This is a genomic window from Vibrio sp. Of14-4 (genome assembly GCF_022347625.1).
GTDB classification, from domain to species: Bacteria; Pseudomonadota; Gammaproteobacteria; order Enterobacterales; family Vibrionaceae; genus Vibrio; species Vibrio pristinus.
In genome coordinates, this window is the sequence record NZ_JAKRGI010000009.1 from 1 (window position 1) to 57,671 (window position 57,671).

A 57,671-nucleotide genomic window follows, 5' to 3' on the forward strand; every position below is an offset into this window, starting at 1 on the left:
AATAGTCTAACCAGTGCGGAGCGGTAGTTCAGTTGGTTAGAATACCGGCCTGTCACGCCGGGGGTCGCGGGTTCGAGTCCCGTCCGCTCCGCCACTTATTTAGAAACCTCGCTAATGCGAGGTTTTGTCAGATATCAATAGGGGTGTAGCTCCAATTGGCAGAGCAGCGGATTCCAAATCCGCGTGTTGGGAGTTCGAATCTCTCCACCCCTGCCATATTTAAGGCTCTAGTCGAAAGACTGGAGCTTTTTTGTTTTTGTAGCGATAAGCAGCGGATTCAGCTTATACCTAAAGAATACGCGTGTTGGGAGTTCGAATCTCTCCACCCCTGCCATATTTAAGGCTCTAGTCGTAAGACTGAAGCCTTTTTACTTTGTAGCTCTCAAGCAGCGGATTCAGCTTATACGCCAAGAATGCGCGTGTTGGGAGTTCGAATTTCAGCAATGAAACTGGGTAAAATAGCCGATTGTTACAGGACACTTTTAGGGACAATTCGTCGGATTTTTACACCTACTTGCTTAAAGATGCTGACATAGTGATCAGGATTGAAATCTTCGCTGATCATCCAAGCATTGTCTGGTTCCATTTCTAGTAGGACAGAGCTCTCTACTCGCTCGGTAATATCAGGTGAATGAATGATGGTAAAACTTTCAGTATTCAAATTTGCGCTTCTTGGATCAAAGTTATACGTTCCAATAACACTTATACTGCTATCAATAGTCATGGTTTTTGCGTGTAGGCCAAAGATCGGAGTGGTAGGCAGCCTTTTAAACATGTGTTCCGTCATGACTCTGCGACGAACTTTTGCATCAGGTTTGAATTCATATATCTCGACTCCGGTTTTAAGTAACTTTGAACGATCTCGTTGATACCCGCTAAATGCTTCGAGGTTATCATTAGAGGCAAGACTGTTTGTTAAGATCTTAACTTCTACCCCACGATCAACTAGCTGCTTTAAAAATTTACGATCAGATTTAGTGGTAACTAGGTAGGGGGTTTGAATAAGAATTCTTTTCTGGGCTTTTTCTGCGAGTTCGATGAGTTTCGTTCGAGTGATACCTCCACCCCCTAGAAATCTTGTTCGGCTATTTTTTCCTGGTTTATCTGCGATATATTCTACTTGGTCTAGGAATAAGAAATCTCCCTTAGCTGCTAAAGTTTTAAAGGTCTGTGGGACTTTCTCTATTTCGGCTCTTATCTCGGGATGGAAGTTACTAGGATTACATGAATAGGTATGGAGTCTAGAAAAATCAGGGTTTCTAGAGTAGGGATTTTTTTCTATTAAGCTCTCAACATTCACGCTTAATTCGTGTTTCCAGTACTCATTAAATGATGTTTTTACATTGGTTACAGCTTTACCAACCAAGAAAACATCTCTGTCCCTAAAATTATACTCGTGGTCAAACCCGAAGTATTCATCGGCTATGTTTCGCCCACCAGTGATTGCTATCAAATCGTCGGCAAGAAAGACTTTGTTGTGCATTCTTTGGTTCAAGCCATGGAAGTCGGTCAGTACTACTCCTAGCTTATTAATGATGTTTTTACCTATGTTTACGTTAGGGTTATAAATCTTTATGTCAATATTGTCATGGGCTGCCAGCATTAGAAGTTCATCGCCTTTGGCTTCGAGCATAATGTCATCGACTAGAACTCTAACCTTTACTCCTCTTTCGGCTGCACGAACAAGGTGATCTGTAGCGATTAGACCGACATTATCAACAGAGAAAATAAAATACTGGACATCAATAGTCTTTTCAGCTCTATCAGTTAGCCAAGCTCTGGACATCATAGCCTCAGCACCTTGCTCTAAAACGTAGACACCAGTTTTACTTTTCAGCTGTGACTCGTATGGTTTTATATAGTGAGAAAGACTTTCGGTTTTTTGTTTCGGTAATGTAGCACAATAGTTTTTATCAGATAGGGGTACGCTATCCGATGTAGTGCTGCAACTGGTCGAAACGAATAGAAGCGTTAATATTAAAGAAATTGTTTTCATCAACGTAAATATATTGTAGACGCGAGTTATATTTTTCAGCATATCATTAAATGAAGATTTATTGATATTCGTCTTTATGCCTATTTTATGAAAGCTTCATATATAAAAAAGCCCACTCAATCGAGTGGGCTGTAAGTATCATTGCTGAATTATTTTAAGAGGGCATCGTTGCCGTTTTCGCGGATATGTTTTAGCAGTCCTTTCACACCGCGAGCACTCGAAGAGACGACGTTACCTGACTTCATATAGTCTGTACCGCCAGCAAAGTCTGTTACTATTGCTCCTGCTTCGCGTGCAATAAGTTCACCTGCCGCAATATCCCAAGGTTTAAGACCTAACTCAAAGAAGCCGTCAACACGCCCAGCTGCTAGGTAGCATAAATCTAGAGCCGCAGAACCTGTACGCCTGAAATCAGAGCAATCAACAAAAAGGGCAGACATAATTTTAAAGTAGGATTCTGAATGTTGCTTTTGCTTGAATGGGAAACCCGTCGCTAAAACAGCACCTTGCATATCTTTAACTTGTTTTACACGGATACGGGCACTATTTAGCTGAGCACCGGAACCACGTTGAGCAGTAAATAGTTCATTCAGCATAGGGTCGTAAACACAAGCTACTTCGGTTTTGCCTTTTAGACGTACTGCGATTGAAACAGAAAAATGTGGGAAGCCTTTAATGAAGTTTGTTGTTCCATCCAGAGGGTCTATGATCCATTGAACTTCGTCGTCTTTGCCAGTTAGTAAGCCAGCTTCCTCACTGATAATTGTGTGATCTGGATAAGAGGCTCTGATGGTATCAATAACGATAGATTCTGCTTCTTTGTCGATATTAGTGACAAAATCATTGGTGCCTTTTTGTGTAGACTCAATTTTATCGACATTTTCTAAAGATTTAGCAATATGATTGCCTGCTTTTCGCGCTGCGCGAATAGCGATGTTAAGCATAGGATGCATACAAATTTCCCAACGGATTTTAAAGAACAGAAAAACGGACGGGAGTATACCAGATAACTCGCCAAATGGAAGTGGGTGTTTTTTGTTCTATCAGTCAAAAGGGTGTGATGTTTTTAACTCTGAATATGTTAATATCGCGCGGTCCAAATATACGGTCTGGGAAAACCCAATGTTAGATAATGTCAAAGTGGTGCTTGTTGGGACCTCACATTCAGGAAATATTGGTTCTGCAGCTCGAGCTATGAAAGTTATGGGTTTGTCTAACCTAGTTCTTGTTGAACCCCAATGTGAAATAGATCAGCAAGCAATGTCAATGTCATCAGGTGCGACTGATATACTCGAGAGCGCAGCAATTGTTAGTTGTCTCACCGAAGCTATTTCGGACTGTAGTTTGGTTGTCGGTTCGAGCGCACGTTCGCGCACTTTGGAGTGGCCGATGTTGGAGCCACGTGAATGTGGTAGAAAGTTTGTTGAACAAGCTTCACTTTCTCCAACTGCGTTGGTTTTTGGTCGAGAGAGGACGGGTTTAACAAACGAGGAGCTGCAAACTTGTCATTTTCATGTTTGTATTCCCGCCAACCCTGAATACAGTTCACTTAATCTTGCTATGGCAGTCCAGACGTTAAGCTATGAAGTGCGTATGGCGTATTTAGATCATGAGAAAGCAGTCTATCAACCTGCTGAAACATGTGAATTTCCTAGGCATAAAGAGCTAGAGTTGTTCTTTTCGCATTTGGAGAGCGTAGCAAAGGGCATTGATTTTATTAGTGATAAGCAGCCCGGAAAAGTGATGAATAAGCTGCGTCGTTTATTCACTCGAGCTCGACCTGAAGCTCAAGAGCTAAATATTTTACGTGGCATTTTAACTGCAGTGGAAAAAAAGCTGCCTTAATTCTTTCCCAAGTATTTTTACAACTAATACTTGAGTAAAATACTTGGTTAAATACTTGACTAATTTAGTCAGGTATGAAAGAATTTATAACACATAAACGATGTGGATATGGTGTTATATGAGACTTACATCTAAAGGAAGATACGCAGTTACAGCCATGTTAGATGTGGCTCTGCACTCACAACAAAATCCCGTACCACTGGCCGATATTTCAGAGCGCCAGGGTATTTCACTTTCTTATCTGGAACAACTCTTTTCCAAACTACGAAAAGCTGGGCTGGTCGCTAGTGTTCGCGGACCAGGAGGCGGCTATCGTTTGGGTACTGATGCCAACACTATCGCAATAGGAACGGTTATTGCCGCAGTGGATGAATCTGTCGATGCGACAAAGTGCCATGGTCGAGGTGATTGTCAAGGCGGAACTCGTTGCCTAACTCACACTCTTTGGCACGATTTGAGCTCAAGAATCAGTGACTTTTTAAACAACATCACTCTGGGTGAGTTGATGACAGATAATGATGTTCTAGAAGTATCCGATCGCCAAGATCTTGATCTTGCGACTAATCATGGGTTTTCTAAAAAGAATTCTAACACCGCACCCATCGGTATAAATTTCCGCTCATAAAGCGGTTTGCCTGTTACATTGGAGTAGAGAATGAAACTGCCTATTTATCTTGATTATTCAGCAACATGCCCAGTTGATCCTCGGGTAGCTGAAAAAATGGTTCAGTACATGACTATGGACGGTACGTTTGGTAACCCAGCATCTCGTTCACACAGATATGGCTGGCAGGCGGAAGAAGCCGTAGACACTGCTCGTGAACAGATTGCAGATTTATTAAATGCAGATCCGCGAGAGATTGTTTTCACTTCTGGTGCAACTGAATCTGATAACTTAGCGATCAAAGGTGCTGCTCACTTCTATTCGAAGAAGGGCAAGCATATTATCACTTGCAAAACAGAGCACAAAGCTGTTCTTGATCCATGTCGTCAATTAGAACGCGAAGGTTTTGAAGTTACTTATTTAGAGCCAGAAGCCGATGGTATTATTGACCTAAAGAAACTTGAAGCAGCAATGCGCGAGGATACCGTTCTAGTCTCCATAATGCATGTAAATAATGAGATTGGAGTTGTTCAAGATATTGCGGCAATAGGCGACTTGTGTCGTAGCCGTAAAATCGTTTTCCATGTTGATGCCGCCCAATCAGCAGGCAGATTGCCAATCGATGTGCAAGAAATGAAAGTTGACCTCATTTCGTTATCGGCACACAAGGCTTATGGCCCTAAAGGTATCGGCGCTTTGTATGTTCGTCGCAAACCACGTATTCGCTTAGAAGCTCAGATGCACGGTGGTGGTCATGAACGTGGTTTCCGTTCTGGTACTTTGCCAACTCATCAGATTGTTGGTATGGGTGAGGCTTTCCGTATTGCTAAAGAAGACATGCAGAAAGACTATGAGCATGCATTGGCTCTTCGTAACCGCTTGTTTGAAGGCGTAAAAGACCTTGAAGCTGTGACTGTGAATGGTTCTTTTGAACAGCGTGTGCCTCATAACTTGAATATAAGTTTTGCTTTTGTTGAAGGTGAATCTTTACTTATGTCCCTGAAAGATCTTGCGGTTTCTTCAGGCAGCGCGTGTACTTCAGCCAGTTTAGAACCTTCATATGTACTACGAGCTTTAGGCTTGGATGATGAACTAGCACATAGCTCAGTTCGATTCTCTTTCGGTCGTTTCACAACCGAAGAGGAAGTTGATTATGCGATTGAGCAAATCCGTTTAGCAGTGACTAAGCTACGCGACATGTCTCCTCTATGGGATATGTACAAGGAAGGAGTGGATTTAAGCACGGTCGAGTGGGCGCACCACTAACTTGCTAAGTTACGCTTCAAAAGTTGTTATAGAGGATTCGAGGAAAATATTATGGCATATAGCGAAAAAGTAATTGATCACTACGAGAACCCAAGAAATGTTGGTTCTTTTGATAAAGAAGACCCAAATGTGGGCAGCGGTATGGTTGGAGCTCCAGCCTGTGGTGATGTGATGAAGCTACAAATTAAAGTGACGCCAGAAGGCATTATTGAAGATGCCAAGTTCAAAACATACGGTTGTGGCAGTGCCATCGCGTCAAGCTCACTTGTTACTGAGTGGGTCAAAGGTAAGAGCATAGATGAAGCTGCAGAAATTAAAAATGCAGAAATTGCAGAAGAGCTTGAACTTCCACCGGTAAAAGTACACTGCTCAATTCTTGCGGAAGATGCAATTAAAGCAGCCGTTGCTGATTACAAGAAAAAACACCAATAATAAGCAGTCTGTATATAATGGGGGTATTTGCCCCCATTTCACGAGTTAACAAATTAATTAAGGTGCAGTATGGCCATCACAATGACAGAAACGGCAGCAAGTCGAGTTAGAACATTCTTAGAAAACCGAGGTAAAGGCGTCGGTTTGCGTTTGGGTGTTAAGACGACAGGCTGTTCTGGAATGGCTTACGTACTCGAGTTTGTTGATCAGCTTAATGAAGAAGATGAAGTGTTTGAGCATCAAGGCGTTAAAGTCATTATCGACAAAAAGAGTTTAGTTTACCTTGACGGTACAGAGCTTGACTATGTTAAGGAAGGGCTTAATGAAGGTTTTGAATTTAACAACCCGAATGCCAAAGGTGAATGTGGCTGTGGTGAAAGCTTTAACGTCTAACTGATGAGTGCCACTTGGCCCTGAGCTATTTAAGGACCGACCTCTTAATGAATTATTTTGAACTATTCGGGCTACCAAGTCAGTTTCAACTGGATGGTAGCCTTCTTTCTTCGCAGTTTCGTGAGCTACAAAAACGCTTCCACCCGGATAATTTTGCTACTGCATCTGAGCGTGATCGCTTGATGGCGGTACAAAAAGCATCAGAAATAAATGATGCTTATCACGTGCTTAAAAGCCCGCTCTCTCGAGCAGAATATATTCTTGCCGAAAATGGGATTGATATTCGTGATGAACAGCAGACCATGAGCGATCCAATGTTTCTCATGGAACAAATGGAGCTGCGAGAAAAGCTTGAAGATATCCCATCTCAACCTGAACCAGAGGCTGCGCTGTTTGATTTTGATGCTGAAGTAAGCAAAACCCATAAGCAATATCTTCAAGCTGTCGAATTAGAGCTGAACGCAGGCCAGTGGACTCAAGCGGCCGATACTGTGCGTAAGATCAAGTTTATCGCCAAACTGAAAAATGAAATAGAGCTAGTGGAAGAGAAACTCCTCGGCTAGTGAATGATAAGGACCAAGCATGGCATTACTCCAAATAGCCGAACCTGGACAAAGTTCAGCACCTCATGAGCATAAGCTAGCAGCAGGTATTGATTTAGGTACGACTAATTCGCTTGTTGCTGCTGTACGCAGTGGTGACGCTTCAACGTTAAAAGATGAATTGGGGAGGAGTATTCTTCCCTCCATCGTTAACTACTCTCAAGCAGAGCCTATCGTTGGTTATGAGGCGAAACAAAAGGCTGAATCGGCTCCGGAAAACACTATGATTTCGGTTAAGCGTTTACTTGGGCGGTCACTGCAAGATATTCAGGCTAGATACCCTAATTTGCCTTATCAGTTTAAAGAAAGTGACAATGGTCTACCTGTGTTCGAGACGGCATCCGGTGACAAGAATCCAATTCAAGTATCCGCTGATATTCTTAAATCGTTATCTGAGCGAGCTGAGCAGACACTCGGTGGTGACTTGTCAGGAGTTGTCATTACCGTGCCAGCTTATTTTGATGATGCCCAGCGCGCTGGTACAAAAGATGCGGCTAAGTTAGCTGGCCTTAATGTTCTACGCCTATTAAATGAGCCCACTGCAGCTGCGATTGCCTATGGTCTCGATTCGGGACAAGAAGGAATCATCGCTGTTTATGACCTTGGCGGTGGTACATTTGATGTGTCTATTCTCCGGTTATCAAAAGGTGTGTTTGAGGTTCTTGCTACAGGCGGTGACTCGGCACTAGGTGGGGATGATTTTGATCATCTCTTGGCGGAATATTTATTAGAGCAAGCGGGTGTTAAAGCGCCATTATCCCCAGAGCAGCACAGAACAATATTGAATCTTGCCACTGAGACTAAGATTGAATTATCCGACAAAGACTTTGTTGATGTTGAGGTTCTAGGTTGGACAGGGAAGGTATCTAGAAAAGAGTTTGATTCCTTGGTGCAACCTCTGGTGAAAAAAACTCTAATGTCTTGTCGCCGAGCGTTAAAAGATGCGCAAGTTGATGTCGAAGAGGTATTAGAAGTTGTCATGGTTGGAGGTTCTACGAGAACCATACTAGTTCGTGAAATGGTGGGAGAGTTTTTTCAACGTAAGCCATTAACCAGTATTAATCCTGATGAAGTTGTAGCCATAGGTGCAGGTATTCAGGCCGATATCCTAGTGGGTAATAAACCGGATACTGAGATGTTGCTATTGGATGTAATACCTCTTTCTCTTGGTATTGAAACAATGGGTGGCTTGGTTGAGAAAATAATTCCACGCAACACGACTATTCCAGTCGCGCGAGCGCAAGAGTTCACCACATTTAAAGATGGTCAGACAGCGATGACTGTGCATGTTGTGCAGGGAGAGCGAGAAATGGTCGATGATTGTCGCTCGTTAGCTCGATTCTCTCTCAAAGGAATCCCTCCAATGGCAGCAGGAGCTGCGCATATACGAGTCACTTACCAAGTTGATGCTGACGGTTTACTCTCTGTGAATGCTATGGAGAAGAGCACTAAGGTTCAATCTGAAATTCAGGTCAAACCTTCTTATGGCTTGAGTGACGATGAAGTGGCGAATATGCTGCGTGATTCTATGACTTATGCTAAAGAAGATATGTTAGCGCGCGCATTGGCTGAACAGCGAGTAGAGGCTGATCGAGTGATTGAGGGATTGTTGGTCGCCATCCAAGTTGATGGTGATGATCTTCTGTCGGAGAGCGAAAAAGCAACCTTAGTCAAGGTTATTGAGTCCTTAATTGAGCTTCGTAACGGGGATAGTGCTGATGCTATCGAACAAGGCATTAAAGATGCTGACAAGGCGAGTCAAGATTTTGCTTCAAGCCGTATGGATAAGTCGATTCGATCTGCGTTATCAGGTCAATCAGTAGATGATATTTAAGAGAAACAGTTATGCCTAAGATTATTGTATTACCGCACGAAGATTTATGTCCTGAAGGGGCGGTTTTGGAAGCGAGTACAGGTGACACAGTTTTAGATGTCGCACTTAAAAATGGCATCGGCATTGAGCATGCGTGTGAAAAATCTTGTGCCTGTACCACATGCCATGTGGTGATCCGTGAAGGTTTTGATTCTCTTGAGGAGAGCGATGAACTCGAAGATGACATGCTAGACAAAGCATGGGGTCTAGAGCCTGAGTCACGTTTAGGTTGCCAAGCTAAAGTTGCTGATGAAGATCTTGTTGTAGAAATACCTAAGTATACACTCAACCACGCTTCTGAAGATCATTAAAAAACGAGTGTTATAAACTAACCAAAAAATGAGAAGGAAAGTGAGCAATGAAATGGACGGATTCACGGGACATCGCGATAGAGCTTTGTGATAAGTTTCCAGAGCTTGATCCTAAAACAGTTCGATTTACTGACTTACATAAATGGATCACCGAGTTAGATGAGTTTGATGATGAACCTAATCGCTCGAATGAAAAAATCCTAGAAGCAGTGATCTTATGCTGGATGGATGAAATGGACTAGAGAGAAGAGTAAAAGCTTTTCAAGTTAACATTTCTGATTAAAAAAAACGGGCGATATCGCCCGTTTTTTTATCGAACTAACATTTTTAGCTTTTAAGATGCTAACATCCCTAGGTTGAGAAAATAGGCGTAGAGTTCGCCAGTAATAAAGACAAGGAGAAACCATGTCCGAACAAATGTCAGTATTTTTGAGTACCGAACCAGCGCCAGCCCAATGGGGAGAAAAAGCAATCCTTTCTTTTTCAGAGCAAGGTGCAACGATTCATTTAGGACAAGGTAATGAACAAGAAGTCGTTCAGCGGGCCGCTCGAAAACTAGACTCTCAGGGGATAGCATCGGTTTCACTCCAAGGTGCAGGCTGGGACTTAGAAACAGTTTGGGTATTTCATCAGGGGTATCGTAATCCAAAGAAAAACAATGCGTTAATTTTGCCTGAACTTGTTGACGCTGCTCAAGCCGAGTTAGAAGCACGGATTAAAGCGACTGAATTTACCCGCGATATCATCAATAAACCGGCTGAGGAAGTCGCCCCAAGACAGTTGGCGACTATGGCGGCTGAATTTATTAAGTCTGTTGCACCAGAAGGTTCGGTGAAAGTCCGTATCGTAAAAGACAAAGATTTGTTAGATGAAGGTTGGGAAGGTATCTATGCTGTCGGGCGTGGTTCGGAGAGAACATCGGCCATGCTGCAGCTGGATTATAACCCTACTGGCGATGAGAACGCGCCTGTATGGGCATGCTTAGTTGGTAAAGGGATCACCTTTGACTCTGGTGGCTATAGCATTAAGCCATCAAACTTTATGACGGCGATGAAAGCAGACATGGGTGGCTCTGGTACTATTACCGGAGGATTTGCTCTGGCGATTATGCGCGGTCTTAACAAACGGGTAAAACTTATTCTCTGCTGTGCTGAAAATATGATTTCAGGTAGAGCGCTAAAGCTCGGTGATATTATTACCTATAAAAATGGCAAGACAGTTGAGATTATGAATACTGACGCGGAAGGACGTTTAGTGTTAGCTGATGGTTTGATTTATGCCAGTGAGCACAAGCCCGAATTGATTATTGACTGTGCAACCTTAACTGGAGCGGCCAAGAATGCACTAGGTAATGACTATCATGCATTAATGAGTTTCGATGAGTCTCTTTCTCAGCAAGCTTTGTCTGTTGCTCGAGAAGAAAAAGAGGGCTTGTGGTCGCTTCCTCTGGCCAGTTGTCACCGAGATATGTTACCGTCGAGCTTTGCGGACTTGTCTAATATCAGTAGTGGAGATTACGCACCAGGTGCGAGTACCGCAGCAGCATTCTTATCTTACTTTGTAGAAGATTATCATAAAGGATGGCTGCACTTTGATTGTGCAGCGACGTACCGTAAATCTGCAACGGATATGTGGGCTGCAGGGGCAACTGGAGTTGGCGTACGTACTTTAGCTGGCTTACTCATCCAGCAAGCAAATCAGTAATTTTAGTGGCGTCTTAACGCTCAATCGCAAATATTATAAAGGTATACCTATGGCTCTAGAAAGAACATTTTCTATCATCAAGCCTGATGCAGTAGAACGTAACTTGATTGGCGAAATCTACAATCGTTTTGAAAAAGCAGGATTTAAAATTGTAGCAGCAAAAATGGTGCAGTTGACTGAGGAGCAGGCTAGTGGTTTTTATGCTGAGCATGAAGGCAAGCCATTTTTTCCACCACTGAAAGAATTTATGACATCAGGGCCAATTATGGTTCAGGTTCTTGAGGGAGAAAACGTTATTGCTAGATATCGTGAGCTGATGGGGAAGACTAACCCTGAAGAAGCTGCTTGTGGTACTCTTCGTGCCGACTACGCGATAGATATGCGTCTTAATTCGGTACACGGCTCAGATAGTCCAGAGTCGGCAGCCAGAGAAATAGAGTTTTTCTTCCCCGCTGCTGAAATTTGCCCTCGCGGTTAGTTTACTTCTATATCTAGTATGGGTGCTACTGACATTGGTAGCGCCTTTTATCACATCCTTTTGCCTAGGTAGATATCTTATCGCGGTTAACAAATGGTTTATCAATTTAGTTGGTGAGTCTTGTTATTGATCTTATGAAAATCATAAAGTTAGAACCTTTACCTATATATTGGTTTTATTTTTTAATCAGCATATTAAGTTGAGTTAAATGTTACCTTAACTTACTGAAAAGTATTCTTCTCTTATATTTTTCTTGCTTAAGAAAGCAGTACTATCAGGTGATCGTCTTCACGACATAAGTTTTTTTATTCACACATGCACGCAAAGCTATCAGTCTTGACAGATTGTGATATACTCTGCGCGCAATTTATACCTTATTAACAGAGTAAGACAATGGCAGATTTATCAAAGTACAGAAACATTGGTATTTTCGCGCACGTTGATGCGGGTAAAACTACCACCACTGAGCGTATCCTTAAGCTTACTGGTAAAATCCACAAAACTGGTGAAGTACACGACGGTGAGTCTACAACTGACTTCATGGAGCAGGAAGCTGAGCGTGGTATCACAATCCAGTCTGCTGCCGTTACTTGTGAGTGGAACGGCCACCGCCTGAACGTTATCGATACTCCGGGACACGTTGACTTTACAGTAGAAGTATATCGTTCACTTAAAGTTCTAGACGGTGGTATCGGTGTATTCTGTGGTTCTGGTGGTGTTGAGCCTCAGTCAGAGACTAACTGGCGTTACGCGAACGATTCAGAAGTATCTCGTTTGATCTTCGTGAACAAACTAGACCGTATGGGTGCAGACTTCTTCCGCGTTGTTGACCAAGTCAAAAACGTGCTGGGTGCTAACCCTCTAGTAATGACTCTGCCTATCGGTCGTGAAGACGATTTCGTTGGTGTTGTAGATGTTCTAACACGTAAAGCATACGTGTGGGATGACTCAGGTCTTCCAGAAAACTACGAAGTTCAAGATATCCCAGCTGATATGGTTGACGATGTAGAGCAATACCGTGAAGAGCTAGTTGAAACTGCTGTAGAGCAAGACGACGACCTAATGGAAGCGTACATGGAAGGTGAAGAGCCTTCTATCGAACAGCTAAAAGCTTGTATCCGTAAAGGTACTCGCGATCTAGCATTCTTCCCAACTTTCTGTGGTTCTGCATTCAAAAACAAAGGTGTTCAGCTTGTTCTTGACGCAGTTGTAGACTACCTGCCAGCACCAACAGAAGTTGAACCTCAGCCTCTAACCGATCCTGAAACAGGTGAGCCTACTGGTGAAGTTGCTACAGTATCTGCTGATGAGCCACTAAAAGCACTAGCATTCAAAATCATGGATGACCGTTTCGGTGCTCTAACCTTTATCCGTATCTACTCTGGTCGTATGAAGAAGGGTGACACTATCCTTAACTCTGCAACTGGCAAGACTGAACGTATCGGTCGTATGTGTGAGATGCAAGCTGATGAGCGTAACGAGCTGACTGAAGCGCAAGCAGGTGACATTATCGCAGTTGTGGGCATGAAGAATGTTCAAACTGGTCACACTCTATGTGATCCTAAGCACGAATGTACGCTTGAAGCGATGATCTTCCCAGAACCAGTAATCTCAATCGCAGTTGCACCTAAAGATAAAGGTTCTACTGAGAAAATGGGTATCGCTATTGGTAAGATGGTTGCAGAAGATCCATCATTCCAAGTAGAGACTGATGAAGATTCAGGTGAAACTATCCTTAAAGGTATGGGTGAACTTCACCTAGACATCAAGGTAGATATCCTTAAGCGTACTTATGGCGTTGAGCTAGAAGTAGGTGCTCCTCAGGTAGCTTACCGTGAAACTATCACTCAGCCAGTTGAAGATAGCTACACACACAAGAAGCAGTCTGGTGGTTCTGGTCAGTTCGCGAAAATTGACTACCGTATCAAACCAGGTGAAGCAAACTCTGGCTTTACGTTCTCATCATCAGTTGTTGGTGGTAACGTACCTAAAGAGTTCTGGCCTGCAGTAGAGAAAGGCTTCGGCAGCATGATGGAAACAGGTGTTCTTGCTGGTTTCCCAACACTAGATGTTGAAGTTGAACTATTCGACGGTGGTTTCCACGCAGTTGACTCTTCAGCTATTGCTTACGAAATCGCAGCGAAAGGTGCATTCCGTCAGTCTATGCCAAAAGCGGGTGCTCAGCTTCTAGAGCCAATCATGAATGTTGATGTTTTCACTCCAGAAGACAACGTTGGTGATGTAATCGGTGACCTTAACCGTCGTCGTGGTATGATCAAAGACCAGCAAGCTGGTACTACAGGCGTTCGTATTAAAGCTGACGTACCTCTATCAGAAATGTTTGGTTACATTGGTCACCTACGTACTATCACTTCTGGTCGTGGTCAGTTCTCTATGGAATTTGCACACTACGCACCTTGTCCAGCTAACGTTGCTGAGCAAGTTATCGCAGAAGTTAAAGAGCGTGAAGCTAAGAAGTAATTCTTATCGTTTTATGTGATAAAAACCCGTAACCTTTGTTACGGGTTTTTTATTTTAACTGCGCAAAGTTAATCGTTATTCTTCGATGATGCCCTGTAGCCACTGAGTAAAAGCGAGAATACGTTTTAGTCGCGGCGACTCCTGATCGTAAAAGACATTAAATTGGATGCCAGGATGCATAGCGATTTCAAAAGGCTTGATTAGCAGGCCCCTACTGACTAGATCATTGGCCAATGAATCTGAGGCAAGACAAGCACCGTGGCCAGCAATCACCGCATTCATTGCGTGATCAAAGGTACGCACTTCTGTCCATTGTACCGATTCTTTATCCATTGTTACGCCCGCTTCTGCAAACCAAGTTTGCCATGGGTATCCGCCAGATTGGTAATGTATTAGCCAAGTGTCAAGCAGTTGCTCTGGTCGCGATAAATCGATGTTGTTTGCTAAATGGGGGGAACAAAAGGGATAGATAGGATCCTCGAATAAAAATTCTTTATGGAGCCCAGTTGTATTTGCAAGCTCTTCACCTTGCCATATTGCCAGATCAACGTCGCCTTGTTTAAGTTTTGGCTCGTCACAGCTTGTTTCAATCCTAATTGGTATGTTGGGGTGCAGAGAGGAAAACTGCCAAAGTTTGGGTAAAAGCCAACATGATGCAAATGAGGGAGTCGAACTGACACAAAGCAGTCCTTCAATCGGTTCACTTTGAATCTGATTTAATCCAGTGACGATACTCTCAAACCCCTTAGAGACATGCCTATATAAGATTTTTCCCTGTTCAGTGAGACGCATTTCTCGACCGTCTCGCATAAAGAGTTTACAGCCTAGTCCATCTTCAAGCTGGCGAATCTTTTGGCTCACAGCTGCTTGACTGACAAATAGCTCTTCCGCAGCTTTACTATAACTACTTAATCTGGCTGCAACTTCAAAGTATCTAAGGCCTGAAAGGTGATGTAAGCGTGCGTCCATAGACTCTCTTTATTGGTATTTTTTGTTATAATAATCTTTTCTATTAAAAAGCAAAAGGAGAGCTTGTGCTCTCCTTGACTGTGGCTAATTTGTTTGATTCTTGAAGTTAGAGTGTTTTAGAACCTATTCTTCCCAAACAACGAGTTTGTCTTTGGGCCAATTTTGTCCCACTTCATGGTACATTTGCTCAAGGATATGGCGCTTTATTTTAAGAGTTGGCGTTAAAATACCATTTTCAATACTCCAAGGCTCTTTAATCATTAACACGCCTTTAATTTGTTCGTGCGATTCTAGAGACTCGTTCATTTTCGCAATGACTTTTTTGGTTGTCCTTTCATAGCGTTCTCTGTCGAAATTAGGGAAATCATGAGGAACGGCTAAAAGTATCGGATAGGGCAAACCGAGCCCGATTAAGCACATCATTTCAACTCGGCTGTACTCAAATAGTTTTTTCTCTATTGGAACAGGCGCGACAAATTTTCCTTTAGAGGTTTTAAAGGTATCTTTTTTACGGCCTTGAATGGTCAGATAACCTTCACTGTCAATTGAGCCTATATCCCCAGTATGCAGCCAACCGTCTGAATTGAATGACTCTTGTGTAGCAATATCATTTTTGTAGTAACCTGAGAACAAGCCTTCACCGCGGACCAATATCTCGTCATCTTCTGCAATTTTGAGTTCAATACCAGGACCTGCGTTACCAACACTGCCTATTTTGTCTGCGCGAAACGGATAGTTTAGAGTACTGTATGCAAAAGATTCTGTCATGCCCCAAGCTTCGGTGATGTTAAGACCTATACTGTGATACCACTCGAGCAAAGCTGGTGATACGGGGGCCGAGCCACATCCTAATACACGGGCTTGATCAAGCCCTAGGCCATCAGCCAGTTTCTTTTTGATAATGGAGTTAATAAAGGGTATTTTGAGTAGAATATTGAGCTTTTTCTGCGGCAGCTTGTCTTGAATTCTTTGCTGAAATAGAGTCCAAAGGCGAGGCACAGAAATAAATAGTGTTGGCCTGTGCATCTTTACATCTTCGATAAATGTATCGAGCGATTCTGGAAACGCAGTGGGGACTCCTCCAGCAATAGAGCAGCCAAAGATGTACACTCTTTCAGTGATATGAGCGAGAGGCAGATAAGAAAACAGCCTGTCATTTCGCTCTATGCCTATGTGATTAATTAATTGTTGTACTGACCAGTTGAAGGCTCCGTATGTGAGCATGGCGCCCTTTGGTAATCCTGAGGTACCAGATGTATAGACAAGGGACATGAGTTTATCGTCTTGGTGCTGAGCTCGATAGTTAGTAGGTTCTGACTTCTCTATTAAATCGTTAAAAGTATGCTGACAATTAGGCGCACTATCATATGGTAGAGAAAGGCTTATTAAGCTTGGCATGCTATCTAACACGTGTTGTGTCGCGGTTGGATCATCAAGCTTACCTCCTATAATCGCTTTACTTTCGCTATGAGTAATACAGTACTCTATGGTTTCAATGCCTGCAGTTGGGAATATAGGCACACTGATGAAATCACCGATCATCATAGCAAGATCGCAGATAAACCATTCCGCACAGTTTTTAGATATAAGTGCGATTTTATCACGAGGTTGTAAGCCAAGTGATTGCAGAGCAGAAACGAGTTTTAGGGCTTTATCGGCAACTTCTGAGTAGGTATATTCTACAAACTGACGGTTTATAATTTGCTTTAAGTACACTTCATTTGGGCGTTCCTCTGCCCAATGAAGTATCATTTCATTCGGTGGTGGAAGAGTACAAGTGCTTTTGCGTAACTCGTTAGGCTGAATCATTTTCTAACTCCATGTTATTAGCAAAGTTTTGTCATTGTTATTGTTAACAGCATGTTAATTTTAACATGGAGAATAATAAAAGCGGCAAGTCGGGATGAGAACTTGTGACCAGAGTGTGAAAACTAGTGCATTTGTCTATAAATTGCGGGGCTAAAGCCTGTCTTCTTTTTGAATATTCTAGAGAAATAAGAGACGTCGTTATATCCGCATTGGAAGGCAACAAAAGAAATTTTTCTTCACGATTTTCACAATATGAAGCGACTTGGAATCATCCATTTGGCTGTTTAGTGCAAGTATCTGGCAGTGGCAAAGTTGCTTTGAGCAAGTATTTTTACTCGGTTTTTATTGTATTACAGACACGAATTTAGTCGGTCATGTGATCACCAACCGGCTCTGCCTTCCTTATTTAGCAAGCAAATTTAACCATGAATACATTGAGACTTCAGATAATATCATCAGCACTCTGACAGGTGTTGATGTTTTTTCTACAATTAAATACGTTAGTGTGTAAGGCTAATTTTGAATGTAAATTCGCGTGCTTGTTCTATTTTTTTATCTCTATATGTATGTAGGCGTTTAATGATATTGAAATTATCTATCTTAGAACAACGTCAACCAACCCAGATAATTTGTCTGTGTTGTCTAGGAGAAAGTGATGGGAAATGAAGTCAAGATATCATCAAATGGGGAGTGTTATCTTCGACTGAAGACCAACTTAACGATCTGGGTCTTTTATTCGTTAGATTCTTTTCAAGTGCATATTAACCAAGAACTTTCCAAGTGCGAAAACTTAAGCTTCGAAATGATTCCACTCAATGGAGTGACTATAAGTAACCTAACACATCTCCCACAGCCTGATTTAATATTTGTTGAGGCAGGGCCTAATTGGGCAAAAAAAATTACCGAACTTCAGCAGTTTGAAGGACCAGAATTTCATGATGTAGGTCGCGACGCTTCCCTTATTGTGTTTGGTAACGAAAATGATAGCGGTGCGCTTAAGATAGCGCTGCGCGTCGGTGCTAGCGACTTTATTTCTGATAAGGCATTACTTGATGAATTAGCGCCTTTATTAAAAAATATTGCGGAAGCAAAAGTTGCCAATTATCACCTCGGTGAATTATTAGTTTTTATGAATACTAAAGGAGGATCTGGAGCATCTATGATTGCCCTGCATACAGGAGTTATGTTGGCAAGGCAATACCCTAATAAAGTACTACTTTTGGATCTAGACATGCAGTTTGGCGCTATAGAAGATTATCTAAATATTGATGAATCGCATCAATATGGATTGGCCGATCTTTTAGCCAAAGTCGATGATTTGGACAAGATGTCTTTAACGAGCTTGGTTACTAAACATGAATCGGGACTGCATATCATTGGTTTTAAAAGAGAAAATAGCAAAGACAGCTATGACAAGGCGGAGCATTTGAATAGGCTTATTCCTATACTCTTGGAGCATTATCCTTATGTAGTTGTCGATATGTCTCGAGGTTTAGAACGGATTTTCTCTTCGGTTATTTCTCCTGCAACCAAGATATTTTTAGTCAGTCAGCAAAGTTTGGTTGCACTAAAAAATGCCTCCCAACTAATGAAGTTGTTGGTGCTCGAGTTTGGTGTCGCGAGGGAACAGATTGAAGTGATTGTTAATCGGTACGAAAAACGCCGATCGACTAGCTTGAAAGATGTGGTGAATATTATCGGAAATGTGCGAGTCCATACTATACCTAATGATTTTAAAGTAGCCCGAGAGAGCGCTAATTTAGGACGCCCTTGCATTCGAGTAAAACACAACAGTTCAATCGCCAAGTCAGTTAAAAGGAAAATCACTTCATTAATTTTAGGAAAAGAAGAACCAGCAAGTTGGTATAAAAAGCTCTTTTCTTAACTCTTACTAATCTAGATAGTGGGTTATATGCTTTCTAGGTGCAAAAATACTAACTCTAATGGCTGCCTTACTCAGTTAAACCCGAGGTGATTAACAATGTAGGATACTTTCTGATCTTACAAGGCAAGCCCGACAAAGCGATTCCATACTTACAGCAAGCCATTGATAGTAAGTCTTCATACTACAAGGTCGCGAATGAAAACTTAGAACGTGCATTAGCTTTAGTTCGAGAGCAATCATCCGCGGGTATTTCATCTAAAAACTAAGCAGTACGATTAAACTATCCAGTTGCTAGTGACGCCAAGTAAGATAAAGCTTATCACAATGCTTATGATAGGAAGTTTTAGTTGTTTGAGTAGGTAAAAACCAACAAGAACAAAAACAAGGTCGCTTGGCCTAAGTACTGCACTGGTAAATACAGGCTGGTAGAGAGCAGACAATAGCAAGCCGACAACCGCAGCATTCACGCCATTTAAAGCGCCCGACACTCTTGGCACTTGAGCAAGGTGTTGCCAATGTTTTAGAACGCCAAGAAGAAGCAGAAACCCTGGTAGAAAAACACCTAGTGTTGCTACTAACGCGCCAGCTATCGGTGCTTGTGGGATAAGTTGATAGCCAATGTAGGTGGCAAAAGTAAACATGGGCCCTGGAACGGCCTGAGCGGCGGCGTAGCCAGTGAGAAAAGCATCCTGAGAGATTTGTTCTCCAACGATATTTTGCAGCAGCGGCAGTACTACATGTCCGCCACCAAAAACTAAGCTTCCGGCTTGAAAAAAATCACTAAACAGCCTGATAAGCGGCAGGCCAGATGTCATCAGAGGCAGGAAAAAAATAAGCAACCCAAAGGTTATCAGTGGCCAAATGCTGGGCTTAAAGCGCTGATGTGTGCCGCTTTGATTTGAAGCTAAGTACTTACAACCGATCACAGCAGCGAGGAGCAATAAGATAATTTGAGTTGAAATACTGGGTATAAGAAGAAGCGCAGCGGCGGTAAGCAAACATAAACCAGAGGTAAGCTTTTGCTTACAAAAGCTTTTGTACATTCCCCATGTGGCATCGGCAACCACGACAACCGCCAAGAGCTTTAAACCGTGCACTACCCCTTCAAATAAAGGGCTCTGATTGAATTTATGACTAAGCAATGCAAGGCAAAGCATGATCAATACTGAAGGCAGAGTAAACCCTGTGAAGGCCAATATGGCACCCAATAGACCTTGACGTTGATAGCCAATGGCAAACCCGACTTGGCTTGATCCCGGCCCAGGCAGAAATTGACTTAGGGCAACAAGCTGGGCGTACTCTTTGTCATCTAACCATCCAAGCTTATCAACAAAGGTATGGCGAAAGTAGCCGATATGGGCTGCTGGGCCACCGAAACTTATCCAACCTAACCAGAAAAAAGTTTTAAAAATAGAAAACATGCTTAACTTGCCAATTCATTAATCGTTAACTTCACGCAAAAACACTAGAGTAGAATAATGACAATTTAATGATTTTTTAATCATTAATTCAGGTTAAAGGGAACGATCGCGAGTAATTAACCCTTATTGGATTGGCTAAAGTAGTTTTGCATCCAGCCAAGCCTTTTTCATAACCATACTAAGCAGAATCCTACCTTAAGACTAGTGTATTAAAAAAGAGAATTTTTAATATATTCATATATATATTTTGCTTTTGCTGTTGCATTTTTTGTTATTTATAGAACTAATAAAAATTATTGTGATCAGAGTCAATGTGCATATTGTTAGTTGTTTTTTTATTCTTGTTTTCACTCTATTATTCGTCAGTTTTTTGTGTGACAAGTAGAATAATAGGAATTAAAAATGAAAAAAGCAGTCTTAGCCGCACTCGTCGCCGCGGCTTCGTTTCAAGTAGTTGGCTCAGAATATGTAAATGATGGTTGGTATATTGGCGCCGATGTTATGTCGACGAATGTTACCGTAGATGGTTATGATGAGAGGACAACAGGCTTTGCTTTAAATGCAGGTTATAGCTTTGAGCTGCATGAAAACTTTGTAATCGGGGTGGAAGCTGATTTAGCTCATTATGGTGAGGTTGATCACGGTTATGGTGTGACAGAAGATTTTGCCTCGGTTGGCGTTAATATCAAGCCTAAGTACTTTATCGGAAGTAGCGACTTTTATTTAGGCGCTCATTTAGGGTTGGGCTATTTTTTATATAACCTAGAGGAGCCAAATAGGACACACAACACAGAGACAGATACCACGCTGACTTATGGTATTGAAACAGGTTATGCGCTAAATAAAAACTGGCTACTTAATCTTGGCTATCGTAAAGCATCACCTGAACTTTTTGGTGTAGAGGTAGATTTAGACACCATCTACGGCGGAATCGAATACAAGTTCTAAGCCTCACGAGTTTTTACAAACCAAGGGAGCTTAGGCTCCCTTTTCGCTTTTCCCTCAATCGATATACCTACTATAAATTTTTACATTGAGTCTTAAACGAGCGTCTAATTACCTTTATTATTGTTGATTTATTAATCAAGCAAATCAATTGGCGTGATTTTTTTGTATTTAATCTTGCAATAAAGTGTACATTGCTGATGGATCTATCTATTATCTTTCGGTTTTATAATACATAAATCAAATAATAGGTATAAAAATGAAAAAAGCAGTCTTAGCCGCATTTGTTGCAGCAGCTTCGTTTCAAGCAGTGGGTGCAGAGAATATAGGGTCACAACATGGCTACCTTGATGAAGGTTGGTATATTGGTGCTGATATTATTGGTACCACTTTTGAGGCGGATGGAAGTGATAGCTCACCATCCTCGACCAGTGGTGCGATTTCGATTGGTTATGACTTTAAGCTTGCGGACTCCGTAATTCTTGGGGTTGAGGCTGAGTTTGCTGACTATGGTAAGTTTGACTTTATCCCGACAGGGGGTACTGGTGCTAAACAAACTAATGATACACACGCGTTATCATTCTATTTGAAGCCTAAATACTTTATTCCAGGATCTTCATTCTACTTTGGTGCTGTCTTCGGGGTAGGTATGTACAAAATGAAGTCAAGTTGGACGGGGCCTGTTGAATATGTGGATTCATTCGGCTCTACCCTATTTACAAGAAAAGAAACTATAAATGATAGCGACAATGAAACTGAGTTTGTCTATGGTCTAGAAACGGGATATGCACTGAACAACAATATAATACTAAATGCTGGATATCGAATGGCTAACCTTAAGCATTATGAACATGATACTTGGTATCTCGGTCTAGACTATAAGTTCTGATAACCCAATTAGCGTCAACGAAGGGAGCTTAGGCTCCCTTTAATAATTTATCTATCAAGCAATAATGATGTTGCTGCACGCCAGCCAAATGGGAATATTTGGGCGTATGGCGATCGTTTTGACATGGGCTGTGCCAGCCCAAAGTATGCTCGATAAATTGTTTGGCAAAAGACTCTGAAATATCTAGGCAGCCGGCGAGTACGGTATCCACATAGCTTTGCATGATAGGCACTTGTTCACAGGGCTGCTTGGCGTCATCATTAATATACAACCAGATATGATCGCTTGCAGTGAGGGAATGAGTGGTATCAATCTCAGTCAGAGAGACTTGAATACGCTGGTAATTGCGCTCTCTAGTATCAAACTCTTTTAGCTCATTTTGAGCAATTTCAATTAACACCCCATTGACTAGCCCTTGCCCTTTTTGTACCACCAAAGGCGACAGAGTATAGCTTGTATCCAGTTTTCCCCATATGCGTTTAAACCCGTGAATAACCGCTGGGTGCGCAAGGCCAGTTGCGCCGGTCAATTGTCTTGATGCTGAGTTTATTAAGCTGCCATAACCGAATATATACGTCGCCACTTATCTCTCCCTTTGTGATTTGCAGTCTCTAACGCTTTACCGCAAATATAACCCTTTTTATCGCTGAGGTACCAATTAGAGCTTATCTACAGCGTGGTTGATAACTATGTCAGTATGACAAGGACGAGTGATCTTGACATTTTTTTATCGAGTCATAATGACTTAGTTTGGTTTTATTTCTATATAAAACAATGTCTTGAATTCGGGAATAAATATTGCTTACTTTTATGTATTTAGCTTATTTTACGGGGCATACAGTGATCAATATTAGCGATAAAAGAATAGAAGATGCCATTGTACCTGTTTTTCGTCTGGCTTTTCGACCATTTTTCCTCCTTGGGGCAAGCTATGCGGCGATTGCTATCATGCTTTGGGTGTGGATGTTTCAAACAGGTCAGCCCACAATGTTACAAGTACCTGCCTTGTGGTGGCATGCGCATGAAATGGTATTTGGCTTTTCCATGGCTATCGTCGTTGGGTTTGTTTTGACCGCAGTGCAAAACTGGACAGGGATCAATGGCACCAAACGTTATCGATTAGCCCTACTGGTTAGCTTGTGGATTTTGCCGCGATTATTATTTTGGACTGAGTCTCCTTTGTGGTTGATTGCCGCCATTGAAAGCGTATTTATCGCCATGGTAGCTTATGAGACAGGTGTTCGGGTCATCAAAGCCAAAGGATGGCGCAACGCATTCTTTATCCCTTTATTTGTCTTGGCTTTGTTGGCTAATTTAATCAGCTATGCGTCGCTACAAGATATTGGGCCTTTTTCTTCATCTGATGTTTGGCTGGCAATGTTGTGGTGGTTTACGATTTTGCTCTCAGTTATGGGCGCAAGAGTTATCCCATTTTTTACTGCTCGCCGGCTAAATACTCCAAAACCATCTTCAATCCTTTGGCTTGAGGTTTTGGCTATTTTTCCTTTACTGGTATTGTTTAATCTTAGCTTTTTACCGACAGAATTCGCGCATTTAGAACAAGTGATGATGCTGGTTTCTGGAATCGCGCATCTGGTTATCGTCATCAGATGGCAGCCTTGGCGCACCTATCGAGAGCCTTTGCTATGGTCGCTGCATCTGGCTTACTTTTGTATTCCCTTGAGTTTGATTCTCCGTGCAGAGCTAAGTCATATGTTTGCAGCGCATAATATGCTGCACTTATTCGTGATTGGTGCGCTGGGCGGTTTGATTTTGTCTATGATAACTCGAGTGACGATGGGACACACAGGGCGCGCTATATATCAAGGCCCTAGCATGGCGATAGGTTTTGCTGCCTTGATGATAGCAGCGATTGTGCGCAGTGTAGGGGTAACGCTTTGGCCTGAGAAGCTTATTTTACTGCTCGATATTAGCGGCTTTTTATGGGTACTAGCCTTCACGATATACTTAGTCAAATTTGGGTTTATGCTTGTGACAGCCAGAGTCGATGGACATCCAGGGTAGGGTGGTCATAGATAAAAGAAGTGTTAAGCTAAACAAAAGGCTGATGGTCTATAATCAGCCTTTCAATCGTAAGTAGCGACAAAATTTAGTTGTTACTGTGTAGCTCTGAGTTAAGTTCTACCGCGGTTTTGTTAGCGAGACACTCAATCTGGCCTGTGACTGAGTTGCGACGGAAGAGTAAATCGGATACGCCAGTAAGATCGCGTGCTTTTACCGTCTCAACCTCATTACCCTGTGAGTCTAGCATAAGAACTTTTGAGCCAGCAGTGACATACAAGCCAGACTCAACAGTGCAGCGATCGCCAAGTGGGAAACCAAGACCAGCATTAGCGCCAAGAAGAGAGCTTTCACCAATAGACACAACAACGGAGCCACCGCCAGATAGCGTGCCCATAATTGAAGCGCCGCCGCCAATATCAGAGCCATTACCAACCACAACACCAGCGGAAATACGGCCTTCAACCATACTTGTGCCAGTTGTTCCCGCATTGAAGTTGATGAAGCCTTCATGCATTACCGTTGTACCTTCACCCACATGTGCACCAAGACGAACGCGAGCAGTATCCGCAATGCGAATGCCAGCAGGTACCACGTAATCGACCATTTTCGGGAATTTATCAACGCAATCAACCGACAAATGACGTCCAGCTAAGCGAGCTTCAATTTGACGCTCAGCAAGCTCTGGCAGATCAATTGGACCTTCGTTAGTCCAAGCAATATTATGCAGCAGGCCAAAAATGCCATCGAGCACTGTGCCGTGAGGCAAAACTAATCGGTTAGAGATAAGTTGCAGTTTCAGAAAGCCTTCTGCAATAGAAGAGGGCTTTTCATCCGTTTTGAGAATAACAAGCACTAGCGGCTGCTCAGACTCGGTGGCTTTGGCTGCAAATGCGGCGTTATTACTATCACCGTTGGTTTCGAATGCTTTAGCAAGCTGTGCACTTTGGCTCGCCGTCACCTCGATAACCTGGTTGCCTTCTTGGTAACCCGTTACTTCCGCTAGTGAATCGACCAGTGCATCAGTGGGTGCTAGTACAGGATGGGGGAAAAAGGCTTCGATGATTTTGCCATCACGGTTTTTCGTTGCCGTGCCGAAAGCGAGAGAGAAAGTAGCCATGTTGTGAATCTCCGTTGGGTCAAGGAAAACAAGTTTCCCTTCTAAGCTTGGTTTTTGTTCATCATAAGGAGAGTGTTTTCGTCTTTAAAGCACCGCAATGGATTACGTCTGAAGGTCGATACTTTTTGTCTTTTTACCGACACTCTGTCTTTTTATCTATATTGGTTAGCTCAATATAGCGTGGATGAAAATCAAAAAGAGCCCAAACATGGTTTGAGCTCTTTGCAAAGTATCTTTCGCATTTACTGACTATTTGTCAGTTGCGGCTAAGTCTATTATTTGCTTAGGTCGCTAGCGTGCTCAGATAGGAATGCTGCAACACCTTTTGGAGATGCATCCATACCTGCTTTACCTTCTTCCCATTGTGCAGGACATACTTCGCCGTGCTTCTGGTGGAAGTTTAGTGCGTCAACCATGCGTAGCATTTCGTCAATGTTACGGCCTAGTGGAAGGTCGTTAACCACTTGGTGACGAACAACACCTTCTTCGTCGATTAGGAAAGAACCACGGAATGCAACGCCTGCTTCTGGGTGCTCAACGTCGTAAGCTTTGCAGATTTCGTGCTTAACATCTGCAACCAATGGGTATTTTACTTCACCGATGCCGCCATCTTCGATAGCAGTGTTACGCCATGCGTTGTGCGAGAATTGAGAATCGATAGAAACACCGATTACTTCAACGCCTTTTTCTTGGAAGTCAGCTAGACGATTGTCGAATGCAATAAGCTCTGATGGGCAAACGAACGTGAAATCTAGTGGGTAGAAGAAAACAACCGCTTTCTTACCTTTAGTGAATTCTGCAAAGTTGAAGTTGTCAACGATTTCACCGTTACCTAGAACAGCTGCCGCAGTAAAGTCAGGGGCTTGACGACCTACTAGTACCATTTTTTTGCTCCTAAAAAGTATGGTTAGTTCCAAACCATCTTGAGTAATTTTGGTTTGGTCCGTGTTTGTGCGAGACAAACTATAGTACAGATTGTAGTATTGAAAAAAGCGAAATAAATAGATTAAGTTAATCGAAAAAAACGATAGGTCAAAATCTATGCGCTGTTCACCAAGCTGAGACATTTAAAAAACAAAATTATGATTAAATGGCCAAATCTTAAACAGTTACATTATCTGATCACACTACATGAAACTCGCCACTTTAGCGAAGCCGCCAAAAAGTGCTTTGTGAGTCAATCGACGTTAAGTAAGGGGATTCAAAATCTTGAAGATTTGATTGGTTGCCCGCTTTATGAAAAGAAAGACAAAAAGGGGCCGCTTGTTTTTACTTTAGCGGGAGATCAGGTAGTAAAACAAGGTCGTGAGTTATTGGCCAAAGGCCAAGACTTGGTTGAGTTAGGTCGACAGTGTCAAGGAGGAGAAATGCAAGGGCAATTACGACTTGGTTGTATCCCCACCATTGCGCCATTTTTGCTCTGTGATCTAGTCCAAGAAGTGAACCAACGCTTTCCTCTGCTTAATCTCTTGCTAAGAGAAGATACCACTAATAATTTGTTGGCGGCGCTTCGTCATGGTGAATTGGATATATTGATCTTAGCCTTGCCCGTTGAGCTCGATGGAATGGAAAGCAAAATTGTTGGCAATGATCCGTTTAAAATGATCATTAGTCGCCATCAGGCGAATACTATTCGTACTCCAATTAAATACGACGACCTTCCCGATGAATCTGTATTTCTGCTTGAAAAAGAGCACTGTTTGACTGAGCACGCGGTGTCAGCCTGCCAGCTAACCAGAAAAGAAAAGATTAATCCATTTTCTGCCACAAGTTTGCATACTTTGGTTCAAATGGTGGCGAATGGTATGGGAACCACTTTTATCCCTCAGATGGCGATTGACCATGGGTTGATTGAAAACCAAAATTTGGTGGTTGTCGATCCGCCAGAGCAACAAGCCCACCGACATATTGGTTTGGTCTGGAGACCCAGCTCTTCAAGAGTCAACACCTTTAATCAGCTAGCACAAGTTGTTTCTGAGCTACTTTAAGTGTATTGATTATGATCTATTCTCTGTTTTAGCCAGTTTTACTGACTGGTTTGCCTTCTTTTATTGGTTTTTTATTCTGTTGGTGAAGTTTAACTTGTAAAATTTCACAGCTTTTTCTTGGCGAAGGTTTCATTAAATAGTGAAACTTCACAGTGTCAATTTTACAATCTCTTTCATCTTGCTTGTTTGAAGTGACTTTATCCGCTGTGCTTGTATATCAAAGAATAAGGTGCCACACCTTTTTGAAATAAATTAAACACTTGTTTGAAAACTCTTCAGGTTAATCGTTTGTCGGTAATTTAGTTACGAAAATAAATTTCACCAACAATGAAAAATCAATAACTTAAAGTCAAAAAGATAAAATGTTGAATTTTGTTTTTTACGCTCTTGAGAGCTTTTTATTTAATCTTTAATTGTTATAGTTTAATTAGAATTTGACGGTTTTTTGATGTTAGGTGTTAGTCATGTTTCGGGCTGTATTTGGCCCAGCGCATAGCATGGATAGCACCGTATCTTTGTTGTTTTATAGTTACAGGTGTAATTTTACTGGCTATCTTGGTATGCGTAATCAACACCATACTTAGATTGTTGACCGGAGAAGGTAAAGGAAATGCTTTTGAAGACTTCAGCTACAGAAAAGACGGTTAAGCACACACAAGAAAATGGTGTGAGTAAAGGCAGCTTAGAAATTACTCATCCTCTTTCATCAGAGCATCAAGCGATTTTTTCTGATGAGTGTCAGAGCTTTTTGTCTCTCTTATGTGAGAAATTTGTTGGTCAAAACCAAGTATTACTGACGGCCCGTGAAGAATATCAGGCTCGTATTGATGCTGGCTCTTTACCTGACTTTGATCCGGATACCCAAGAAATCAGAGACAGTGATTGGAAGATAAGCCAAATTCCAAATGACCTTCAGGATCGCCGAGTTGAGATCACTGGACCAACGGATCGAAAAATGGTCATCAATGCACTAAACGCAGATGTAAAAGTGTTTATGGCGGACTTTGAGGATTCTATGTCGCCAGATTGGACGCAATTATTAGATGGTCAGATAAATTTACGTGATGCAATAAATGGCACCATTTCCTACCATGATCCGAAAAGTGGAAAACAGTATCGACTGAAAGACGATCCTGCGGTGTTGATTTGTCGCGTTAGAGGGATTCACCTCAAAGAAAAACATGTGCTTTTTAATGGCAAACCGATTCCGGGTGCTTTGTTTGATTTCGCACTTTATTTTCATAATAACTACCAGAGCTTAATTAAAAAAGGTAGCGGTCCTTATTTCTATTTACCCAAGCTTCAATCCTATCAAGAAGCTCAGTGGTGGAGTCAAATATTCCACTTTACTGAGCAGCATTACGGCTTAGAGACAGGAAGGATAAAAGCGACGGTATTAATTGAAACCATCCCTGCGGTATTTGCGATGGATGAGATTTTGTTTGCCCTTAAAGAGCATATCGTTGGTCTTAATTGTGGCCGCTGGGATTATATATTTAGCTACATTAAGACACTAAAGAATCATCCCGATCGTATCTTACCTGATAGGCAGAGCGTGACTATGGATCAGCCCTTTCTCAATGCCTACTCTCGTTTGCTTATTCGAACCTGTCATCGGCGCGGCGCGTTTGCTATGGGCGGAATGGCCGCATTCATTCCTTCAAAAGATCCACAGCAGAATCAACAAGTGCTCAATAAAATTCAGACCGATAAATCATTGGAAGCGCAAAATGGTCATGATGGCACTTGGGTCGCGCACCCTGGTCTGGCAGAGACTGCAATCAAGGTCTTTAACCATGTGCTGGCTGAGCGAAGCAACCAACTTGATGTCACTCGTGAAGAAGATGCTCCCATCCTAGCTCAAGATTTACTTAAACCTTGCCAAGGTGAACGAACCGAGCAAGGCATGAGGCACAACATTAGAGTGGCGCTGCAATACATTGAAGCTTGGATTTCAGGCAATGGCTGTGTGCCTATATATGGACTCATGGAAGACGCAGCGACAGCGGAAATCTCAAGAGCATCCATTTGGCAGTGGATCAAGCATGGTAAAGCACTAGATAACGGGCAAGTTGTCACCAAAGCACTGTTTGAACAGTACTTGAATGAAGAGATTAACGTCGTTAAAGCAGAGCTCGGTGATGAGCGTTATCAAGCTGGACGTTTTGAAGAAGCGGCGACTTTGACGGCCAAACTCACGACCAGTGAAGAGCTAAGCGACTTTCTCACTATTCCAGGGTATGACTACCTAGATTAATCACCAACATCGTCAGTAACATCGATCGTAAACAGCGGAGAAGGAAGTACCGCTGATATAACAACAGCAATATTGGTTCATCAATAGAAGGAAATAACGATGACAAACTTAACTCGCCGCCAACAAATTGAGGCAATCGAACAAGACTGGGCAACCAATCCGCGTTGGAAAAATGTCAAACGCCCTTATAGTGCAGAAGAGGTGGTCACTTTACGTGGATCCATGGTACCGGAAAATACCATCGCTCAGCGTGGTGCAGACAAGCTTTGGTCCTTGGTCAATGGCGATGCTAAGAAGGGTTATGTCAATTGTCTTGGCGCGCTGACTGGAGGGCAGGCGGTGCAGCAGGCTAAAGCGGGCATTGAGGCGGTTTATCTATCTGGCTGGCAGGTTGCCGCAGATAACAATACCGCATCGTCTATGTACCCTGATCAATCTTTATACCCGGTCGATTCTGTGCCTGCTGTGGTGAAAAGGATCAACAACTCTTTTCGCCGTGCTGATCAAATCCAATGGTCAAACGGCAAGTCACCAAATGATGAAGGTGGGATTGATTATTTCCTGCCAATTGTTGCCGATGCTGAAGCTGGGTTTGGCGGGGTGCTAAACGCCTACGAGTTAATGAAGTCCATGATCGATGCTGGCGCAGCTGGAGTGCATTTTGAAGACCAGCTTGCTTCAGTGAAAAAGTGTGGTCATATGGGCGGTAAGGTGCTGGTTCCAACTCAAGAAGCAGTGCAAAAGCTGGTTGCTGCGCGTTTGGCTGCCGATGTAGCGGGGACAAGAACCTTGGTTATTGCTCGCACCGATGCTAATGCGGCGGATCTTTTGACCTCAGACTGCGATCCGTATGATAAAGACTTTATCCAAGGTGAGCGCACTCAAGAAGGATTTTATCGAGTGCGTGCTGGTATTGATCAAGCAATATCTAGAGGCCTTGCTTATGCCCCTTATGCCGACCTTATTTGGTGTGAAACCGCTACGCCTTGTCTAGAAGAAGCGCGCAAGTTTGCTAAGGCAATCCATGCTCAGTATCCAGAGCAGCTGCTTGCCTACAACTGCTCCCCATCGTTTAACTGGGAGAAAAACCTTGACGCTGAGACTATTGCTAAGTTCCAGCAAGAACTGTCGGACATGGGGTACAAATACCAATTCATTACCTTAGCAGGGATCCACAATATGTGGTTCAACATGTTTGAACTCGCGCACGATTATGCCCAAGGTGAGGGAATGCGCCATTATGTTGAGAAAGTTCAGCGCCCAGAATTTAAAGCCGCAGAAAAAGGGTATACCTTTGTCGCGCACCAGCAAGAAGTCGGTACGGGTTATTTTGATAAAATGACCAACACGATTCAGGGAGGAAACTCTTCTGTTACCGCTTTGACAGGATCGACCGAAGAAGATCAGTTCTAGAAAGCAACAGCGAGTCACTGCTTGATTGGTGACTCGCTACTTTTCAAAAGATTAAAAGTGCATTGTTTTAATCGATTTCCTCAGGTTCCATTTCTTCTTGTAGCTCCAGCAAGTTAATTGCGATGGCCACAAAATCAGTATCGGTAATGATACCCACGAGTTGCCCTTTGTCGACCACAGGTAGACAGCCAACCTTATGTTTTTGCATGTAGAGCGCACTTTGTTTTAATCCCGCTTGTGGTGCAACCGTCATTAAATCGGTTTTCATGACTTCATAGAGCGGAGTATTCAGAGTAAAAGCTTGGTTTTCGGGGATGTTTTGTAGACTGGATTCTTGCGCGGCCAACACATCACGTTGTGATACTACGCCCAGCAGCTGCTTATGAGCATCGACAATAGGAATGTGGCGAATATCTAGTGCGTCCATGGTATGTTTAGCGTCTGAAAGTTGGTGTGAGCGTAACAGAGTGTGTGGGTTACGTGTCATCATGTCTTCGACTTTTATCATGGCTGCCTCCTGAGTTGTTATTTTATCTTCTCTACTATAGACGCTTTCAGCCGGAGAGTTTGAGAGGTGGCAGGGTTTTTGGTTTTATCTCGATAAAATCGATGTGGTAAATTATGTACAGTCATAGGGTTCAACTTTACAGCTATCAATCAAATCAACATGGATTACAAATATTCACACCTCAATCCTTGCTATTGAGTACGTCCAGCATATACTAGTCGGCTGCGAAAAACTCGTCGTCTGTTTGTGACAGAATCAGTTCGGCCTTGATCACAGCAAGAGAAACCACGACAAAAGATTAGTAAGATGCAAGTATCCGATTTTCACTTTGATTTACCTGATGAGCTTATTGCTCGTTATCCTCAACCAGAGCGTACTGCTAGCCGACTACTTCAGTTAGATGGCAATACAGGTCACCTTTGCGATGGTACATTTACTGATGTCTTAGACCAGATTCAAGCAGGGGACTTGGTCGTGTTCAATAATACGCGCGTTATTCCTGCACGTATGTTTGGTCGCAAAGAGTCAGGTGGTAAATTAGAAGTCTTGGTAGAAAGAATGCTAGATGAGCAGCGTATACTGGCTCATGTTCGTTGTTCTAAATCTCCTAAGCCAGGCTCGACAATAGTTCTGGGCGAAAACGATGAATATTCAGCCAAGATGATGGCTCGGCATGAAGCCTTGTTTGAGTTAAAGTTTGAGTCAGATAAAACGGTATTAGAGATTTTAGAGCATATTGGTCATATGCCTTTACCGCCTTATATTGATAGGCCTGACGAAGACTCGGATAAAGAACGTTATCAAACGGTTTACAACCAAAAGCCAGGTGCTGTCGCTGCGCCGACCGCAGGGCTGCATTTTGATGATGCTCTACTTGCAAAGATTCAGGCGAAAGGTGCGGAGCTTGCCTACGTGACACTGCATGTCGGAGCAGGCACTTTCCAGCCAGTTAAAGTTGATAATATTCACGAGCATCATATGCACGCTGAGTACGTGGAAGTTCCTCAGCAGGTGGTCGATGCGATCAACCAAACCAAATCTCGCGGTGGTAAAATTATCGCCGTGGGGACGACCTCGGTTCGTTCTTTAGAAAGCGCCGCACAAGATGCGCTCAAAAAAGGCACAGAACTGGCTCCCTTTTTTGGGGATACGGAAATATTTATTTATCCGGGATATGAATATCAATTGGTTGACTGCTTGATCACAAATTTTCATCTTCCAGAATCAACCTTGATTATGTTGGTGAGTGCGTTTGCTGGTTTTGAGCATACGATGAATGCCTATAAACATGCAGTAGAGAACAAGTATCGCTTTTTCTCCTATGGTGATTCCATGTTTATAAGTAAGAGAACGCTTGAGCGTTAAATAAAAATTTAAGGGTGTTCGCAGTGAATAAGGCTGCCAATATTAAATAGCTTTTGGCTAGCTTAATCGCTGGTTTTGATGCGAATACTCGGCACTTTTAGTCAGACTGTATTTCTGACATTGGGAGGCTTAGTGAAATTAAAATTTGATCTGAAAAAGAAAGACGGCACGGCGCGTCGAGGTCAGCTGACTTTTGAACGTGGTAGCGTGCAAACCCCTGCTTTCATGCCGGTTGGTACCTATGGCACGGTGAAAGGCATGACGCCAGAAGAGGTAAAAGGGACTGGAGCAGAGATTTTGCTTGGTAATACTTTCCACCTTTGGCTGCGCCCAGGACAAGAAGTCATGAAAATGCACGGCGACCTGCATGATTTTATGAATTGGCAGGGACCTATCTTAACCGATTCAGGAGGCTTTCAGGTCTTTAGTCTGGGTGATATTCGCAAAATTACCGAGCAAGGCGTACATTTCCGTAATCCAGTAAATGGAGATAAAATTTTCATGGATGCGGAAAAGTCGATGGAAATTCAGCAAGATCTCGGCTCAGACATAGTGATGATTTTCGATGAGTGTACGCCGTATCCTGCGACTCACGAACAAGCCAAGAAATCGATGGAAATGTCACTGCGATGGGCGCAGCGCTCACGTGATCATTTTGACAAACTAGAAAACCCCAACAGCCTATTTGGTATTGTACAGGGCGGTGTTTACGAAGATTTACGTGACGTATCGGTCAAAGGTTTGACTGACATCGGCTTTGACGGTTATGCCGTTGGCGGGCTTGCAGTCGGTGAGCCGAAAGAAGACATGCATCGTGTACTTGAGCACACTTGCCCACAACTTCCAGAAGACAAACCTCGTTACCTTATGGGCGTTGGCAAGCCGGAAGATTTAGTTGAAGGTGTTCGCCGTGGTATCGATATGTTTGATTGTGTGATGCCGACACGTAATGCCCGTAACGGACATCTGTTTGTTACTGGCGGTGTGATCAAGATCCGTAATGCTAAACATAAAACCGATACAACCCCTCTGGATCCTGAGTGTGACTGTTACACTTGCCAGAATTATTCAAAAGCCTATCTGCACCATCTTGATCGCTGTAATGAAATTTTGGGTGCTCGCCTTAATACCATCCATAACCTTCGTTACTATCAACGCGTGATGGAAGGTATTCGTCAGGCAATCGATGAAGATCGCTTTGATGAGTTTGTTGAAGAGTTTTATGCTCGTCGAAATCGTGAAGTACCACCTTTGGCAAAAGAGCAGTAAAGATGAATAGCCTTTGGCATTGTGCTAAAGGCTTTTATGAATTAGTTAGGCAAATTCTTGGGAATTTTGAGACTAGGCTCTCTAAATGTTTGAGTGTCTCTTGAAACCCTGATGCTCAAGCCCAACTTGGATATTTAATAAAAGTAAATAGAGGATTGTTTTAATGTTGATTACTCCAGCTTATGCCGCAGATGGCGCACCCGCAGGTGGTGGTTTTGAAATGCTGATCATGCTAGGTATGTTTGCGGTTATCTTTTACTTCATGATTTACCGCCCACAAGCTAAGCGTGTCAAAGAGCATAAGAGCCTAATGGCATCGATGGGCAAAGGTGATGAAGTACTGACCAGCGGTGGCTTGGTAGGAAAAATTACCAAAATCGCAGAAGACAACGACTATATTTCTGTTGAACTTAATGCTAACAACGAAATCGTTATCAAGAAAGATTTTGTAACTGCAGTGCTGCCAAAAGGTACGCTTAAATCTCTATAAACAGCTAAAGGATCCTCGCTGTGCTTAACCGCTATCCATTATGGAAGTATTTGATGGTGGTGCTAACCATTGCCATTGCTGCTTTATATGCACTTCCAAACATCTATGGTGAAGATCCAGCTATTCAAATTACAGGGGCGCGTGGCGCCTCTGTCGATATGTCGACGCTGGACTCCATCACTCAAGCTCTGAATGAAAAGGGCTTATCTCAAAAATCCATTGCCCTTGAAGATGGCTCCATTCTTGTACGTTTCAATGATACAGATACTCAGCTAAGTGCCAGAGATGTCATCAATGAAGCCTTAGGTAAAGACAAGATTATTGCTTTAAACCTTGCTCCTGCGACACCGGACTGGCTTGATGCTATTGGTGCTGCACCAATGAAATTAGGCCTGGACCTTCGTGGCGGTGTTCACTTCCTGATGGAAGTTGATATGGACGCTGCGATGGAGAAATTGGTCAGTCAACAGGAAGAAGCATTTCGTAGCGAGCTGCGTGAAGCTAAGATCCGCTATCGAGCAATTCGCCCTGCAGAGCAAGATTCGGTTGAAGTCTTACTCCGGAATGAAGAGCAACTTACCGATGCTAAGCGTCTCTTAACCCAAAATCATCCTGATATGACGTTTGTGGACTCAGACGCTGGTGGTCGATTTACTCTTACCGCAACATTTACTGAGCAACGTCTGGCTGAAATCCGCAATTATGCGGTAGAGCAGAACATTACCATTTTACGTAACCGAGTCAATGAACTTGGTGTTGCTGAGCCTCTAGTTCAGCGTCAAGGTGCAAGCCGCATTGTCGTTGAATTACCAGGTGTTCAAGATACCGCTCGTGCCAAGGAAATCTTGGGTGCCACTGCAACGCTTGAGTTTCGTGAAGTGGATGACAGAGCGGACTTAGCTGCCGCTGCAAGTGGTAGAGCGCCAGCAGGTAGTGAGATCAAACAAGATCGCGATGGACGCCCTGTGGTTTTGAAAAAGCGCGTGATCTTAGGTGGCTCAAGCATTACCGATGCAAGCTCTGGTACTGATGAATATGGTCGACCCCAGGTCAATATCTCACTAGATAGTGAGGGTGGCAGCAAGATGTCTTCTTTCTCGAAGAAGAATATTGGCAAGCTTATGGCAACCGTATTTGCTGAATATAAAGACAGCGGTCGACGTACGCCTGAGGGTAAAGTGATTCTGAGTAAACATGAGGAAGTCATCAATCAAGCCACTATTCAGTCAGCGCTTGGTCGTAATTTCCGTATTACTGGTATCGATACTGCCGCTGAAGCGCACAACCTCGCTCTATTGCTTCGCGCAGGTGCTTTGATTGCTCCTATATCAATTGTTGAAGAACGTACCATTGGCCCTTCTATGGGGCAACAAAACATAGATATGGGTGTGATGGCGTGTATCTGGGGTATGGTTGCTGTGATGCTGTTTACTTTGCTCTACTACCGCAAGTTTGGCTTTATCGCTAATATGGCGTTGATGGTAAACCTTGTTCTTATCATAGGGGTAATGTCTATGATACCGGGTGCGACCATGACGCTTCCGGGTATTGCAGGTATCGTTCTGACAGTTGGTATGGCGGTGGATGCCAATGTGCTGATTTTTGAACGGATACGTGAAGAGCTTCGTGACGGTCGAAATCCACAGCAAGCGATTCATCAAGGTTATGCCAATGCATTTAGTACCATTGCTGATGCCAATATTACAACACTTATCACGGCGATTATTCTCTTTGCCGTCGGTACAGGAGCGATCAAGGGTTTTGCCGTGACGCTTTCTATTGGTATTTTGACCTCCATGTTTACTGCCATCATAGGGACACGCTGCGTTGTTAACTTGATGTATGGCGGAAAGCGCATCAATAAATTGTCGATCTAAGGCTGGAGATGACTATGTTTCAGATTCTAAAAGCAGACAAAATGATCGACTTTATGCGTTGGTCAAAATTCGCCTTCCTTTTATCGATTTTGATGATTGGTGCCTCGATCTTCACACTATCGACTAAGTGGCTGAATTGGGGACTGGATTTTACCGGAGGAACCCTAATTGAAGTTGGCTTTGAACAGCCTGCCAACTTAGAGGAAATTCGTACCGCGCTCGATGCAAAAGGCTTTGGCGATGCTACGGTGCAAAACTTTGGTAGTTCACGCGATGTCATGGTTCGGTTACGTCCTCGTGAGGACGTTGCTGGAGAGACACTGGGCAATGAAATCATCAGTGCTATTAAAGCTGGCACAGGTGAAAGCGTTGAAATGCGCCGTATTGAGTTCGTTGGTCCTAATGTTGGTGATGAGCTAACAGAAGCTGGCGGGCTTGCTATCATTGTTTCTTTGATTTGTATCTTGATATACGTATCCATTCGTTTTGAATGGCGTCTAGCGGCAGGCGCTGTGCTTGCCCTTGCGCACGACGTTATTATCACACTTGGTGTGTTCTCATTTATGCAAATCGAAGTCGACTTGACTATCGTAGCGGCGCTTCTTACGGTTGTAGGTTATTCACTCAACGATACCATAGTGGTATTTGACCGAATTCGAGAGAATTTCCGCAAGATGCGTAAAGGTGAGCCGGCGGAAATTATGGACAGCTCTATTACTCAAACCTTGAGCCGTACCCTTATTACTTCGGGTACAACCTTGTTTGTTGTCATCGCTTTATTTGTTCAAGGTGGTGCCATGATCCATGGTTTTGCTACGGCACTGCTATTGGGTATCACTGTTGGTACTTATTCGTCTATTTATGTTGCCTCTGCACTCGCTCTCAAGCTGGGGATAACTAAAGAGCACCTTATGCCACCTCAGGTGGAAAAAGAAGGTGCTGAGTTTGACGAAATACCTCAATAAAATACAAGCCGCTGAGAACTCAGCGGCTTTTTTCTTCAATCCATATTTAAACGTTCAAAACAGAAATAATCGAGATATTATTCACTAACTTGGTATTATGGTGAAAACATAAGTATTAGGAAGCCATTAATGCCACATTTACGTTTTCGCGCCATGGAACCACAAAGTGTTCAGTCTTTATCTAAGTCTTTAATTGATGCTTTGCAGCCTCATATGGACTGCCCAAGAGAAGACTTTACATTCGAGTACGTCTACACGACCTTTTATCATGAAGGGCAAGTAAGCCAAGCCTATCCTTTCGTCGAGGTACTGTGGTTTGATCGTGGACAAGAGACTCAGGACGCAGTGGCTAATCTTATCACTGAGCAAGTTCGTCATATTTTAGGTGCAGATGTGGATGTTGCGGTTATCTTTACCGCTCTTGAAGCGAATGCCTACTATGATAATGGTGAGCATTACTAATATGTGTTAAGCCTCTCTCATAAAGGTAAACACACAATGTGATTACTGATAGGAGTGTGGGAGATGCTAGATTGTTGGAAATGGCGCATATTGTTCTTGGCTGTTTCATTCTGCCCAACCTTCTCTGCAACAGCAAGCCCTTGGGAAAAGGTTAATACTCCTTCAACCCATTCTCCCCAAGCCATCGGCAGCTATGCAAATGGCTGTTTAGCAGGTGGCTCTGCATTACCACTTGAGGGAGCTGGGTATCAAGTTCTTAGAAGCGATCGTCAGAGGTATTATGGCCACCCTAGCGCTGTCAGTTTTGTTCAGCGTTTGGGCAAAATGTCAGAGCAATATCTTAATACGCATATACTGGTCGGTGATTTATCTTTGCCACAAGGTGGGCGCTTTTCTTCTGGCCATACTAGCCATCAAACGGGATTGGACATCGACATTTGGCTTAGGCTGACTCGAGAAAGACTCACAGAGCGCCAGCTACAAAAACCTGTGCCGATTAGTGTGGTTAATATAAAGCAGTATCAAGTGTTAAAGAAAAATTGGGATGCGAGGCATTTTGAATTGATCAAGATGGCCGCTTATGATCCCGCAGTAGAGCGTATTTTTGTTCACCCTGTGATTAAAGAGAAGCTTTGTGCCGACGAACTCCAAGAGCAGCGTGAATGGTTAAGGAAGGTTAGACCATGGTGGGGACACCATTACCACATGCATGTCAGGTTAAAATGTCCTTATGACAATACCTCTTGTCGACCTCAAGCAGCGCCGCCTGAGGGCGATGGGTGTGGAGCAGAGTTAATCAGTTGGCGTCCTCAACCTAAGCCCAAAGCATCGCAAAAAGCGAGCAAAAAAAAGCCCAAAGTGATGCCTGAGCAATGCCGGAAAATGCTAAACAATATCTAGTTAAAAAGAAGCCGCTTAATTAGTCAGCGGCTTTTATTAATCCAATCAGGCTAGGCCAGCCCTTGAATGATGACGAACTTTTCCAACAGCTGCTCGTCTGTTTCAACATGATTAGGATCTGTGATAATACATTTTGTGATTGGACATACTGACTGACAAGTCGGCTTTTCATAATGGCCTTTACATTCAGTGCAAAGATCGGGGTCGATCTCAAAGATACTGTCTCCCATCGATATTGCCCCATTAGGGCATTCGGGATCGCACATATCACAGTTAATACACTTGTCTGTAATTAACAGTGCCATTGTTACTTGCCTGTTGGGTTGCGTGTGTCCTGACCACTATTGAGATTACGCATCAGAAGTCCGTATTCTAAGTCCATATCTTGTGGTACAGGGATAAACACAAAGTGGCCATTGCCTTTTGCATCGTCAACAGGTTGGGATTTTCTGTTTTCCATTGCTTCAAGAGTAAAAACAACATTGCCTTTTGGCGTCATAAGCTCAAGGCTGTCACCCAAGAGAAATTTATTCTTCACTTCAACTTCAGCAAGGTCGCCGCGACGTTTCCCTGTGAACTCTCCGACAAATTGTTGAGCGTCGGAGACAGAATAGCCGTAGTCGTAGTTCTGATAAGTATCGTGCGTATGGCGACGTAGGAAGCCTTCGGTATAACCACGATGAGCCAGACTTTCTAGGGTTCCCATCAGGCTTTGATCAAAGGGTTTTCCAGCAACAGCATCATCAATGGCTTTACGATAGACTTGAGCGGTGCGTGCACAGTAGTAGAAAGATTTAGTGCGGCCTTCAATTTTAAGTGAGTGTACGCCCATTTTTGCAAGGCGTTCAACGTGTTGAACCGCGCGCAGATCTTTGGAGTTCATGATATAGGTGCCATGCTCGTCTTCGAATGCGGCCATTTTTTCTTCAGGTTTGTGGCTTTCTGAGAGAAGTACCACCTCATCGGTTGGTTGACCCAGACCTAAGGTTGCTTGAGGGGCTTCACTTTGAATCTCAATTGTTTGTGCTTGCGCAGGGTCGAACTCCTCTACAATTTGTCCTGAGTCGTCTTCTTTGCCTTTTTCGACTTTGTATTCCCATCGGCAGGCATTTGTGCAGGTGCCTTGGTTAGGATCTCTCTTATTCATGTAGCCTGATAGCAAGCAGCGTCCTGAGTAGGCCATGCAAAGTGCACCATGAACAAACACTTCTAGCTCAGTTTCAGGGCAATGTTGGCGAATTTCTTCGATTTCTTCTAGAGAAAGCTCGCGAGAGACAATGACGCGTTCAACCCCATTCGCAGCCCAGAACTTAACCGTTGCCCAGTTTACAGCGTTAGCTTGCACTGAAAGATGAATTGGCATGTCAGGAAAGGACTCACGCACCATCATGATCAAACCTGGATCTGACATTATTAAGGCATCAGGCCCCATTTCAACGACGGGTTTGAGATCTCGGATAAAAGTCTTGAGCTTAGCGTTATGTGGTTGGATATTACATACCACGTAAAGTTTTTTACCCAGAGCATGAGCTTCATCGATACCTATTTTTAGGTTCTCGTGGTTGAACTCGTTGTTGCGTACACGCAAACTATAACGAGGTTGCCCTGCATATACGGCATCTGCTCCATAGGCAAAAGCGTAACGCATGTTTTTTAAACTGCCCGCAGGGGACAATAGCTCAGGTACAAATGCTTTCTCAGTTGTCATTTTTTCATTCTCTCAGTCTGATCTCAAGTCAGGCCCATTCCACCTAATGGAATTGGGGCGAAAATTTTACGCTAAAACGTGAGTTATGACTAGGAAAAAGTCCATGAAATAAATGTGGTAATAACCAGCGGGTACTTAACGAGGTTAAGCACCCGAGGAAAGTTTAGGCGTTTGCGTGAGGTAAACCGCCAAGGGATTGGTACAAGTTTGGAAGGAAAGCGCTAAGTTCGCCGCACATTAGCGAGAAATCGGCGTCAAATCGAGCTGCTTGGTCTTCTCTTGGAATATCATCATTTTGATCTTTCAGCTCATCGGAAAACTTAAGACGTTTGATACTGCCGTCCTCGCCGAGAAGAAACTCGATTCGCTCTTGCCACCATAAAGCGAGTTTGGTGACGACTTTGTCAGCCTCGATATGGCTGCGGATTTCATCAGCGGTAAGCTCCTGCTTTTTACAGCGAATCACGCCACCTTCTTCAAGAACTGACTTTAGTTCTGCTTCATCAAGCATTTCCATCCCTGCAGGGGTATCGCCGGTTTTGACCCATTCAGTCAAAGTCGTTTCTAGCGCTTTTTCAGGAATTGCAGGTACAACAGGTAAACTGCCCATGGTCTTACGCAGGAGTGCCAATACCTCTTCTGCTTTTTTATAGCTGCTGGCATCGACCAATATAAAGCCTTCTTTGGGTAAGATAAGGACATGAGTATGACTACTGCGGCTAAAGGCTCTTGGCAGCAGATCCATGACAATATCTTCTTTTAGGGTATCTTTCTCTTTTTTCTTAAGAGGTCTTCCTTCCTGTGCTTCCATGGCTTCTACTTTGGCGCTAAGTGAATCTTTGATCACAGACGCTGGTAGCATTTTTTCTTCTTTCCTTGCGCAGATTAGGATGCGGTTCTCACTGACATGCGTCATCATGTCTCCATGCTTGCCCATAGCTGTCACCCAGCCGAATTTTTGTTTGTCCTGACTGCCACAAGGAGTAAAACGAAATTCACTCAGTTGTTTTTCCAAGTCATCTGCTTGGAATTTAATATCTCGATTAAAACGGTAAACTAGACAGTTTTTAAACCACATACGCTTTCTCTATACCTAGGGTCTGTTGATCTTAAACTTTGGTTGCTCATCATAAAGACTTTTAGTGAGATTGTCCCATTGCAACAACTCATCATTAAGATGAAACTTATATTAAAATTTGTTTTCAAGGGTCACAAAAGTGTCATAATTGATAGTGATAATGCCTTGGTCAATGCACGATTAAATTCCACTTATTCAAAGGTGATTCAATTATGTCGAGAAGGATTCTTGTTGTTGAAGATGAAGCGCCAATTCGCGAAATGCTTTGCTTTGTCCTTGAACAGAAAGGTTATCATGCGGTTGAAGCTGAAGATTATGATAGCGCGGTAACTAAGCTTTCCGAACCTTTCCCAGATTTGGTTCTTCTAGACTGGATGCTGCCTGGTGGAAGTGGGATTAACTTTATTAAGCATATGAAGCGAGAAGAGCTGACTCGTAATATTCCCGTTGTGATGCTTACCGCGCGTGGTGAAGAAGAAGATAAGGTGCGTGGTTTGGAAGTTGGTGCTGATGACTACATCACAAAACCATTTTCTCCCAAAGAATTGGTTGCGCGTCTTAAAGCTGTAATTCGACGAGTGACGCCAACCGCTTTGGAAGATGTGATTGATGTGCAAGGGTTGAGGCTTGATCCTGTGTCTCACCGAGTGACGGCCAACGACCAAGCACTCGAAATGGGGCCAACAGAGTTTAAAATGTTGCACTTTTTTATGACCCACCAAGAGCGTGTCTATAGCCGTGAGCAGCTGCTGAATAACGTTTGGGGCACTAATGTTTACGTCGAGGACAGAACCGTGGATGTGCATATCCGTCGTCTGAGAAAAGCGCTTGAAGGTGCTGGACATGATAGGTTGGTTCAAACGGTGCGCGGTGCAGGCTATCGCTTTTCGACTAAAGCCTGAATCAAGTTTACCATCGGGAGAGGTAAGTGGTTGAACGGTTAACATGGAAAAAGCTAGCCAAAGAGCTAGTTTTTTTTTACACCCCTTGGGTAATTGTCGGATGGATCTTTGGCTATATGCCATGGCTTTTATTGGCTGCAACTGTGTTGCAGCTCATATGGCATCTGCACAATCAAATACGTCTTTCAGCCTGGCTATGGAATGAAAAGCGTCTCACTCCTCCTTCTGGTACGGGTCATTGGGAGTTTCTGTTTAATGGTATTTATCGTTTGCAGCAACGTCATCGTAGTAAACGAAAAGAACTGAGTGGTTTAATCCGTCGCTTCCGTAATGGTGCGGAATCACTTCCTGATGCAGTGGTTGTTTTTCGCGGGGAGGGGAATATCGTATGGTGTAACAAGTTAGCTCAGCACCTACTTGGTTTTCGCTGGCCAGATGATTCTGGACAGCCTATTTCAAATCTCCTTCGTACGCCCGATTTTATTAAATACCTCAGTAAAAACGACTTTTCTCAGCCTTTAGAAATACGCTCTCCACTCAACGTCGAACGTATGCTTGAACTTCGTATTGTGCCTTATACCGAAGGAGAGCACTTGATGGTGGTTCGTGATGTTTCTCAATTAAAGCAATTGGAGGGAATGAGGCGTAACTTCTTTGCCAATGTATCCCATGAACTTCGCACACCAATGACTGTGTTGCAAGGGTACCTGGAAATGACCGAAGACCCTGATATGGTCGTTGGCCCTATGTGGACCAAAGCGCATGGTGTTATGACCGAGCAGCTTAATCGCATGAATGGCTTAGTTAATCAGTTATTAACCTTGTCCAAGATTGAAGCAGCACCAATGCATGAGTTGGAAGATGTGGTGAATGTTCCTGCTATGTTGGATGTGCTTGAAAAAGAAGCTCAGAGTTTGAGTGGCGAGCAACAGCACAAACTTAGTTTCGACGTCGAAAGTAGCTTATTGGTGCTTGGTGATGAAGACCAATTGCGTAGTGCGATTTCTAATCTGGTTTATAACGCTGTGAAATACACGCCTGCTGGTGCTGATGTAAAAGTTCGCTGGTATTTATCTGCTCAAGGGGCGTGTCTCGAAGTTGAAGATAGTGGTGAAGGCATTGAACCTCAACATTTGCACAGGTTGACTGAGCGCTTTTACCGAGTAGATAAAGCGCGTTCAAGAGATACAGGAGGAAGTGGGCTTGGGTTAGCGATTGTCAAACACGCTCTGACCCATCACGATTCCCATTTAGAGGTTCAATCGGAAGTGGGTGCGGGGAGTAAATTTTCGTTTATTTTGCCTCAGCGCCTAGTGGTGGATAGATGAGGTTTGCCGCTGCCAGTGTTTGCTTTCTTCTTACATTTTCTGTGTGGGCTCAAGAAACGAGCGCCCGTCATCAGCACTATCACAAAGTAGCAAGTTTGAGCGGTAGCTTGACTACGGTTGGTTCAGATACGTTAGCGGGAATCACCACTTTGTGGGTAGAAGCGTTTAAACATTTATATCCTAGCGTTAATGGTGAAGTGCAGGCATCAGGTTCTTCGACAGCGCCTCCTGCTTTGACGGAAGGGACAGCGCAGTTCGGACCTATGAGTCGGCCAATGCGTCAACGAGAAATTGAAGCCTTCGAACGTGAACATGGCTACAGACCAACAGAACTGCGGATTGCGATTGATGCAGTTGGTGTGTTTGTTCACCGAGACAACCCAATAACAGGGCTTAATTTTGAGCAACTAGACAGTATATTTTCTTCCACTCTGCGTTGCGGCTCTACTCAGTCAGCTTCAACATGGGCCGATTTAGGACTCGATTATCAGTGGGCAAAGCGCAGCATGCAGCTGTTTGGCCGAAACTCTGTGTCAGGTACCTATGGTTACTTTAAAAAAGTGGCCTTATGTGGCGGTGATTTCAAAAATAATGTCAATGAACAACCTGGATCTGCTTCCGTTGTTCAAGCAACCTCTTCCGCCATCAATACGATCGGGTATTCGGGGGTCGGTTATCAAGTATCTGGGGCAAAGCTTGTTCCTATCGCGAGACAAGGCCAAGATTATGTTTATCCAAGTGAGAGCAATATAGTATCTGGTCGATACCCTTTGTCACGTTATCTCTATCTTTATGTTAATAAGAATCCATCGAAGCCTCTATCTAACATCATGAAAGAGTTCGTTCTTTTTATCTACTCTGAGCAAGGGCAGAGCATAGTCAAAAAAGCGGGTTATGTTCCAGTATCAGTTGAAATGGCTAGTGTTGAATTGAATAAAGTTGATGCTTTGAGCATTAACTAACCATTCGATCTCTATTTTAGAAATGAAGATCCCAACCTGCATTCCGCCAATGTTTTTGCTCTGTTGTCAGATCTGCATGTAGTAACTTATTGTTACTCACCCAGCTCCTATCTTGTGAACTTAAGGTCCAAGTCGGGCCATCGGTAGACAGTTCCAATAAAGGAAGGGGGTCGTTACTGCGTTGGCCATGGAGTAAGATGGCAAGCCGCAAGATGCGAATCAAGCTAACTACATGCTTCTTCTTAAACAGGGTAAGTTCTTCCATCTCATGTAACTTGAGAGCCTTTCTCTGAAAGCGAACCAAAGTGGCTAGCACGGATTGTTGCTCTCGGTTGAAACCAGGCATATAGGTATGGCGAAGAATATAAGCGGAATGGCGATGAAAAGCTTGTAGGCTGATACTCAGCCCCACCTCGTGCAGCAAGGCTCCCCATTGGAGTAAATCGAAGAGCTCAGAATGTTTCTTGATGCCGAGATTTTGATGTATCTGCTGTAAAAACAAAGTGGCCTGCTTTTTTATTCTATCTGCATGTTCCAAATCTACCGCATGCTTACTGGCGAGATTTTCAGTTGTCCTCATACGAATATCTGAGCGCTGGAAGCTATCTTCCATTTGGAACAAAAGGCCTTCTCGCAAAGCGCCTTCTGATACGTGTAATTCGCTGACTCTAAGACTCGCGAGTATCGCCGCTAGAATGGCAACACCCGCTGGAAAGACAGATTGGCGCTCTGCTGTGAGACCGGTGAGTTTGATGTCATTGATTCTGTTCCATTGGCACAAAGTGTCGATCAATTTATCTAATCGTCTTGAAGTGATCAGCCCATCGTCAAAGCCCATACCGATTAATACTTCTCGTATTGCTTTAATCGTTCCTGATGAACCAAAGGCGATATCCCAACCTTTTTTCTTATAGTGGTAGGCTATGGATTCCATCTTTTGCTCAGCGCCCAGTATGGCTTTGGCGAAGTTTTTCGGTGATAGCTTACCCTTAGAAAAATATTGTTTGGTATAGCTGACACACCCCATTTGTTTACTGTTGACTAACTCAGGCTCAAAACCTCGGCCGATAATAATTTCTGTGCTTCCTCCACCAATATCGATCACAAGTTTTGAATCTGATTCGGGTTGGGTATGGGCAACGCCAAGGTAAGTTAGTCTTGCTTCTTCGACCCCAGGGATAATTTCAATGGGAAATGGCAGCACTTCGCGTGCCCGCAGCAGAAAAAGGTGAGCATTACTTGCTTGACGTAATGTATGGGTTGCTGCAATGCGTACGTTATCTTGGTCAAAGCCATGCAGCCGCTCAGCAAACATAGCGAGACAATCCAGCCCTCTTTCAATGGCATCATTCTCGAGGTATTTTTGCCCTTTTAATCCAGCACCTAATCTTACTCTTTGTCTGTGGCGACTAATAAGCTGTAGTCCCTGTTCTACTACGCGAGCGACCACCATATGGAAGCTGTTTGAGCCAAGGTCGATAGCGGCAATATCACGGTTCTGTGAGGACTTCTTCATGAATAAGGACTTGCTCCCTACGTTTTCTTGTCTGTTTTTCTACTTCTTTAAGATAGTCGTATATGGCGATTTGCGAACGGATTTTCTTGCGATTACCGCGTGGTACATATTTATTGCTCATTTCTTTGTCTATGAGTCGTGCTTTTACAGTGTCGGTGAAGTGAATATTGATTATGTCAATAATGCGTCGCTTGAGCCTTGGATCGCGAACAGGAGCGGCAACTTCAATTCTGTAATCTATGTTTCGAGTCATCCAGTCTGCTGAAGATATGTAGACTTTATGAGCCCCGTTATTATGGAATATCAGCACCCTTGGATGTTCTAAAAAACGGTCTACTATGCTGATGATGCGAATATTTTCACTTACACCTTTTACGCCCGGAACCAATGAACACATGCCTCGAATCACCATTTTGATTTTGACCCCAGCATTACTTGCTTCATAAAGCTTATTAATAAGGGCTTTATCGACCAAGTTATTGACTTTGAGTGTGATGGCTGCTCGCTTACCTGCTTTGGCATTGATGATTTCTTCGTCTATATGATGATAAAGCTTTATCCGTGAGTTTCGAGGTGAGACGATAAGATGCTCAAACTTTACTGGGCGATACGGATTTTCGATGTAAGCAAATACATTTTGTACTTCATGGGTAATTTCGGGATCCGCGGTTAACAAAGAGAAGTCAGTATAGATTCTAGCGGTTTTTTCGTGAAAATTGCCAGTGCCAATGTGAGCATACCGGACCACACTATTATTTTCTTTGCGGCTGATGAGAAGTAATTTAGAGTGAATTTTTAACCCCGGTGTGCCAAAAAGCACTTGAACGCCAGCCTCTGTGAGCACTTTTGACCATTCTATATTGGCCTCTTCATCAAAGCGGGCTTGTAGCTCAACAACGACCGATACCTGTTTGCCATTATGTACAGCATCGATGAGAGAGTTCATTAAGCGAGAATCTTTGGCTACTCGATAAATATTAATTTTAATACTCAACACTTTGGGATCAAACGAAGCCTGACGCACAAGTTCTGTAATATGTTCAAATGTGTGATAGGGGTAGTAAAGCAAAATATCCCGCTGCTTGATGGCGTCAAATTTGTTGGCATATCCATCGAAATCAGAACATTGTAATGGGGGTAAAGGGCGGTTTTCGAGGTAATCTCGGCCTACATTTGGAAAGTCGATAAAGTCTTTAAAGTTATGGTAACGCCCTCCGGGAATCAGACTGTCGTAATTGGAAATTCTAAGCTTGTCGCACAGAAAAACTAACATTGCTTGGGGCATTCCCATTTCGTAAATAAAACGTACAGGCATTGCAGTTAGGCGTTGACTGACCCCTTCAGACATCTGTTCGAGCAAACTATGTTCTACCTCATGGCTTAAATCATACTCGGCGTCTCGGGTCATTTTCATCGCATAGCCTTTGAGTTGGTCGTATTCAAAGAAGCCGTAGAAAAGCTCATCCAGACAATATCTGATGATATTGTCCAATAGAATAATGGTTTTTCGACCTCTACCTTTGTCTTCAGGTACCATGACAAAGCGAGGTAAGTGACCAGTGGGAATTTCTATCAGAGCATATTGGCTATGCTCGGCTTTTTTGAGTTCAACCGTAAGGTAGGTGTATTCGTCTTTGAGAAACTCCAGTACATCGATGTCCTCTCTCAAAAGAAGTGGAGTAATATGAGGCTGGACCTGTTTTCGAAAGTAATTTCGTACCCATATCTGTTGTGACGCGTCTAGCTGATTTTCGTTAATAAGGAAAATTTTTCGCCGCGCCATCTCTCGGATAAGCTCGGAGTACAAATCATCAAACTTATCATTGAGTTTAAGGGCTTTGCTTTGCATTTTAGTTAGCAAATGTTTGGAGTTGCCATTGCTCCCGCGCTCTTGGTTGATTAAGATGCGCCTCTTAACATCGGCAAAGCGTACTTTGTAAAACTCATCCAAGTTGTTGGAAAATATACCTAAAAATCGAATCCGTTCGATGAGTGGTACTTTTTTATCTCCGGCTTCTTGTAAAACACGTTCATTGAAAGAAAGCCAACTGAGTTCCTTTTCAATATACAGCTTTTCTGTGCTCATGATTTTTCCTATTGACCGACTGACGAAGTTGACTTACCGAGTCATACTCTGAAGAAGTGCAACTTAAGGAGATAAGGGATCTGCCTTAATTGAGTTAATACATTGTTTTCAGTTGTTTAATCCGCTATGTAATATAATTGTCACCTAATCGAAATATTATACATCTGGGGACTTCTAGATAAGTGAGTGAAATGGCCAAAGCCGATTTTTCATTGCGAGAACGTGATCGCAAGCGACTAATGAAAGACAGATTTGCTCGTTGGCTGGTATCGGCTGGCGGAATTACTGTATTAGCGGCTTTGGTTTTACTATTTATTTATCTTTTATCCGTTGTTATTCCGTTATTTTCTGATGCGAAAATAACGCCAAATGTATCGATTGAGTCGATAACAACCGAAAAGCCAGTAATTCTTGGTGTTGCTGATAATGGAGAGCATGCTTACGTCGTATCAAAGTTAGGTTATGTGGACTTTTGGGCTTTAGGCAGTCGCTCGATAACACCGTTCAAAACCGATGAATTAGGCAGTCGTTACCGTTTACATCGCTCAAATCGTTTTACTCATGGTTGGGTAGGTGCTGCAAGTACATCTGGCGACGTGCTTTTGTACAAACCGCAGTTACGCCATGTTATAAAAAACGATAAACGTGTATTTTCGCCTAAAATTGACCGTATTTCTCAGCCTTTCGATCTAAAGTTTTCCGACGAGTATTCTCTGAAGAGCTTTGATTATGCGGTTGGCTCGAGTATCACCTTAGCAGGTTATTATGATGATCGCCGAGTACGAGTGCGCTGGCAGAAGACTAACCAAGCTGTGCATTCCTATCAGTTTCCTCAACCATTTGAACACTTAGATCAACTTATTATGACACCTGATGGGAACACGCTTTATCTTCGTTCCGGTTCTGAGTTGGTAGTAGCTAAAAAAGGAGCCTTAGATTTTAGTATTCGAGAAGTTGTAGATTTGAGCCTTGGCCAAGATAAAGCTGTGGTTACAAACATCAACCTTCTTGCTGGTGGTTACTCTTTGCTTGTGACTTATCAAGATGGCTTGGTGGCGCAATGGTTTGATACTGTGACCAATGGCCTGCGGGGCTTGACTCATATTCGAGACTTTCAATTAGCTTCTCAACTGACTTTCTTGCTTCCCGACACGTATCGTAAAGGTTTCTACAGTTTTTACACCAATGGAACGGTAAAAAGCCATTATACGACAAGTGAGAAACTGGCTATTTTTCAGCGGATTTATGACAAATCGCCGCAATTAGCCGCCATGTCTAATAATGAAACTTATTTATTAACTCTGTCTGGCAACGAATTACGTTTAGCCTATGTTGATAATGCATTTCCTGAGGTGTCATGGTCTTCGCTTTGGCAAAAAGTATGGTATGAGAGTTACCCTGAGCCAGAGTATGTTTGGCAAACGTCATCTGCTGACGATGAATTTGAAGCTAAGTATAGTTTAGTCCCTATTGCATTTGGTACTCTTAAAGCTGCTGCCTTTGCTATGATGTTTGCAGTGCCTATAGCCGTTTTAGGAGCTATTTATACCGCTTATTTTATGACGCCGACAATGCGCCGAGTCGTTAAGCCTTCGATAGAGTTAATGGAAGCTCTGCCCACAGTTATTATTGGCTTTATCGCAGGCCTTTGGTTTGCTCCCATGGTGGAAAGCCACCTATCTGCCGTCATTGCACTGATCCTTGTACTCCCCATATCAATCATAATGGTCGGTGGGTTATGGAACAGGCTTCCTAATGTTTGGACTTCAAGATTACCCAATGGGTTACATGTAGTGATTTTAATGCCGTTAATGGTGTTACTTACCGTTTTGATATGGAGTCAGAGCACCACTATCGAGTGGTGGTTATTTGATGGCGATGTTCGAGTTTACCTTGCAGAGAAGGGAATTGGTTTTGATCAGCGCAATGCTCTGGTGGTCGGTTTTGCTATGGGTTTTGCGGTTATACCAACGATTTTTACGATTGCAGAGGACGCTATTTTCTCTGTTCCCAAGCATTTGTCTGATGGCTCTTTGGCATTGGGGGCGACCTCTTGGCAAACCTTAATTCATGTCGTCTTATTAACGGCGAGTCCAGGTATTTTTTCTGCGGTTATGATGGGACTGGGTAGGGCTGTAGGCGAAACTATGATTGTACTTATGGCAACAGGTAATACTCCGCTCATTGACTGGAATATTCTTGAGGGCATGCGCACTTTGTCAGCCACTATAGCCGTTGAAATGCCAGAGTCCGAGGTGGGCAGTTCTCATTTTAGAATTCTATTTTTAGCTGCTCTGATTTTATTGGTATTTACCTTTATTGTGAACTCATTAGCTGAATGGGTTCGCCAACGGTTGAGAGAAAAATACCGTGCGTTATAAATGTTTTCAGTTAGGGATATTTGATGGAATTTAAGTGGTTCAGTTCTGGATCCCCATGGATATGGCTGACAGGTGGTGCTGTTAGTGTAAGTTTGCTATCAGTACTTGGCTTACTGCTCTTTATTGGCTGGAAAGGCTTATCTTATTTCTGGCCTTCTCCACTATACCAATGGAGCAATCAGCAAGGCGAGATGATTGTCGGCCAGCTTTACGCTCGTGAATCAATATCGATTAACTATTTAAAGCAGATGAACGCAGATTTGCCGCTTGATATGGAAAAGGAAAGTGATATCGAGAGGTTGGATATTAAGATTGCCAACCGCGATATTTATCCCGCCGATTTTATTTCTGTATTGTCAAAAGACCTACTTGAACCATCAATGCCTAAGATGTGGGCCGTGGTTGAGCGTACTCAAGGGGGAGATTTTTATGGCAAACCCACAGGTTACTTCACTTTAGCCAATCAGAACATGGTGACCTTAAATGTTGAAGAAACTATCGAACAAGCCCTGTTTTTTGCCAAAGAGCAGCGATTGAAAATTGATCGCTTGGTTGAAAAACAAATCAGAGTGATCAGCGCTCAGTACTCTAAGCTCAAGCTGGAGAAGAAAAAGCGTCAAATAAGTGGTCAGCTTGATGAAGAGTTTATTAGACGTTACGACAATCAGTCTCGAATATTTGGCCAACAACTTATAGAAATGGAAGCAGAGTTAGATGCACTTAGGCAGGAGCTAGAACAGCAAGGCCTGCTTATAGAGGACATGAAGGGTAATGAATACCAAATTTCACTGAGTGAGATTTTAGATGTTTGGTATCCCAATCAGATGTCTATCTGGCAAAAAGTTCATCATTGGCTTAATCAGGTGTGGAAGTTTTTAACCACAGAACCAAGAGAATCTAACTCCGAGGGTGGTGTTTTTCCCGCTATATTTGGCACTGTGTTGTTAGTTTTAATCATGTCGATGATCGTCATGCCGTTAGGTGTCATTGCAGCAATATATTTGCATGAGTATGCCAAGAACAATACTTTAACTCGATTAATACGAGTTGCTGTGATTAATCTTGCGGGGGTGCCCTCTATTGTTTATGGGGTATTTGGTTTAGGATTTTTCGTTTACACCCTCGGGGGGTCGATTGACGATTTGTTTTATTCTGAAAAGCTACCTGCTCCAACATTTGGTACGCCAGGTTTGCTATGGTCGGCATTGACTCTCGCTGTACTGACACTTCCGGTTGTTATTGTGTCAACTGAAGAGGGACTGACTAGAATCCCCAATTCTGTGCGTAATGGATCACTTGCTTTGGGGGCAACCCAGTTCGAAACTATGTGGAGAATTGTACTGCCCATGGCGAGCCCTGCGATCCTCACAGGACTGATTCTAGCCGTAGCTCGAGCGGCAGGCGAAGTGGCGCCTTTAATGTTGGTGGGTGTTGTTAAGTTGGCTTCGAGTTTGCCCCTTGATAGTCAGTTCCCATTTTTGCATTTGGATCGAAAGTTCATGCATTTAGGTTTTCATATCTATGATGTAGGGTTTCAAACGACTAACATAGAAAGTGCAAGACCCTTGGTTTATGCCACGTCGTTTTTGCTGGTGTGTGTGATCGTTGGATTGAATTTAACCGCGATCAGTATTCGTAATAATTTGCGCGAGAAATATCGAACGTTAGGGCAAGATTAAACTATGTTTTCAGTTGATCAGACTTTAGGCTATCCGGCGCCACTTGATGTGAACAAGCTCACTGATGAGCAGACCGCAATTAGTATTGAAAAGCTAAATCTTTTTTACCATAACACGCAGACGCTAATGGATATTTCTATGCGGATCCCGAAGGGACATGTTACCGCATTTATTGGTCCTTCTGGGTGTGGTAAGTCGACGTTGTTACGTTGTATTAATCGAATGAACGATTTAGTGGAAGGGTGCCGTGTCGAAGGCAAGGTGGAACTGAATGGTAGTAATATTTATCATTCCCAAGTGGATGTGCCTACTTTGCGTAGGCGGGTTGGTATGGTATTTCAGCGGCCGAACCCTTTCCCAAAATCCATCTATGAAAATGTGGTATACGGTTTACGCCTACAAGGAATAAAAAATAGTCGCACTCTGGATGATGCGGCGGAAGCATCCCTTCGCGCTGCTGCCTTGTGGGATGAAGTTAAAGATCGTCTCCATGAGAATGCATTTGGTTTATCAGGTGGTCAGCAACAACGTTTGGTTATTGCAAGAGCGATAGCCATTGAGCCAGAAGTGTTACTTCTTGATGAACCGACATCGGCATTGGACCCCATATCAACATTGACCATTGAAGAGTTGATCAGTGAACTTAAAACAAGATATACGGTGGTGATTGTCACTCACAACATGCAGCAAGCCGCTAGGGTGAGTGATCATACTGCTTTTATCCATATGGGAAAGTTGGTCGAGTATGCTGATACAGACTCAATTTTTACCTCACCTCGCCAAAAACAAACGGAAGATTATATTACTGGCCGTTACGGGTAGTATTGGAGTGAAATGATTGCTATGAACTTTGGACGTCACATATCCGGTCAATTTAATGTCGAGCTAGAATCTATTCGTACCCATGTTCTCACTATGGGGGGATTGGTTGAACAGCAACTTTCATTTGCTATGCAAGCTTTGCACAAAGAAGATGTGGAGCTTGCGCGAAAAGTTGTGCGAGATGATCACAAAGTTAACGCAATGGAAGTGTCGATTGATGAGGCATGCACGCGTATTATTGCCAAGCGTCAGCCGACAGCAAAAGACTTACGTTTGATCATGGCGATCATCAAAACAATTACTGACCTTGAGCGCATTGGTGATGTGGCAACTCGCATGGCTTATGTTGCGATTGAAAGTCCATCGTCGAAAGAGCGCCAGTTTCAAATATCCTTGGAACCTCTTTGTCGCCAGGCAATCGCGATGTTGCATCAGGCTCTTGATGCCTTTGCGCGCATGGATGTCGAGTCGGCTGCTGAGGTGCATAAATTGGATGATAAAATTGATGCTGAATACGAAGCTGTGATTCGCCAGTTAATGACTTATATGATGGAAGATCCGAAAAATATTCCTCATATACTGCAAGTCATGTGGTCTGCTCGTGCGATCGAACGTGTGGGCGATCGCTGCCAAAATATTTGTGAGTACATTATTTACTTTGTTAAGGGTAAGGATGTACGCCACTTGGGTGATCAAAGCATTGATGATGCCCTGCGTTAGATGACTCAACGCGCTAGTATGTTTCTGGGACCAAGGTTTGTGCCTCTATGGGAGCACGGTCATACCCAGCTTTTTTTAATTCGGGTAATAGAATGTCGGGATAGTGAATTCCCTGATAGTCAATCTGATTAAGCAGATGGCTAATACAATTTAATCTGGCTTGTTTCTTACTGTCTGACGGCACTACCCACCATGGGCAATGTTCAGTATCTGTGTGAGCAAACATCTGATCTTTGGCTTGTGAATATTCTGCCCAGCGCTGGCGTGATTCAAGATCCATTGGACTAAACTTCCAACGTTTGATGGGAGTATGAATTCTTTCGAGAAAGCGTTTTTCTTGTTCTTGATCAGAAACCGAAAACCAATATTTTATTAAGATAATCCCAGAACGCTGCAACATATGCTCAAATTCAGGGCAAGATCGCAGAAATTCCGTGTACTGCTCTTCAGTGCAAAAATTCATTACACGTTCAACTCCAGCCCTGTTATACCAACTTCGGTCAAAGAGGACGATTTCACCTGCCGAGGGTAAATGAGCAACGTAACGCTGGAAGTACCATTGTGTTTTTTCTTTTTCCGTCGGTGTGGGTAGGGCCGCGATTCGGCATACACGTGGGTTTAGCTTTTCAGTGATGCGTTTTATCACGCCGCCTTTGCCAGCAGCGTCGCGACCTTCAAAAATAACAACGACTTTTAGTCCTTCTTGTTTGACCCATTCTTGAAGTTTAACCAATTCTGTTTGAAGCCTAGCGAGCTCTTTTTTATAGAGTTTTTTATTCATTTTATCTTCGTCCATGAGTTTACCTTTTCAGTAAAGGCTATCACTTCGAGCATGGGCGCAAGAGAATAGAAACTAAGAATTGAGAGCTTTTACTACCTTTTTAATCGCGAGCGAGTTAGTGATAGGAACAACAAAATCATCCAAGCTTTGTTGACCCATTTTGGCGTTACTTGAGAAATTTTGCATTTTACTGGCACGGGTGGATTTTCCTGATAAATGGACTTCGGTTATTTGAGCTTTGTCAACGATCGTGTTGACATTGTCTGCGTTTAGTCCCGAACCTGCAATAATGGTTAGTCTTCCTTTGGCGAGCTTTGCCATGTCGCATAAGGTATCAAGACCTTGTTCAACGTTGGCGCTTAAACCTGATGTTAGCGCTCGTTCGCAGCCAAGCTCTGCAATATCATTGATAGCTTGTCGATAATCCACGCATTGATCTATAGCGCGATGAAAAGTAACCTCTAACTCGTGATGCTTGGCCTTATTGATCAGTCGACGGCTATGCTCCATGTTTACATGTCCTTCAGAGTTTAAGACGCCAAATACTACGCCGTTCATTCCGGCATGTGCTGCGGCTTCTATATCTATCAGCATGCTTTCAATATCATCTTGGTCGTAGAGAAAGTCTCCTTGACGAGGGCGTATCATGGCAAAAACAGGAATATTGGATAGTTTAGCTGCTTGCTTCATCATGCCATAGCTTGGGGTTAAACCACCGAGAGCCAAAGAGGAACATAGCTCTATGCGCGTTGCGCCGCCTTCTATTGCATTGTGGAGAGATTCAAGATTATCGATACAAACTTCAACAACATAGCTCATGGTTACTGACTCAAACTCAAAATCGAGTCACCATGATAAATGAAGCGCAAGGAATTTATTAGGGTAAAAATAGCGAAATGCGTTTTCCCCAAAGCAGATGTAGTCATGAGGAGAGGACGTGTTAACTCAAAATATCAATGACTTAAGTCAACACGGCCATATGATAGAAAAGTAAGAATACTTAGGCTGCGTCGTCTTGAGCTGGAGCCTCATTGATTTCTTCGACCGACTCTACCGCTTTTTTCTTTGCCGCTGGTTTGCGTTTAGCACCAAGGGCGAATAGCAGATCTTCTTTGTGTTGTGCCAAGAACATGGCTAAGTCTTCTTGCTTAGATTCATCTTCTAGCAATTCGCTTTTACCTAATAGCTCAAAAAGCTCATCAGCCATATCAAGCATTTTGTCATAGGCATCAGCTTCCGCTTTAGAGGTAAAAGTCATTTTTTCTTCTCCATTACGTTCTACCACGTACTTGACGATTACAGCCATGGTTGGTCCTCTAGCTCAAAAAATTAGTTGAATTATTTACTGTCTTTTTATACAGCTTTTATTCTATTAAGTCCAGATTGGATATGAGTTTAAAGCATAAAACTATCTACTTTTCTGCCATGAATGGCAAAAATCAATAAAGGACTTTAGTAGAGGGCTTTGATATTTTTCTTTGTGCAGTAAAAGCCAGAAACGTCTTTTCATATCCAGAGGAAGTATTAACTCAACGACTCGACCATCTTGTATGGCGGGCTGCGCAGAAAGGCGGGATAAACAGCTTAAGCCTAAGCCTGCTGCAACACTATTAATCAGTGCTTCCGTTGTATTGAGTTGAAAGCTTTCCTGCCATTGTTCGAGTCTTGGCGCTATGGTGCGAAGAAAAAACTCTCGCGAGCCAGAGCCCGGTTCTCGTAAAGCCCATTCACTTCCTTCCAATGTATCCAAAGAGATTTGCTTTTTCTTTACCAGAGGTGAATCTGGAGAACAAATGACACACATTTCATCTTGGCTAAATTGAGTCGAAATCAATAAAGGATGATTGGTTTTTCCCTCGATGAGTGCAATATCGAGTTCATAATCGATGAGCTTTTCACAAATCAAAGCAGAGTTAGAGATAAAAAGGCTCTGAGATTTGTGCATGGTTTGCTTGCGAAAATCACTTAGTAAATAAGGAGCGACCTGATTACCAACCGTATCGCTAGCTCCAATACGCAGTTCTCCAGTTAGAGTTTTACCTCCATCAAATAGCTGATTAATATCCTGAGCTCGATGCAGTAACTCATCAGCGAGAGGCAAGAGTTTTTGTCCTTCTTGGTTGAGAATAAGGCGGTTATTAACACGATCAAATAAAGAATGGCCAATCTGCTTTTCAAGCTCGGAAAGCGCCATACTTACCGCCGCTTTTGATAAAAATAATGCCTCCGAGGCTGCGGTAAGCGTGTCATGCTGAGTAATGGATATAAATACTTTCAGTTGCTTAAGAGAAATATTGGCGGCCATATGGTTTTGTTAATTTAATCTGAACGTATGTTTTAAATAATCAGATATATTCGAACGAATATCAAGCGTATTATTTCTAGTAGGAAACAGAAAAAGATTGTGAGGCAATGATGATTAAAGCGACAAAAGCAAAAGTGATGGGAGCACCCACACCAATGGCAGGATTAGCGCTAGGGATTGCCAGTTTAGGATGGTGTTGGGAGAATTTCGCTCCTTTGCATGGTTATGGTCAACTATTTGGTGCTGTTATCGCAACAGTATTACTGGTGGTATTGGCAGTGAAATTTCTTTTTCACGGTCATTTGCTTGGGCAAGATCTTGCGCACCCAGTCGTTGGCAGTGTAGTACCTACCTTTGCAATGGCGACCATGGTGGTGTCGAACTCTCTTGGCCACTTTTCCCCCATGCTTGGTGACATGCTCTGGCTTGCCGCTGTCGGTTTACATATTATTTTCCTTGTCAGTTTTGTGTACCACAGAGCAAAAGAGTTTGAGCTACATCATATGGTACCGAGTTGGTTCGTTCCACCAGTAGGCATTATCGTTGCTGATGTGTCTTTTTCGGGTAATCCAGATTTATTGTTCATTGCTAATGGCACTTTACTATTTGGTATGCTTGCCTATGCTGTCATGTTGCCTATGATGATTTATCGCTTTATGTTTACTCATCAAGTGCCCGATGCTGCTAAACCAACACTTGCGATTATGGCGGCTCCTGCCAGTCTTTCCCTAGCTGGTTATTTAACCGTGGTGTCTCAACCTTCACCAGTAATTGTGGGGCTGTTATTTGGTATTGGTGTACTAATGACTGCCATTATTTACCTCGCTTTCTTTAAACTATTGAGATTGCCTTTTAGCCCTGGTT

At 43.1% G+C, this 57,671-nt stretch carries 52 protein-coding genes, 2 tRNA genes and 2 pseudogenes (1 of these 56 running past the window's edge); 37 read left to right on the plus strand and 19 right to left on the minus strand.

All coding sequences use genetic code 11. The annotated features are described in order from the left end of the window. Nucleotides 1–17 precede the first annotated feature (17 nt). Together MHN79_RS10320 and MHN79_RS10325 are read left to right on the plus strand one after the other, a co-directional pair. Nucleotides 18–94, plus strand: a tRNA-Asp gene (locus tag MHN79_RS10320). A 45-nt stretch (nt 95–139) separates the two neighbouring features. Continuing rightward, a tRNA-Trp gene (locus tag MHN79_RS10325) sits at nt 140–216 on the plus strand. 253 nt (nt 217–469) lie between these two features. On the opposite strand, the gene MHN79_RS10330 is transcribed toward MHN79_RS10325, so the two are convergent. Further along, nucleotides 470–1,789: a phospholipase D family protein gene (locus MHN79_RS10330; protein ID WP_239172831.1), complete on the minus strand. Its 1,320-nt coding sequence runs from the start codon at nt 1,787–1,789 to the stop codon at nt 470–472. A 356-nt stretch (nt 1,790–2,145) separates the two neighbouring features. Then, nucleotides 2,146–2,949: an inositol-1-monophosphatase gene (suhB, locus tag MHN79_RS10335; RefSeq protein WP_152429634.1), complete on the minus strand. Its 804-nt coding sequence runs from the start codon at nt 2,947–2,949 to the stop codon at nt 2,146–2,148. A gap of 169 nt (nt 2,950–3,118) precedes the next feature. On the opposite strand from suhB, the gene trmJ reads away from it, so the two are divergent. From trmJ to fusA, 12 genes are all read left to right on the plus strand, one after another. Continuing rightward, nucleotides 3,119–3,841 (plus strand): tRNA (cytosine(32)/uridine(32)-2'-O)-methyltransferase TrmJ, encoded by a 723-nt coding sequence (gene trmJ / locus MHN79_RS10340; RefSeq protein WP_239172832.1) that lies wholly within the window; start codon nt 3,119–3,121, stop codon nt 3,839–3,841. Between the two features lie 118 nt (nt 3,842–3,959). Beyond that, nucleotides 3,960–4,466, plus strand: coding sequence for a Fe-S cluster assembly transcriptional regulator IscR (iscR, locus tag MHN79_RS10345; protein ID WP_114788025.1), 507 nt, complete (start codon nt 3,960–3,962; stop codon nt 4,464–4,466). A 30-nt stretch (nt 4,467–4,496) separates the two neighbouring features. Beyond that, nucleotides 4,497–5,711, plus strand: coding sequence for an IscS subfamily cysteine desulfurase (locus MHN79_RS10350; RefSeq protein WP_239172833.1), 1,215 nt, complete (start codon nt 4,497–4,499; stop codon nt 5,709–5,711). 51 nt (nt 5,712–5,762) lie between these two features. Further along, nucleotides 5,763–6,143, plus strand: a complete 381-nt coding sequence (gene iscU, locus MHN79_RS10355; RefSeq protein ID WP_114788027.1) for a Fe-S cluster assembly scaffold IscU — start codon at nt 5,763–5,765, stop codon at nt 6,141–6,143. A 69-nt stretch (nt 6,144–6,212) separates the two neighbouring features. Further along, nucleotides 6,213–6,536, plus strand: a complete 324-nt coding sequence (iscA, locus tag MHN79_RS10360) for an iron-sulfur cluster assembly protein IscA (RefSeq protein ID WP_114788028.1) — start codon at nt 6,213–6,215, stop codon at nt 6,534–6,536. A 47-nt stretch (nt 6,537–6,583) separates the two neighbouring features. Further along, nucleotides 6,584–7,099, plus strand: coding sequence for a co-chaperone HscB (gene hscB / locus MHN79_RS10365; RefSeq protein WP_114788029.1), 516 nt, complete (start codon nt 6,584–6,586; stop codon nt 7,097–7,099). A 19-nt stretch (nt 7,100–7,118) separates the two neighbouring features. After that, a complete protein-coding gene (hscA, locus tag MHN79_RS10370; protein ID WP_239172834.1) occupies nt 7,119–8,972 on the plus strand; it encodes a Fe-S protein assembly chaperone HscA in 1,854 nt (617 codons plus the stop codon). 11 nt (nt 8,973–8,983) lie between these two features. Further along, the gene (gene fdx / locus MHN79_RS10375; protein WP_114788031.1) at nt 8,984–9,322 is read left to right on the plus strand and encodes an ISC system 2Fe-2S type ferredoxin; all 339 of its coding nucleotides are present in this window, start codon (nt 8,984–8,986) and stop codon (nt 9,320–9,322) included. A 47-nt stretch (nt 9,323–9,369) separates the two neighbouring features. Then, on the plus strand, nt 9,370–9,564 hold the full coding sequence (gene iscX / locus MHN79_RS10380; RefSeq protein WP_114788032.1) for a Fe-S cluster assembly protein IscX: 195 nt from the start codon (nt 9,370–9,372) through the stop codon (nt 9,562–9,564). Between the two features lie 163 nt (nt 9,565–9,727). Continuing rightward, on the plus strand, nt 9,728–11,026 hold the full coding sequence (gene pepB, locus MHN79_RS10385; protein ID WP_239172835.1) for an aminopeptidase PepB: 1,299 nt from the start codon (nt 9,728–9,730) through the stop codon (nt 11,024–11,026). A 49-nt stretch (nt 11,027–11,075) separates the two neighbouring features. Further along, nucleotides 11,076–11,504: a nucleoside-diphosphate kinase gene (gene ndk, locus MHN79_RS10390; protein WP_152429641.1), complete on the plus strand. Its 429-nt coding sequence runs from the start codon at nt 11,076–11,078 to the stop codon at nt 11,502–11,504. 393 nt (nt 11,505–11,897) lie between these two features. Continuing rightward, nucleotides 11,898–13,985 carry an elongation factor G gene (gene fusA / locus MHN79_RS10395; RefSeq protein WP_152429642.1) on the plus strand — a complete coding sequence of 696 codons (2,088 nt, stop codon included), beginning with the start codon at nt 11,898–11,900 and terminating at the stop codon, nt 13,983–13,985. Between the two features lie 75 nt (nt 13,986–14,060). On the opposite strand, the gene MHN79_RS10400 is transcribed toward fusA, so the two are convergent. The 3 genes and pseudogenes from MHN79_RS10400 to MHN79_RS10410 form a co-directional block, all read right to left on the minus strand. Next, nucleotides 14,061–14,954 (minus strand): LysR substrate-binding domain-containing protein, encoded by an 894-nt coding sequence (locus MHN79_RS10400; RefSeq protein WP_239172836.1) that lies wholly within the window; start codon nt 14,952–14,954, stop codon nt 14,061–14,063. A 123-nt stretch (nt 14,955–15,077) separates the two neighbouring features. Then, complete coding sequence (locus tag MHN79_RS10405; RefSeq protein ID WP_239172837.1) at nt 15,078–16,763, minus strand: AMP-binding protein; 1,686 nt, start codon at nt 16,761–16,763, stop codon at nt 15,078–15,080. Between the two features lie 122 nt (nt 16,764–16,885). Then, nucleotides 16,886–16,996 (minus strand): annotated as a pseudogene (locus tag MHN79_RS10410) (AraC family transcriptional regulator); the annotation flags it as partial. A gap of 422 nt (nt 16,997–17,418) precedes the next feature. On the opposite strand from MHN79_RS10410, the gene MHN79_RS10415 reads away from it, so the two are divergent. Next, the gene (locus tag MHN79_RS10415; protein ID WP_239172933.1) at nt 17,419–18,648 is read left to right on the plus strand and encodes an AAA family ATPase; all 1,230 of its coding nucleotides are present in this window, start codon (nt 17,419–17,421) and stop codon (nt 18,646–18,648) included. 80 nt (nt 18,649–18,728) lie between these two features. Continuing rightward, a pseudogene (locus MHN79_RS10420) lies at nt 18,729–18,914 on the plus strand (hypothetical protein); the annotation flags it as partial. A gap of 9 nt (nt 18,915–18,923) precedes the next feature. Here the strand turns inward: MHN79_RS10420 and chrA are convergent. Next, the gene (chrA, locus tag MHN79_RS10425; RefSeq protein ID WP_239172838.1) at nt 18,924–20,069 is read right to left on the minus strand and encodes a chromate efflux transporter; all 1,146 of its coding nucleotides are present in this window, start codon (nt 20,067–20,069) and stop codon (nt 18,924–18,926) included. Between the two features lie 402 nt (nt 20,070–20,471). On the opposite strand from chrA, the gene MHN79_RS10430 reads away from it, so the two are divergent. Then, nucleotides 20,472–21,017, plus strand: coding sequence for an outer membrane beta-barrel protein (locus MHN79_RS10430; protein WP_239172839.1), 546 nt, complete (start codon nt 20,472–20,474; stop codon nt 21,015–21,017). 256 nt (nt 21,018–21,273) lie between these two features. Next, nucleotides 21,274–21,903 carry an outer membrane beta-barrel protein gene (locus MHN79_RS10435; protein ID WP_239172840.1) on the plus strand — a complete coding sequence of 210 codons (630 nt, stop codon included), beginning with the start codon at nt 21,274–21,276 and terminating at the stop codon, nt 21,901–21,903. A gap of 28 nt (nt 21,904–21,931) precedes the next feature. On the opposite strand, the gene MHN79_RS10440 is transcribed toward MHN79_RS10435, so the two are convergent. Next, a complete protein-coding gene (locus MHN79_RS10440; RefSeq protein ID WP_239172841.1) occupies nt 21,932–22,486 on the minus strand; it encodes a gamma-glutamylcyclotransferase family protein in 555 nt (184 codons plus the stop codon). Between the two features lie 257 nt (nt 22,487–22,743). Here MHN79_RS10440 and MHN79_RS10445 point away from each other — a divergent pair, with 257 nt between their 5' ends. Beyond that, entirely contained in the window at nt 22,744–23,928 is a 1,185-nt protein-coding gene (locus tag MHN79_RS10445) for an NnrS family protein (protein WP_239172842.1), read from the plus strand. Between the two features lie 85 nt (nt 23,929–24,013). Here MHN79_RS10445 and dapD read toward each other — a convergent pair whose 3' ends face one another. Together dapD and MHN79_RS10455 are read right to left on the minus strand one after the other, a co-directional pair. Further along, nucleotides 24,014–25,045, minus strand: coding sequence for a 2,3,4,5-tetrahydropyridine-2,6-dicarboxylate N-succinyltransferase (gene dapD, locus MHN79_RS10450; RefSeq protein WP_239172843.1), 1,032 nt, complete (start codon nt 25,043–25,045; stop codon nt 24,014–24,016). 275 nt (nt 25,046–25,320) lie between these two features. Continuing rightward, nucleotides 25,321–25,929, minus strand: a complete 609-nt coding sequence (locus MHN79_RS10455) for a peroxiredoxin C (RefSeq protein ID WP_114786445.1) — start codon at nt 25,927–25,929, stop codon at nt 25,321–25,323. Nucleotides 25,930–26,127: 198 nt separating this feature from the next. Between MHN79_RS10455 and MHN79_RS10460 the strand changes: the two genes are divergently transcribed. The 3 genes from MHN79_RS10460 to aceA all read left to right on the plus strand — a co-directional run bounded on the left by MHN79_RS10460 (nt 26,128) and on the right by aceA (nt 30,703). Beyond that, nucleotides 26,128–27,033 (plus strand): hydrogen peroxide-inducible genes activator, encoded by a 906-nt coding sequence (locus tag MHN79_RS10460; protein WP_239172844.1) that lies wholly within the window; start codon nt 26,128–26,130, stop codon nt 27,031–27,033. Nucleotides 27,034–27,643: 610 nt separating this feature from the next. Beyond that, nucleotides 27,644–29,290 (plus strand): malate synthase A, encoded by a 1,647-nt coding sequence (gene aceB / locus MHN79_RS10465; RefSeq protein ID WP_239172845.1) that lies wholly within the window; start codon nt 27,644–27,646, stop codon nt 29,288–29,290. 99 nt (nt 29,291–29,389) lie between these two features. Continuing rightward, nucleotides 29,390–30,703 (plus strand): isocitrate lyase, encoded by a 1,314-nt coding sequence (gene aceA, locus MHN79_RS10470; RefSeq protein WP_239172846.1) that lies wholly within the window; start codon nt 29,390–29,392, stop codon nt 30,701–30,703. A 67-nt stretch (nt 30,704–30,770) separates the two neighbouring features. On the opposite strand, the gene MHN79_RS10475 is transcribed toward aceA, so the two are convergent. Next, the gene (locus MHN79_RS10475; RefSeq protein WP_160925950.1) at nt 30,771–31,211 is read right to left on the minus strand and encodes a CBS domain-containing protein; all 441 of its coding nucleotides are present in this window, start codon (nt 31,209–31,211) and stop codon (nt 30,771–30,773) included. Nucleotides 31,212–31,517: 306 nt separating this feature from the next. On the opposite strand from MHN79_RS10475, the gene queA reads away from it, so the two are divergent. The 7 genes from queA to mepA all read left to right on the plus strand — a co-directional run bounded on the left by queA (nt 31,518) and on the right by mepA (nt 38,539). Then, a complete protein-coding gene (gene queA / locus MHN79_RS10480) occupies nt 31,518–32,576 on the plus strand; it encodes a tRNA preQ1(34) S-adenosylmethionine ribosyltransferase-isomerase QueA (RefSeq protein ID WP_239172847.1) in 1,059 nt (352 codons plus the stop codon). Between the two features lie 132 nt (nt 32,577–32,708). Then, nucleotides 32,709–33,845: a tRNA guanosine(34) transglycosylase Tgt gene (tgt, locus tag MHN79_RS10485; RefSeq protein ID WP_239172848.1), complete on the plus strand. Its 1,137-nt coding sequence runs from the start codon at nt 32,709–32,711 to the stop codon at nt 33,843–33,845. 163 nt (nt 33,846–34,008) lie between these two features. Beyond that, nucleotides 34,009–34,335, plus strand: a complete 327-nt coding sequence (gene yajC / locus MHN79_RS10490; protein ID WP_152429657.1) for a preprotein translocase subunit YajC — start codon at nt 34,009–34,011, stop codon at nt 34,333–34,335. Nucleotides 34,336–34,355: 20 nt separating this feature from the next. Further along, nucleotides 34,356–36,212 (plus strand): protein translocase subunit SecD, encoded by a 1,857-nt coding sequence (secD, locus tag MHN79_RS10495; protein WP_343283926.1) that lies wholly within the window; start codon nt 34,356–34,358, stop codon nt 36,210–36,212. A gap of 14 nt (nt 36,213–36,226) precedes the next feature. Further along, entirely contained in the window at nt 36,227–37,177 is a 951-nt protein-coding gene (secF, locus tag MHN79_RS10500) for a protein translocase subunit SecF (RefSeq protein ID WP_114786454.1), read from the plus strand. Nucleotides 37,178–37,306: 129 nt separating this feature from the next. Continuing rightward, a complete protein-coding gene (locus MHN79_RS10505; RefSeq protein WP_239172849.1) occupies nt 37,307–37,639 on the plus strand; it encodes a DUF1904 domain-containing protein in 333 nt (110 codons plus the stop codon). Between the two features lie 63 nt (nt 37,640–37,702). Continuing rightward, nucleotides 37,703–38,539, plus strand: coding sequence for a penicillin-insensitive murein endopeptidase (gene mepA, locus MHN79_RS10510; RefSeq protein WP_239172850.1), 837 nt, complete (start codon nt 37,703–37,705; stop codon nt 38,537–38,539). A 50-nt stretch (nt 38,540–38,589) separates the two neighbouring features. Here mepA and MHN79_RS10515 read toward each other — a convergent pair whose 3' ends face one another. The 3 genes from MHN79_RS10515 to rdgC form a co-directional block, all read right to left on the minus strand. Further along, entirely contained in the window at nt 38,590–38,844 is a 255-nt protein-coding gene (locus tag MHN79_RS10515) for a YfhL family 4Fe-4S dicluster ferredoxin (RefSeq protein ID WP_114786457.1), read from the minus strand. Nucleotides 38,845–38,846: 2 nt separating this feature from the next. Beyond that, nucleotides 38,847–40,247, minus strand: coding sequence for a tRNA 5-hydroxyuridine modification protein YegQ (yegQ, locus tag MHN79_RS10520; protein ID WP_239172851.1), 1,401 nt, complete (start codon nt 40,245–40,247; stop codon nt 38,847–38,849). Between the two features lie 163 nt (nt 40,248–40,410). After that, nucleotides 40,411–41,325, minus strand: coding sequence for a recombination-associated protein RdgC (gene rdgC, locus MHN79_RS10525; protein ID WP_239172852.1), 915 nt, complete (start codon nt 41,323–41,325; stop codon nt 40,411–40,413). Between the two features lie 212 nt (nt 41,326–41,537). On the opposite strand from rdgC, the gene phoB reads away from it, so the two are divergent. From phoB to MHN79_RS10540, 3 genes are read left to right on the plus strand one after another with little or no spacing between them, the layout of a single operon-like run. After that, a complete protein-coding gene (gene phoB / locus MHN79_RS10530) occupies nt 41,538–42,227 on the plus strand; it encodes a phosphate regulon transcriptional regulator PhoB (RefSeq protein WP_152429665.1) in 690 nt (229 codons plus the stop codon). Between the two features lie 26 nt (nt 42,228–42,253). After that, nucleotides 42,254–43,555: a phosphate regulon sensor histidine kinase PhoR gene (gene phoR, locus MHN79_RS10535; protein ID WP_239172853.1), complete on the plus strand. Its 1,302-nt coding sequence runs from the start codon at nt 42,254–42,256 to the stop codon at nt 43,553–43,555. Continuing rightward, nucleotides 43,552–44,517 carry a phosphate ABC transporter substrate-binding protein gene (locus MHN79_RS10540; protein WP_239172854.1) on the plus strand — a complete coding sequence of 322 codons (966 nt, stop codon included), beginning with the start codon at nt 43,552–43,554 and terminating at the stop codon, nt 44,515–44,517. Before phoR ends, MHN79_RS10540 begins: the two co-directional genes overlap by 4 nt. Before the next feature lie 16 nt (nt 44,518–44,533). Here MHN79_RS10540 and ppx read toward each other — a convergent pair whose 3' ends face one another. Next, entirely contained in the window at nt 44,534–46,033 is a 1,500-nt protein-coding gene (gene ppx, locus MHN79_RS10545) for an exopolyphosphatase (RefSeq protein WP_239172855.1), read from the minus strand. After that, on the minus strand, nt 46,008–48,119 hold the full coding sequence (gene ppk1, locus MHN79_RS10550; RefSeq protein ID WP_239172856.1) for a polyphosphate kinase 1: 2,112 nt from the start codon (nt 48,117–48,119) through the stop codon (nt 46,008–46,010). Before ppk1 ends, ppx begins: the two co-directional genes overlap by 26 nt. Nucleotides 48,120–48,310: 191 nt before the next feature. On the opposite strand from ppk1, the gene MHN79_RS10555 reads away from it, so the two are divergent. From MHN79_RS10555 to phoU, 4 genes are read left to right on the plus strand one after another with little or no spacing between them, the layout of a single operon-like run. Then, a complete protein-coding gene (locus MHN79_RS10555; protein WP_239172857.1) occupies nt 48,311–50,500 on the plus strand; it encodes an ABC transporter permease subunit in 2,190 nt (729 codons plus the stop codon). 23 nt (nt 50,501–50,523) lie between these two features. Next, complete coding sequence (pstA, locus tag MHN79_RS10560) at nt 50,524–52,179, plus strand: phosphate ABC transporter permease PstA (RefSeq protein WP_239172858.1); 1,656 nt, start codon at nt 50,524–50,526, stop codon at nt 52,177–52,179. A 3-nt stretch (nt 52,180–52,182) separates the two neighbouring features. Further along, a complete protein-coding gene (gene pstB, locus MHN79_RS10565; protein WP_239172859.1) occupies nt 52,183–53,001 on the plus strand; it encodes a phosphate ABC transporter ATP-binding protein PstB in 819 nt (272 codons plus the stop codon). 21 nt (nt 53,002–53,022) lie between these two features. After that, the gene (gene phoU, locus MHN79_RS10570) at nt 53,023–53,721 is read left to right on the plus strand and encodes a phosphate signaling complex protein PhoU (protein ID WP_114786588.1); all 699 of its coding nucleotides are present in this window, start codon (nt 53,023–53,025) and stop codon (nt 53,719–53,721) included. A 13-nt stretch (nt 53,722–53,734) separates the two neighbouring features. On the opposite strand, the gene ppk2 is transcribed toward phoU, so the two are convergent. From ppk2 to MHN79_RS10590, 4 genes are all read right to left on the minus strand, one after another. Continuing rightward, entirely contained in the window at nt 53,735–54,517 is a 783-nt protein-coding gene (gene ppk2, locus MHN79_RS10575; protein ID WP_239172860.1) for a polyphosphate kinase 2, read from the minus strand. Between the two features lie 57 nt (nt 54,518–54,574). Continuing rightward, nucleotides 54,575–55,321: a copper homeostasis protein CutC gene (locus tag MHN79_RS10580; protein WP_239172861.1), complete on the minus strand. Its 747-nt coding sequence runs from the start codon at nt 55,319–55,321 to the stop codon at nt 54,575–54,577. Between the two features lie 181 nt (nt 55,322–55,502). Beyond that, nucleotides 55,503–55,808 (minus strand): YebG family protein, encoded by a 306-nt coding sequence (locus tag MHN79_RS10585; RefSeq protein WP_239172862.1) that lies wholly within the window; start codon nt 55,806–55,808, stop codon nt 55,503–55,505. A gap of 102 nt (nt 55,809–55,910) precedes the next feature. Beyond that, on the minus strand, nt 55,911–56,807 hold the full coding sequence (locus tag MHN79_RS10590) for a LysR family transcriptional regulator (RefSeq protein WP_239172863.1): 897 nt from the start codon (nt 56,805–56,807) through the stop codon (nt 55,911–55,913). A 110-nt stretch (nt 56,808–56,917) separates the two neighbouring features. Between MHN79_RS10590 and MHN79_RS10595 the strand changes: the two genes are divergently transcribed. Beyond that, nucleotides 56,918–57,671, plus strand: partial view of a TDT family transporter gene (locus MHN79_RS10595; protein ID WP_239172935.1) — the 5' portion only. The gene runs 215 nt beyond the window's last position; 754 of the gene's 969 nt are visible here — the first part of the coding sequence; the start codon lies at nt 56,918–56,920; the stop codon falls past the right edge of the window.

Coding starts and splice junctions, on each gene's coding strand:
- aceB (WP_239172845.1), top strand. CDS start 27,644: ATGCTTTTGAAGACTTCAGCTACAGAAAAGACGGTTAAGCACACACAA.
- ppk2 (WP_239172860.1), bottom strand. CDS start 54,517: ATGGACGAAGATAAAATGAATAAAAAACTCTATAAAAAAGAGCTCGCT.
- MHN79_RS10460 (WP_239172844.1), top strand. CDS start 26,128: ATGATTAAATGGCCAAATCTTAAACAGTTACATTATCTGATCACACTA.
- yegQ (WP_239172851.1), bottom strand. CDS start 40,247: ATGACAACTGAGAAAGCATTTGTACCTGAGCTATTGTCCCCTGCGGGC.
- iscR (WP_114788025.1), top strand. CDS start 3,960: ATGAGACTTACATCTAAAGGAAGATACGCAGTTACAGCCATGTTAGAT.
- suhB (WP_152429634.1), bottom strand. CDS start 2,949: ATGCATCCTATGCTTAACATCGCTATTCGCGCAGCGCGAAAAGCAGGC.
- MHN79_RS10415 (WP_239172933.1), top strand. CDS start 17,419: ATGGGAAATGAAGTCAAGATATCATCAAATGGGGAGTGTTATCTTCGA.
- ndk (WP_152429641.1), top strand. CDS start 11,076: ATGGCTCTAGAAAGAACATTTTCTATCATCAAGCCTGATGCAGTAGAA.
- pstB (WP_239172859.1), top strand. CDS start 52,183: ATGTTTTCAGTTGATCAGACTTTAGGCTATCCGGCGCCACTTGATGTG.
- MHN79_RS10475 (WP_160925950.1), bottom strand. CDS start 31,211: ATGATAAAAGTCGAAGACATGATGACACGTAACCCACACACTCTGTTA.
- MHN79_RS10515 (WP_114786457.1), bottom strand. CDS start 38,844: ATGGCACTGTTAATTACAGACAAGTGTATTAACTGTGATATGTGCGAT.
- fusA (WP_152429642.1), top strand. CDS start 11,898: ATGGCAGATTTATCAAAGTACAGAAACATTGGTATTTTCGCGCACGTT.
- MHN79_RS10330 (WP_239172831.1), bottom strand. CDS start 1,789: ATGATGTCCAGAGCTTGGCTAACTGATAGAGCTGAAAAGACTATTGAT.
- phoU (WP_114786588.1), top strand. CDS start 53,023: ATGAACTTTGGACGTCACATATCCGGTCAATTTAATGTCGAGCTAGAA.
- MHN79_RS10590 (WP_239172863.1), bottom strand. CDS start 56,807: ATGGCCGCCAATATTTCTCTTAAGCAACTGAAAGTATTTATATCCATT.
- MHN79_RS10455 (WP_114786445.1), bottom strand. CDS start 25,929: ATGGTACTAGTAGGTCGTCAAGCCCCTGACTTTACTGCGGCAGCTGTT.
- ppx (WP_239172855.1), bottom strand. CDS start 46,033: ATGAAGAAGTCCTCACAGAACCGTGATATTGCCGCTATCGACCTTGGC.
- fdx (WP_114788031.1), top strand. CDS start 8,984: ATGCCTAAGATTATTGTATTACCGCACGAAGATTTATGTCCTGAAGGG.
- hscA (WP_239172834.1), top strand. CDS start 7,119: ATGGCATTACTCCAAATAGCCGAACCTGGACAAAGTTCAGCACCTCAT.
- trmJ (WP_239172832.1), top strand. CDS start 3,119: ATGTTAGATAATGTCAAAGTGGTGCTTGTTGGGACCTCACATTCAGGA.
- MHN79_RS10540 (WP_239172854.1), top strand. CDS start 43,552: ATGAGGTTTGCCGCTGCCAGTGTTTGCTTTCTTCTTACATTTTCTGTG.
- queA (WP_239172847.1), top strand. CDS start 31,518: ATGCAAGTATCCGATTTTCACTTTGATTTACCTGATGAGCTTATTGCT.
- MHN79_RS10350 (WP_239172833.1), top strand. CDS start 4,497: ATGAAACTGCCTATTTATCTTGATTATTCAGCAACATGCCCAGTTGAT.
- chrA (WP_239172838.1), bottom strand. CDS start 20,069: ATGTTTTCTATTTTTAAAACTTTTTTCTGGTTAGGTTGGATAAGTTTC.
- ppk1 (WP_239172856.1), bottom strand. CDS start 48,119: ATGAGCACAGAAAAGCTGTATATTGAAAAGGAACTCAGTTGGCTTTCT.
- phoB (WP_152429665.1), top strand. CDS start 41,538: ATGTCGAGAAGGATTCTTGTTGTTGAAGATGAAGCGCCAATTCGCGAA.
- MHN79_RS10400 (WP_239172836.1), bottom strand. CDS start 14,954: ATGGACGCACGCTTACATCACCTTTCAGGCCTTAGATACTTTGAAGTT.
- iscA (WP_114788028.1), top strand. CDS start 6,213: ATGGCCATCACAATGACAGAAACGGCAGCAAGTCGAGTTAGAACATTC.
- aceA (WP_239172846.1), top strand. CDS start 29,390: ATGACAAACTTAACTCGCCGCCAACAAATTGAGGCAATCGAACAAGAC.
- MHN79_RS10505 (WP_239172849.1), top strand. CDS start 37,307: ATGCCACATTTACGTTTTCGCGCCATGGAACCACAAAGTGTTCAGTCT.
- iscX (WP_114788032.1), top strand. CDS start 9,370: ATGAAATGGACGGATTCACGGGACATCGCGATAGAGCTTTGTGATAAG.
- hscB (WP_114788029.1), top strand. CDS start 6,584: ATGAATTATTTTGAACTATTCGGGCTACCAAGTCAGTTTCAACTGGAT.
- MHN79_RS10405 (WP_239172837.1), bottom strand. CDS start 16,763: ATGATTCAGCCTAACGAGTTACGCAAAAGCACTTGTACTCTTCCACCA.
- dapD (WP_239172843.1), bottom strand. CDS start 25,045: ATGGCTACTTTCTCTCTCGCTTTCGGCACGGCAACGAAAAACCGTGAT.
- MHN79_RS10585 (WP_239172862.1), bottom strand. CDS start 55,808: ATGGCTGTAATCGTCAAGTACGTGGTAGAACGTAATGGAGAAGAAAAA.
- MHN79_RS10430 (WP_239172839.1), top strand. CDS start 20,472: ATGAAAAAAGCAGTCTTAGCCGCACTCGTCGCCGCGGCTTCGTTTCAA.
- MHN79_RS10555 (WP_239172857.1), top strand. CDS start 48,311: ATGGCCAAAGCCGATTTTTCATTGCGAGAACGTGATCGCAAGCGACTA.
- pstA (WP_239172858.1), top strand. CDS start 50,524: ATGGAATTTAAGTGGTTCAGTTCTGGATCCCCATGGATATGGCTGACA.
- MHN79_RS10580 (WP_239172861.1), bottom strand. CDS start 55,321: ATGAGCTATGTTGTTGAAGTTTGTATCGATAATCTTGAATCTCTCCAC.
- rdgC (WP_239172852.1), bottom strand. CDS start 41,325: ATGTGGTTTAAAAACTGTCTAGTTTACCGTTTTAATCGAGATATTAAA.
- MHN79_RS10435 (WP_239172840.1), top strand. CDS start 21,274: ATGAAAAAAGCAGTCTTAGCCGCATTTGTTGCAGCAGCTTCGTTTCAA.
- secF (WP_114786454.1), top strand. CDS start 36,227: ATGTTTCAGATTCTAAAAGCAGACAAAATGATCGACTTTATGCGTTGG.
- iscU (WP_114788027.1), top strand. CDS start 5,763: ATGGCATATAGCGAAAAAGTAATTGATCACTACGAGAACCCAAGAAAT.
- pepB (WP_239172835.1), top strand. CDS start 9,728: ATGTCCGAACAAATGTCAGTATTTTTGAGTACCGAACCAGCGCCAGCC.
- yajC (WP_152429657.1), top strand. CDS start 34,009: ATGTTGATTACTCCAGCTTATGCCGCAGATGGCGCACCCGCAGGTGGT.
- mepA (WP_239172850.1), top strand. CDS start 37,703: ATGCTAGATTGTTGGAAATGGCGCATATTGTTCTTGGCTGTTTCATTC.